This window comes from Streptomyces sp. NBC_00094 (genome assembly GCF_026343125.1).
Lineage (GTDB): Bacteria > Actinomycetota > Actinomycetes > Streptomycetales > Streptomycetaceae > Streptomyces.
Map to the genome: position 1 here is coordinate 3,676,575 of NZ_JAPEMB010000001.1, position 55,529 is coordinate 3,732,103.

The following is a 55,529-nucleotide window of genomic DNA, read 5'->3' on the forward strand; positions in this document are numbered from 1 at the left end:
GAGCGCCGACTCGCGCTCAACCCCTTCTTCGGAGAGGCCGACCCGGTCGGCGGCATGACCGAGGCCCCGCCGCGCCACCGCCTCCCCGACCGGCCGCTGCCCCCGATGAGCGCCTACCAGATCGTCCACGACGAGCTGATGCTCGACGGCAACTCCCGGCTCAACCTCGCCACCTTCGTCACCACCTGGATGGAACCCCAGGCCGGCGTCCTCATGGCCGAGTGCCGCGACAAGAACATGATCGACAAGGACGAGTACCCGCGCACCGCCGAACTGGAGCGCCGCTGCGTCGCCATGCTCGCCGACCTGTGGAACGCCCCGGACCCGGCCACCGCCGTCGGCTGCTCCACCACCGGCTCCAGCGAGGCCTGCATGCTCGCCGGCATGGCCCTCAAGCGCCGCTGGGCCAAGAGGAACGCCGACCGGTACGCGAGCGGCGCCCGCCCCAACCTGGTGATGGGCGTCAACGTCCAGGTCTGCTGGGAGAAGTTCTGCAACTTCTGGGAGGTCGAGGCCCGGCTCGTCCCCATGGAGGGCGACCGCTTCCACCTCGACGCCGAGTCCGCCGCCGCGCTCTGCGACGAGAACACCATCGGTGTCGTCGCCGTCCTCGGCTCCACCTTCGACGGCTCCTACGAACCCGTCGCCGAGATCTGCGCCACCCTGGACGCCCTCCAGCAACGCACCGGCCTCGACATCCCCGTCCACGTCGACGGTGCCTCCGGCGCCATGATCGCCCCCTTCCTCGACGAGGACCTCGTGTGGGACTTCCGGCTCCCCCGCGTCTCCTCGATCAACACCTCCGGCCACAAGTACGGCCTGGTCTACCCGGGCGTCGGCTGGGCGCTGTGGCGCTCGCCCGCCGAACTCCCCGAGGACCTCGTCTTCCGGGTCAACTACCTGGGCGGCGACATGCCCACCTTCGCCCTCAACTTCTCCCGGCCGGGCGCCCAGGTCGTCGCGCAGTACTACACCTTCCTGAGGCTCGGCCGGGAGGGCTACCGCGCGGTGCAGCAGACCTCCCGGGACGTGGCCCGGGGCCTCGCCGAACGCATCGAGGCCATGGGCGACTTCCAGCTCCTCACCCGGGGCGACCAGCTGCCCGTCTTCGCCTTCACCACCGCGCCCGACGTCACGTCCTTCGACGTCTTCGACGTCTCCCGGCGCCTGCGCGAAAAGGGCTGGCTGGTCCCCGCCTACACCTTCCCGGCCGACCGCGAGGACCTGTCCGTCCTGCGCGTCGTCTGCCGCAACGGCTTCTCCGCCGACCTCGCCGGGCTGTTCATCGAGGACCTGAGCCGGCTCCTGCCCGAACTCCGGCGCCAGCCCCACCCGTTCACCCACGACAAGGACGCCGCGACCTCCTTCCACCACTGAGCCAGGACCGGCCGGGCCTCAGAAGACCTCGTCCCCGCAGGCCAGCCGGAACTCCGACCACCGCACCCCGTCCACGGTCAGCGCGTACTGACAGGGGGCCTGCTCCCGCAGCAGGCCCAGCGGGGTGCGGCGGATGAAGTGCCCGCCGTCGCCGAGCCGGACGAAGGTCCGTCCGCCGTCCACGCTCCCGTACCCGGAGAGCTCCCCGCCGATCTCCACCCGGCCACCGGGGCCCGGCACCGGCAGACCGAGCAGGGTGCGGGGCTCCCGCTCCCGCCCCGTGGTCCACATCCGCTGCCACGTCCGGCCGCCGTCCACGGAGCGGTGCAGCGCCCGCATCGGGTTCTTCACGGGCTCGCCGCCCGTCAACTCCCCCAGCTCCGCCGCGTACACCGCGTCCCGGCCGACCGCCACCGCCGTGTGCCGTCCGGGCCCGGCGGCGGGGCTCGGCAGCCGGCTCACCGTCCAGCTCCGGCCCGCGTCCCGGGAGACGGCGACCGCCGCCCGCCCGGAGAGCGGGTCCGTCCCCGACACCCACCAGGACCCGTCGGGCTCCGGCTGCTCCGCGGGCCGCGGGTGCGCCCCGAGGAGCGGCACCCGGGCCAGCGCCCTGCGCCGTCCGTCCTGCGGCGAGACCACGACGAGCCGCTGCCGGTCGCACAGGTCGGGCCCGGCCCCGGCGGGCTCGGCGCAGTCGGTGGTGAGCACCGCCCCCGCCGGTATCTCCGGGATCGTGCCGACCGTCCGCCGGTCACCCACGCGCCAACTCCGGCCGCCGTCCCGCGTGAACCAGGTCCTGGCCCCCGGCTCGCCGCCGCCGTCCTCGACCAGCGCCCGGCCCGGGCCGAGCGCCAGCAGGTTCGCCGATATCCCCTCCGTGCCCCGCGTCTCGGGCAGCGGCGACCGCCGCAGCACCCACTCCTTCGCCCCGGCGTCCCGCACGGCCACGTGCTGCCGGCAGAATCCGCTCTCCGGCGCGGCGGGCTCGCTCACGCAGTCGGCGAGCAGCGCGAACCCGCTGCCGTCCCGCGCGAAGCCCAGGCTGTGCGCCCAACCGGGCAGCCCCGGCGAGGAGGGCAGCCGGGGCGGTGCCCCGAACACCCCCGCGGGCCGCGGGGAGACCGACACCGAGGCCCCTGAGGACCCCGACCCTGGGGACCCTGGGGACCCTGAGGACACCGAAGCTCCCGCGGTCCCCTGAGAACCCGCATTCCCGCCCGTACCCGGACCCGTGGCCCCGCCCGGCCCCGTAGCCCCGCCCGCACCCGTACAACCCGTCAGCACCACCCACACCAGCGCCACGACGGCGCCGGCCGCTCCCATGAGCCTGCGCATCGCACGATCCCCCTTGCCCCTCGGGCGGTTCGCGGTGAACCACTGCCTTCGATACACCGCTCGCCGCCCTCGGGTTCCCACCTCCGCGCGGCTATCTTCCGAGCCGCCCGAACTTCCGTACCGCCAGCGGGAAGAAGACCGCCAGCAGCACCAGCGGCCACACCACCGCCGCCATGACGTGTCCCGGCTCACCGCCCGGATTGCCGAAGAGCTCGCGGACCGCCGTCGCGGTCGCCGACATCGGGTTCCACTCCACGACCGTGCCGAGCCAGCCCGGCATCGACTCCGGCGAGGCGAAGGCGTTGGAGAGGAAGCCGACGGGCCAGACCAGGATCTGCACCGCCTGGACCAGCTCCGCCCGCCCCGCGACCAGCGCGAGGAAGATCCCGATCCACAGCATCGCGAAGCGCAGCAGGAGCAGCAGCCCCAGTGCCCCCAGGGTGCTCCCGAGCCCGCCGTGCGCCCGCCAGCCGATCGCGTACCCCACGCCCACCATCACGAGCAGTCCGGCCGCCGACTGGAGCATGTCGGCGGTCGCCCGCCCCACCAGCACCGCGCCGTCGACCATCGGCATCGACCGGAACCGGTCGATGACACCCTTGTTCAGGTCCTGCGTCACCGCCGTCATGGTGCCTTCGAGCCCGAAGACCATGGTCAGCGTGAGCATCCCCGGCACCAGGTAGTCGACGTAGTCGCCGTCGACGGCCCGTCCGCCGCCGACGAGGTAGCCGAACATCAGCAGCATCATCACCGGGAACACGAGCCCGACCAGGACCTGCACGGGCTGCCGCGCCCAGTGGGCCAGTTCGCGGCGGGTCATCGTCCAGCAGTCGCTCACCACGTACGCGGCGCTCATACCGCCACCTCCTTCTCCCGACCGGCATCCCGGTCCGTCAGCCGCAGGAACGCCTCGTCCAGCGTCGGCCGCCGCAGGGCTATGTCCTCCGCCTCGATCCCGGCCTCCCCGAGGGCCCGGACGGTCTCGGTGAGCGAGGCCATCCGGTCCGCCACCGGCGCGCTGAGCAGCCGCCGGTCGGCGTCCACATCCACATCCACTTCCACGTCCGCACGCGCGCCCGCACCCGCGCCCACGCCCGTCCGCGCCGCCGCCCGCAGCAGCCCGGCCGCCTCGCCGAGCCGTGCCGCGTCCCGTACGACCACGTCGATGCGGTCCGCCCCGACCCGTGCCTTGAGCTCGTCGGCCGTGCCGTCGGCGACGACCCGCCCCCGGTCCACGACCGAGATCCGGTCGGCGAGCTGATCGGCCTCCTCCAGGTACTGGGTGGTGAGCAGGACCGTCGTACCGCCGTCGACCAGGGAGCGCACCGAGTCCCAGACCTCGCCCCGGCCGCGCGGGTCGAGCCCGGTCGTCGGCTCGTCGAGGAAGAGCACCTCGGGCTCGGTGATCAGCGAGGCGGCCAGGTCGAGCCGCCGCCGCATCCCGCCGCTGTACTGCCCGACGGGCTTGCGGCCGGTGTCGGCGAGGCCGAAGCGCTCCAGGAGCTCGTCGGCCCGCACCCCCGCGCCCCGCGCGCCCAGGTGGTGGAGCCTGCCGAACATCTCCAGGTTCTGCCGGCCGCCCAGCTCCTCGTCGAGGGCGGCGTGCTGTCCGAGCAGCCCGATCCGCCGCCGCACCTCCCGCGCCTCGGTCCGTACGTCGTGACCCGCGACCCGCACCAGGCCCTCGTCGTGGCGCAGCAGGGTGGCCAGGATCCGTACCGTCGTGGTCTTTCCCGCGCCGTTGGGGCCCAGCAGGCCGTGGACGGTGCCGCGGCCCACGGCCAGGTCGAGCCCGGCCAGGGCGTCCTTCTCCCCGTACCGCTTCCGTGCGCCCTCCACGAGGATCGCGTCCTTGTCCATTCCGATTCCTCCGAAAACGCCTTAGTCAAATTTGACCACTTGTCGCCGACGGAGGAAGTTATGCCCTCGCGGGCTTCTAGTCAAACTTGATTACTCGGTGGGTCCCGTCGCGAACGGGTTCTCCTCGCCCTCGGCGAGCACGCCCACGAAGGGATCACCCTCGCCCGCGAACACGTACGCCCCGCCCTCGATCCGGTCGATCAGGCCGAGCGTCCACTCCTTGCCCGCGTCCGCCGAGTGGACCCAGAGGTGCATGATCTCGCCGATGTGCCCGAGCTGCCCCGGGCCGCCCTCGGGCGTGTAGTACCCGGTGACCGCCGCCCGCCACTCGTCGAGCGCCCGCACCCGCCGGCGCAGCAGCTCCGCCGCCTCCTCCCGGGGGAGGTCCACGATGAAGCCGATGCCCGCCGACAGGACGTCCATCTTCTGGTCGTACGTGGTCAGGGCCTCACGCAGGAGCGTGAAGTACTCCTCCAGGCCCTGCTCCGTCAGCTCGTACTCGACGCGCGGCGGCCCGCCGACCGCGCTCGGCGCGATCTCGTGGGCGTGCAGCAGTCCCTGCTTCGCCATCTGTTTGAGCGCGTGGTAGATCGAGCCGGGCTTGGCGTGGGACCACTCGTGCGCGCCCCAGTACTCCAGGTCGTTGCGCACCTGGTAGCCGTGGGCGCGGCCGTGCTGCTTCACCGCGCCCAGGACGAGCAGCCGGATCGCCGACATGGCCCACACCTCCTTAGTCAATTTTGACCAGGGTACGCGCGGGGGTCAGTGCCCGCCCTCCTCCGCGATCAGCGCGAAGGAGGTCTTGCCGTCCAGGGACTCGCGGATGACGTCCGCGTGCCCCGCGTGCCGGCCCGTCTCCTGGACCAGGTGGAGCAGCATCCAGCGGATCGACACCCGGCCGTCCTTCGGGAACCAGGGCGCCTCCGGCAGCGGGAAGGTGTCGTCCAGGCTCGGCACGGAGCGGGCGAAGTCCTCGGTCTCCTTCGCCACGCCCGCCCAGAACGCGACGATCTGCGGGACCGTCTCGTCCCCGACGAGCGTGAAGCCCTCACCCCAGGTCTCCTGGGTGCGCTGCTTCTCGTTCGGCCGCTGCTGGGCGAGGCGGAGCCAGTTCAGCTCCACCTCGGCGACGTGCTTGAGCAGGCCGGACAGGGTCAGCTCGCTGGCGCTGGGGCGGCTCGCCGCCTGCTCCTCGGTGAGGTTGAGGAGCGAGCGGCGGACCGCGGCGCGCTGGGCCTCGATGAAGTTGAGGAGCGCACCGCGCTCGTCGCCGTGGGCCTCGGTGGGAACGAGAGCGACCATGATGTCCGCCTTCCGTAGTGACGTGATCGGGTTGAACCTTCCCGACACCGACGACACTACGAACCCTTGAGGACAGCTTCTGTCCTCAACGCCGATCCGCCCTCAACCCCGATCTGTCCTCAACCCCGATCAGCCCTCGGCACCGATCAGAAGGGGAACCGGCTCCGGCCGTGCTGGATGGAGATCCACTTCTGGGTGGTGAACACGTCGATCATCGCGTCGCCGTTGAGCCGCCCGATGCCCGAGTGCTTCTCGCCGCCGAAGGGCACGATCGGCTCGTCGTGCACGGTGCCGTCGTTGATGTGGATCATGCCGGTGTGGATGCGCTGGGCGATCCGTACACCGCGCTCGACGTCTCCGGTGTGGACGGCGCCGCTCAGCCCGTACGGGGTGTCGTTGGCGATCCGTACGGCCTCGTCCTCGCCGTCGAAGGGGACGATGAGCGCGACCGGGCCGAAGATCTCCTGGGTCAGCACGGGCGAGTCGGCCGCGATGCCGGTCAGGACGGACGGGGAGACCACGTTGCCCTCCACCGAACCGTGGAGCAGCGCCGTCGCGCCGGCCGCCACCGTCTGGTCGACGAGCGAGGAGACGGCCTCCGCCTGCTGGGAGTTGATGAGCGGGCCGATGTGGGTGGCGGGGTCGGCCGGGTCGCCGACGCGCAGGGTCTTCACCTTCGCCACGAACTTCTCGGTGAACTCCGCCTCCAGGCGGCGGTCCACCAGGATGCGGTTGGCGGCCATGCAGACCTGGCCCTGGTGCACGAAGCGGCTGAAGACGGCCGCGTCCACCGCGTAGTCGACGTCGGCGTCGTCGAGGACGATCAGCGCGCTGTTGCCGCCGAGTTCGAGGACGGCGTGCTTGAAGTTCTGCGCGCAGACCGTGGCGACGTGGCGGCCGACCTTGTCGGAGCCGGTGAAGGAGATGACCTTCGGGACGGGGTGGGTCAGCAGCGCGTCGCCGATCTCGGCGATGTCGGTGACGACGACGTTCAGCAGACCGGCCGGGAGTCCGGCCTCCTCCAGGACCTTGGCGACGAGGGTGCCGCCGCAGATCGGGGTGTTCTGGTGGGGCTTGAGGACGACCGCGTTGCCGAGGGCGAGCGCCGGGGCGACCGACTTGATCGAGAGGAGGAAGGGGAAGTTGAAGGGGGAGATGACGCCGACGACACCGACCGGGAGGCGGTAGACGCGGTTCTCCTTGCCGTCGACCGGGGAGGGCAGGATGCGGCCTTCGGGGCGCAGCGCGAGCTGGATCGCCTCGCGCAGGAACTCCTTGGCGAGGTGCAGTTCGAAGGCGGCCTTGAGGCGGGTGCCACCGAGCTCGGCGATGATCGTCTCGGCGATCTCCGCCTCGCGGTCCTCGATGATCCGCAGCGCGCGCTCGAAGACGAGCCGGCGCGTGTACGGGTTCGTCTCGGCCCACGCGACCTGGGCGCGCTCGGCCGCGCGGTAGGCGCGGTCGACCTCGCCCTTGGTGGCGACGGTGATCGACGCGAGCTTCTCCCCGGTGTACGGGTTGAAGTCGATGATGTCCCACGAGCCGCTGCCGGGCTTCCACTCGCCGTCGATGTACTGGTGAGCCAGGTCGGTGAAGTGCGACATGGATCGAGACCCCTCTACCCGCGAACTGATGTCACGTCATCGTACTGATGTGTCAGGAGAGTTGGAGGAGTCCACGGAGAAGGTCCCGGCTTTCGGCCGGATCCGGACTGTCCTTCTGGAGGCGCTCCATCACGCGCTGGTACTGGGCGACCTCCTCGCGCTTGTCGACGTAGAGGGCGCTGGTGAGCTGCTCCAGGTAGACGATGTCGGAGAGGTCGGACTCGGGGAAGCTCAGCATCGTGAAGGCGCCGCTCTCGCCGGCGTGCCCGCCGAAGCTGAAGGGCATGACCTGGAGCGTGACGCCGGGGTGCTCGGAGATCTCGATGAGATGCCTCAACTGCCCCCGCATGACGGAGCGGTCGCCGTAGGGGCGGCGCAGCGCGGCCTCGTCGAGGACGGCGTGGAACTGCGGCGCGCGCTCGGAGACGAGGACCTTCTGCCGTTCGAGGCGCAGGGCGACGCGGCGGTCGATCTCGGCGGGCGAGGCCTCGGGCATCCCCCGGGTGACGACGGCCTGGGCGTACGCCTCGGTCTGCAACAGGCCGTGGACGAACTGGACTTCGTAGACGCGGATGAGGGAGGCGGCGCCTTCGAGACCGATGTACGTCGGGAACCAGCCCGGCAGGACGTCGCCGAAGCTGTGCCACCAGCCGGTGACGTTCGCCTCGCGGGCGAGCCCGAGGAGCGCGCCGCGCTCGGTCTCGTCGCCGACTCCGTAGAGCGTGAGCAGATCCTCGATGTCCCTGGCCTTGAAGCTCACCCGTCCCAACTCCATACGGCTGATCTTGGATTCGGAGGCGCGGATCGAGTAGCCGGCCGCCTCGCGGGTGATGCCGCGCGACTCGCGCAGCCTCCGCAACTGGGAGCCCAGCAGGATCCGCCGGACCACACTCCCGCTCGCTCCGCCGGATTCGCCTGCGGTCACGGCTCTCAGCCTCCCCATTACGGTGTCGAGCCCCCGTCGAGCCCCGGATTCTGCCACCAAATGCTTCAGCGCGTACACATTCGATTACGGAAAGGGGGCGAGTTCCGGGCAGGTGATCGACCGAGAGGGGGTTGACCGGGGGCCGGAGCGCGCCGATTCACCCATCAACCCGCAGAAGATATGCACAGATTCACCACAGGGACGGACAGGTCCGGCGCGTGCACGTGCATCTGCCCTTGCATCCAGTGGTCGCATTCGGAACCATGGACCCCGCGCAGCCGCGTACTCGTTCGTGTTGTCGTGTTGTCGCACCACAGTCGCGATTCCCGGGAGTGCCTCGCATGGGGACGAATGGATCGACCGTGCTCGAGCCGTTACGGCAGGGCCTTCCGCCGATCGATCCCGGCGCCGTCTCCACCTCCGCCTCCTGCGCCCTTCCGGCTCGGTACGAAGCCGTGCGCGGGGCCAGGAAGTTCACCAGCGCCACGCTCGACCGGTGGGACATGGCCGACCGCTTCGACGACGTGGCCCTGGTCGTCTCCGAGCTCGTCACCAACGCACTGCGTCACGCGGTGCCCGCCGACGCGCACCAGGAGGACGGCCAGAACCCGCCGGTGAGACTGCACCTCATGCGCTGGGCCTCCCGCCTCGTGTGCGCCGTGCGCGACCCCAGCCAGGAGAGCCCGGAGGCACGCGGCGGCGAGGAGGACTTCGCCGCCGAGTCGGGACGCGGGCTGTTCCTGGTGGAGTCGTTCAGCGACAGCTGGGGCTGGCACCCGCTCGCCGGGACGCTCCAGGGCAAGGTCGTGTGGGCGCTGTTCCGGGTCGGGCCCGAGCAGTAGGCGGTTCCTGTACGAGAGAAGGGCCCCGGCGGTATCCGCCGGGGCCCTTCCCGCATGTCCGTCGTGACACCGGATTCACACCAGGTGATCGAACTCCCCGTCCTTCACGCCGAGCAGGAGCGCCTCTATCTCCGCCGGCGTGTAGACGAGTGCGGGCCCGTCGGGGTGACGAGAATTGCGCACGGCAACGTTTCCCCCCGGAAGTTTCGCGAACTCCACGCAGGATCCCTGGGAGTTGCTGTGCCTGCTCTTCTGCCACACGACGCCTCGCAGCTCCGTGGCCGCCATGCCGTTGTACGCGTGATGCGCATGATGCACTGGTAGCTCCCCGAGTTGCTTGGTGCAGGTGTCAACTTCCTCGGATCATAGCTGTGTTCATATGTCGATGCATGAGCAGATGCACGTGCACGAGGGGTGGCGTAGCGGCTACGCCACTCAGCGTGCTACCGAGGAGTACGGCAGAAGTGCCATCTCACGGGCGTTCTTCACGGCCCGCGCGATCTGCCGCTGCTGCTGCGCGCTCACCCGGGTCACCCTACGACTCCTGATCTTCCCCCGATCGGAGACGAACGCCCGCAGCAGGGCCGTGTCCTTGTAGTCGACGTAAGTGACGCCGTCACGGTCCAGAGGGTTGGGCCGCGTCCGCACCGGCTTGCGCGGGGACTTCGTGGGCATGGGGTTCAGACCTCCAGGAGGGTGTCGAAGGCGGAGGCGAGCCCCTTCCAGGACTCGCGCCCCGCCGCGTACTCGGCGTCCGTGAGCAGGCAGGAGCCGAGGACCTCGGCCAGGCCGTCGCGGTCGAGGCCGGGCGAGGTGAAGACCAGGTGCTGACAGCGGTCGCCGTGCTCCGGGTGCCAGTCGAGGGCCGCGGCGGCCCTCCGTACCGGCGGGACCAGCTCCCAGGCCGCGTCGGGCAGCGAGGCCAGCCAGGGGCCGGCGCTCTCCACGCACAGCGCGCCGCCCGCCGCGTCCCAGGCGAGGAGGGTGTCGGGCCGGTCGGCCAGGTAGAAGCGGCCACGGCTGCGGGCGGCGGCGCAGGTCAGGTCCTCCAGCGCGGCGTAGAGCCGCTCCGGGTGGAAGGGCCGGTGATGACGCCAGACGTACGTGGCGACGCCGTGGTCGTCCGCCTCCTGCGGCAGCAGCGCGCAGGCCGGGTGCTGGGCGGCGGCCGCGGCCTCCACGTCGAAGCCGGCGAAGACCACCGCGGCGAGCCCGCCGCCCTCGACGGGGATCCGCCGGGCGGTGGGGTGGAGCTGGTCGAGCAGGGCCCGGTCCTCGGAGTCGGCCTCGGGGTTCTCGGTGACGGCGAGGACGGGCGCGTACTCCAGCTGGCGCGCCCAGGTGTCGGCGACGGTACGGCGGTCGGTCGCGGCCGCGGCGAGACCGACGTCGGCCAGGTCGTCTCCGTTGCCGAGGTACGGCAGGAGGAGCGCCGGGTCGACGGCGGTGACGACGGCGCCGATCCGGAAGCCGGCGGAGGCGACGACCTCGGCCATCGCCTTGGGCTCGACGGAGTCCCAGAGCTCGACGACCGCGAGCCGGGTGAGTCCGGAGTCGCGGAAGCGCTCCAGTTCGGGGACGAGGTCCGCGCGCAGGGCGCAGCAGGCGCAGTCGTTGACGAGCGGCGTCTCGCCGGTGGACAGGACGCCGGTGGCGTCCCGGACGGTACGGGCGACGGTCCCGGTCTCCGGGGCCGTCGCGAGGTCGTGGTGGAGCGCCACGCTGCCGGGGACGTCGGCCAGGAGCCGGTCCACGGCAGCGCGGCGGGCGTCGGAGTGGAGGCCTCCGACGAGGGCGACGGTGAGCATCAGGGGGCCTCGCGCCGTCCGTACCGCTTCTCGAAGCGCTCGACGCGGCCCGCGGTGTCGAGGACGCGTGCGGTGCCGGTGTAGAAGGGGTGGCTCGCCGAGGAGATCTCGACGTCGACGACGGGGTAGGTGCGCCCGTCCTCCCACTCCACGCTCTTGTCGCTGGTGAGCGTGGAGCGGGTGAGGAAGGCGAAGCCGCCCGCCTTGTCACGGAAGACGACGGGTTCGTACGGGGGGTGGATGCCGGGCTTCATGGGTGGCTCAGCGCTCCTCTCGGAAGTCGACGTGCGCGCGGACGACCGGGTCGAACTTGCGCAGGGTGAGGCGGTCGGGGTCGTTGCGGCGGTTCTTGCGGGTGACGTAGGTGAATCCGGTGCCGGCGGTGGACCGGAGCTTGACGACGGGGCGGAGTTCGTTGCGGGCCATGGTGTGTAGAGTAAATGAAAATGGTTCCCATTTCCAATGACTCCACGGAGAGGTAGGTCACCCTTGTCCGCCCACTGCCAGCTGACCGGCGCACGCCCCGGATTCGGCAACCGGATCTCGCACTCCCACCGGCGCACCTCGCGCCGCTTCGACCCCAACATCCAGCGCAAGCGGTACTGGCTCGCCGGTGAGGGCCGGTTCGTCCGGCTCACGCTCAGCGCCCGCGCGATCAAGACCGTCGACACCATCGGCGTCGAGGCGGCCGTGGCCCGCATCCGGGCGCGCGGGGGGAAGGTCTGATGGCCAAGCGCAGCAAGATCGCACGCGACGAGCGACGGAGGACGGTCGTGGCGCGGTACGCCGAGCGGCGGGCCGAGCTGAAGGAGATCGTCCGCCGCCCCGCCACCCCGGCCGCCGACCGCGAGGCGGCGGTAAGCGAACTCGCCCGCCAGCCCCGGGACGCGAGCGCGACCCGGCTACGGAACCGGGACGCGGTGGACGGCAGGCCCCGGGGCCATCTGCGGAAGTTCGGGATGTCCCGGATCCGGATGCGGCAGCAGGCGCACGCGGGGTTCCTGCCGGGGGTGCGGAAGGCGTCGTGGTGAGGGGCGGAGGGGGCTGGTCCTGACGGACCGGGCCCGTCGGGACCGGGCCGCCAGGATCCGGACCCCGTCCTACCGGGTGGCGTCCGACAGTGCCGCCGTGAGCTCGTCCAGGGCGTCGAGGAGCAGCCGGGCGCCCTTGTCGAGGAGGAAGTGGTCCGGCGGATCGGCCGACCAGGCGGCGACGGTCTCCCGGAGGTCGTCCCAGCGCGGTTCCCTGCGTTCCCGTACGTCCTTGGCGCCCCGCTCCGTCGCCCGGCGCAGGGCCTCCGCGAGGGCCGCGGCGGCGGGCATCGGCGCGGTGCCGCGCTCCGGCAGGTGCGCCTCCAGGAGCATGGCCGCCCGGCCGAACTCCGCCAGGGCGTGCCCGGCCTCCTCCGCCGTCGCGTGCGAGAGCCCCCGGTGGCGCACCGGCTCGTGGGTCGCCCGGGCCACGGCCTCCTGCCAGGCCACCCGGGCGGCCCGGGTGGCGAGGAGCGCCTCCCGGACGTCGGGGCAGGAGTGGCCGGCGGGTTCGGCGTACCGGGCGGCGACGGCCGCGGCGTACCGGCCGTCCGCCGCCAGCCAGTCCGCGAGGCGGCCGCGCAGCCGGGGCGTCTCCCAGGCGGGGTAGACGGCGTACCCGAGCATGGCGAGCAGCCCGCCGAGGAGGGTCAGCAGGACACGTTCCCGGACCGTCTGGGTCAGGCCGGCGCCGTCCATGCCGAGCAGGAAGACGACGTACGCGGCGACGCAGACCTGGCTGACGGCGTACCCCGTGCGCATCAGCAGGTACATCCCGAAGGCGCAGAGCACCGCGAGCGCGGCGGACAGGTACATGCCCGGGTGCGCCGTCCGGACGACCGCCGTCGCGAGCGCCACCCCGACGAGCGTGCCGCCGAAGCGGGCCACGGAACGGGCGTACGTCTGCGAGAAGTCCGGGCGCATCACCATCACCGAGGCCATCGGCGCCCAGTAGCCGTGGCCGAAGGGGAGCGCCGTACCGAGGAGGTAGCCGACGGCCGTGACCGCCGAGACGCGGACGGCGTGGCGCAGGATCGGGGAGTCGGGGCGGAGCTCGGCGCGCATCTTCGCGAGGACGATCGGCGCGAGCCGGACCATCGTGGGGCGGGTGCGGGCCTCCTCCGTGCTCGTCTCGGTACGGGGCTCCGCCGTCTCGACGACGTCGCCGAGGAGCGCGGCGAGCCGGACGGCCGCGCGGCGGGACGGGCCGGAGAGGATCGCGCCGGTGTCGGGGGTACGGAGGGCGGCGACGGCCGCCGGGGGGAGGGTGACCGGCTCGCCGTGCCGGATCGCGTGCGCGGCGGCGTCGAGGACGGCACCGGCCGCGGCCAGCAGTTCGCGCACGCGGTCCCGTTGCGCCCCTTCCTCGGGTACGCCGACCGCCGGGTCCGCGAGCGAGGCGAGGACCGGGCGGATCCGCTCGGCGAGCCCCCGCGCGCCGTGCAGTTCCGCCGGGCGGCTGCGGGCCTGGCGGGGGGTCACGGCGGCGGCGTTGCGAGCCGTCATGAGCGGTACGGGGTCGAAGGCGGCGACCGGGTCCTGGCGGAGGCGGCGGGCGTAGTCCGCCTCGGCGGCGAGGGCGTCCGCGAGGGCGTCGCGCTGGGCGCCCCAGCGGCGGACGGGGAGGAGGACGACGAGGGCGGCCTGGACGACGCCGCCGATGAAGATCATGACCGCGTGGCCGGCGGCGCCGGCGACGGAGGTGGGGAGGGTGACCGTCACCAGCATGATCGCCACGTTGGAGGAGGCGATGATGCCCGCGGTGGGGCCGGCGGCCCAGGCGAGTCCCGAGAGGAACGTCCAGAGGAGCAGCAGGGCGAGGAAGAGGACGGGGTGGGCGCCCGCGCCGGTGAGGTAACCGAGGAAGGTCGACACGGCGAGGCTGGCGCCGGAGGCGAGGGCGAGGGTGGGGCGCGGGCGCCAGGAGCGCTGGAAGGTGGCGATGGCGGCCTGGAAGGCGCCGAACGCTGAGGCGGCGGCGACGGCGGGGCCGAAGAGGGCGAGCGAGACGCCGACGACGAGGGCGAGTCCGAGGGCGCCGCGGGCGGCGATGGCGGGTTCGAGCCGCCGCCGCTCGACGGAGAACCCCGAGCGGGCGGTCTCCTTCAGGGCCCGGAGCCAACTCATGGCCCTGAGCGTATCCGCGAAGCGGGTTATACAGGGCATTTCACCTCTTGTGCGCCGCCCCGGCGAGCACCGGGGCGGCGCGCAGCACCGTGAGGGCGAGCACCGCGAGGGAGAGCACCGCGAGGGAGAGCACCGCGAGGGCGAGCACCGCGAGGGCGAGCACCGGGGGCGACGCGCACCGCCGCGGCGGGCACCCGGGCCGCGCCCTTCACTCCCCCGCGCCCGGCACCCCGCAAGCTCCTACGGAAGGTGTCGGCGGCCCGGGTGGAGGCCCGCTCGATCCGCTGCCGTGGCGCCGTGGTTCCAGCCCTCTTCGTCCCAGGCCGCGCGGACCCGCGTCGCCCGCGTCTCCGGGAACAGTTCGTCCGTGCGGCTCGTGACCGCGAGGTCGCGGGAGGCGAGCGCCGGGAGGAGCGTCGGGGCCTCGGCGGCGACCCGCCGGGACGTCGCCGACAGACGGCTGCCGAGGCGGTTGGCGTACGCGAGGAGGAAGGACTGACGGAACGCCTTCGTACGCTTCCGGCCGCCCGCCCGCTGCTCCGCCTCCGCCCGCGTCATCGCCGCCGTCCCCTGCACGAGCAGCGACGTGTACAGCAGCTCCACCGGATCCAGGTCCGCCTCGAAGCCGACCACCGTGGAGAAGCCGTACGACTCGTTCCACACCGCCCGGCAGTGGTTCGCCGTCGCCACCGCGTCCAGCAGGATCGCCTTCGCCTGCTCGTACGGCGGCTCCACCCCGATCCGGATCGCACCCGGCGTCTCCGGTGACGGCGCGCCCGCCGCGAGCGTCGCCTCGTCCAGGCTGTGCCGGGCCATCAGCTCCTGGGCCTTCGCCGTGAGCGCCTCCGCCTCCTCCGGATACCCCGTCGCCTCCGCCTTCGCGAGCAGCGCCCTGATCCGGCCGAGCATCCGCGGCTCCCCCGCGGTCGCCGGCGGCAGCGCCTCGCCCGGGACCGGGCCGACCGCGTCCAGCCGCGGCAGCCGGACCAGGATCCGGTACAGCTCCAGGACGGTCGTCGCGTACGAGAAACGGTCCGTCGGCCGGCCACCCGCGCCGGATTCCAGGTCGTCGAGCTGCGCCTGCCAGCGATGGGGCAGCCGCGCGTATCCCGCCGTCTCCGTCCTGATCAGGGCGGAGACAAGGCGGACGTGCTCGTCGGAGAGCTCGCGGCGGACCATGCGGACCACGTCGGCCGGCTGCCAGCCCCTCCCCCACAGCGTCCGTACGAACTCCTCGCCCCGCCGTGCCAGTTCCTCGTCCGCGCCCTGGTCGGCGGCGAGCAGCGACGCCGCCGTGTCGAGCGAGCCGTCGTCGTTCGCGTACAGGGCCTCGAAGGCCCTCCCGATGGTGCTGGTGCCGCTCACGCCGTCCTCGCGTCCCATTCCGCCGTGTGCCCTTCCGGCATCGACATGTCCACTTCCTCGGTCTTCCCGCCCTCCCCCGATGGTCTCAGCCGTCCCGACCCGGGAGGGAGACGAGGTGCCGGGGTAGGGCCAGGCCTACCCCCCGGACGCCCGGCAGTGGTCGTGATCGGCGGCGGCGGAGACGGTTCGCTTGAGCCATGACGAAGACCACGACCACCGCTGCCGCCGTACGGCTCCGGGACCTCACCCGCCACCACCGCGACGTCCGCGCCCTCGACGGCGTCGACCTCGACTTCGCCTCCGGCACCTTCACCGCCGTCATGGGCCCCTCGGGCTCCGGCAAGTCCACGCTGCTCCAGTGCGCCGCCGGACTCGACCGGCCCACCTCCGGGAGCGTGGAGGTCGGCGGCACGGCCCTGGAGGGGCTGAGCGAGCGGCGCCTGACCCTGCTGCGGCGCGACCGGATCGGCTTCGTCTTCCAGTCGTTCAACCTGCTGCCCAGCCTGACCGCCGCGCAGAACGTCGCCCTGCCGCTCCGTCTCGCCGGCCGCCGCCCCTCCCGTACGGAGGTGAGGGAGGCACTCGCGCGCGTCGGGCTCGCCGGGCGGGAGAGACACCGGCCCGGCGAACTCTCCGGCGGCCAGCAGCAGCGGGTCGCGATCGCCCGGGCGTTGATCACGCGACCCGCCGTCCTGTTCGGCGACGAGCCGACGGGCGCCCTGGACTCGACGACGAGCCGCGAGGTCCTGGCGATGCTGCGCGGGCTCGTCGACGAGGAGGGCCAGACGATCGTCATGGTCACCCACGACCCGGTGGCGGCGGCACGCGCGGACCGGGTGGTGTTCCTGGTCGACGGCCGCCTGGCGGGCGAACTGGCGGCGCCGACGGTGGAGTCGGTCGCGGCCCGGATGGCGGGCCTGGAGAGCCTGCCCGCCGCCACCCCGAGCACGGCCACGGCCACGGCCACGGGCGCAGGCACAAGTGCAGGCACAGGCACAGGCGCAGGCACTGGCACTGGCACTGGCACTGGCACTGGCACTGGCACTGGCACGAACGCCCCCGTGAGGAGCCTCGCGTGATCACCGTCGTCCTCTCCGGGCTGCGCGCCCGCTGGGCCTCCTTCCTCGGCGGCTTCCTCGCCCTCGCCCTCGGCGTCGGACTGCTCACCACCATGGGCCTCGGCCTCTCCGCCACCTTTCACGCGCCCGAGCGTTCTCCCCAGCGGTTCGCCTCCTCCCCCGTCGTCGTCCAGGGCCAGGACCGGCTGACACTCGACGTGCGGCGCGGGCCCGACACCGTTCCCGTGTCGCAGCGGCTCGACCGTCCACAGCCTGTGGATAAAGAATTGCTGCGCGAGCTCCGTGCCCGCTGGACCGTCACCACCGCCGGCGGCCCCGACGCCGTCGGCGTCGACGCCCCCGCCGCCGAGGTCCGGGCCCTGGCCGGCGACCGCGCCCAGGTCCTCACCGGCGACGAACGGCGGCGCGCCGACCCCGACCCCGAGCGGGACGCCCAGGCCCTCGTCGCCCTCAACGCCCTCCTCGGCACCACCGGTGGCGTCACCGCCTTCGTCTCCGTCTTCGTCGTCGCCTCGACCTTCGCCTTCGCCGTCGCCCTGCGGCGCCGCGAGTTCGGCCTGCTCCGCACCGCAGGAGCCACCCCCGGGCAGGTCCGCCGGATGCTCCTCGCCGAGGCGACGGCGCTCGGCGTCCTCGCCTCCGCCACCGGATGCGCGCTCGGCGCCCTCGGCGCTCCCCTGCTCGCCCGGACGCTCGTCGACGGCGGCCTCGCACCCGAGTGGTTCACGGTCGGCGGCGCCGTCTGGCCCTTCCACCTGGCCTTCTGGACGGGCCTGACCGTCGCCCTCGCCGGCGCCGTCGCCGCGTCCCGCCGGGCCGGGAAGGTCGGCCCGACGGCGGCCCTGCGCGAGGCGGACGTCGACACCGACGTCCTGCCCCTCGGCCGGGCCCTGCTCGGCACGGGGCTGCTCCTCACCGGGCTCGGGCTGCTCGCCTGGACGGGCGTCACCGAACCGTCGGAGCTGCTCAAGCGGAAGACGTACACGACCCTCCCGATGCTCCTGATCGGCGGCGTCGCCCTGCTTTCCCCGCTCCTGGTGCGGCCCGTCGCGCGACTGCTGCGACTGCGCGGGGCCGTCGGGACGCTCGTACGGGAGAACAGCGCGGCCTCCGTACGCCGTACCGCCGCCGTCGCCGCGCCCGTCCTCGTGACCGTGGCGCTCGCCGGGACGCTCTTCGGCTCGGCGGCGAGCGTCACACGGACGCGGGCCGTCGAGGCGCGGGAGCAGACGGCCGCTCAGTACGTGGCGAGCGGGGAGGACTTGAGGCCGGTGACGGCCGGCGTTCCCGCCGGAGCCGTCCTCTCCCCCACCGCGTCGACCTCCCTCTTCGTACGGGACGGGGCCGAGGCCGTCGTGAAGTACGGGGCGCGTGCGGTCGCCGACCCGGCGGCCTTCGCGGAACTCGCCCGGCTGCCCCTGGTCGCCGGGGACCTGCGGGACCTCGACGACCGGTCGATCGTCGTCAACGAGGAGTTCGAGCGGCACCGGGTCGGCGAGACCGTCGAGGTCTGGCGCGCGGACGGGAGCGGTCCTGTACGGCTCCGGGTCGTGGCCGTCCTCGCCCTCGGGACCGGCGACAACGGGCCGTACGTCACCCGGGCGAACGCACCCGGAGCGCTCCTCGACCGGATCGAGGCGCGCGGCGGCGGCGCGGCGACGGCGCGGGCCCTGGAGGCGAGCGGCGGGACCGTCAGGACCGCCGACGCGTGGGCGGCGGCCGACCACCCGGCGAGCAGCCCGCAGACCCGGCTCGGCCTGATCCTCGTCCTCGGCATCGCCCTCGTGTACTCGGTGATCGGCCTCGCCAACACGCTCCTCATGGCGACCTCCGTACGCGGCGGGGAACTGGCCTCCCTCCGGCTGGCCGGTGCGACCCGGGCCCAGATCCTGCGGGTGGTGACGGGCGAGGCGGCGCTCGCCACGGCGATCGGCACGTTGCTCGGCCTGGCGGTGACGGCGGTGGTCCTCGGCACCCTGGGCGCGGGCCTGGCCTCGCTCTCGGCCCCGGTGGCCCTGGCCCTCCCCTGGGCCACGGTCGGCGCGGCGGCGGCGGTGTGCGCGACGGTCGCGGTCGCCGCGTCGGCCCTCCCCGCGTGGCGCCTCAGCCGCTGAGCGGCGATGGTGGAACACGGGGCGGTGACAAGGGTCGGAGCCGGGTCACCGCCCCTCCACGCGCGCGTGGAGCCGTACGCCGGTCAGGACATGCGGGGCACCCGGAACCCCTATGACGCGGACTCCACCGCCCCCGTCGCCGTCCTCCCCGCCCGCCATTCCGGCGCGAGGACCGACCAGATCTCCTCGTCGTGGTGCTCGCCCCGGTAGGCGTAGCTCTGGCGCAGCACGCTGTCGCGCGTCATACCGAGGCGTCGGGCCACGGCGATGCTCGGCTCGTTGTCGGAGGCGACCACCCACTCCACCCGGCGGATCCCCCGCACCTCGATCGCCCAGTCGATGAGCGCCCGCGCGGCCCGGGTCACCAGGCCCTTGCCCACGGCCGCCGGCTCCAGCCAGCAGCCCGCCTCGGCGGTGCCGGCCGCCGGGTCCAGCTTCCGGAGGATCACGGCGCCGACGAGCGTCCCGTCCGACGACCAGATGCCGTGGATGCGGCCCGAGTCGGCCGCCGCCTTCTCCGCGTACGCCCGGAGGAAGGCCCGGCTCGACTCCAGGTCCGTCACCACTTCGGGGAGCCCGTTGCGCGCGCCGATGAACTCCCGCCCCCGGTCCATGTGCGCCAGGAACTCGTCGGCCTGCCACGGTTCGAGCGGGCGCAGTTCCGCGCCGTCGTCTCCCAGGGGGATCGCGTACATCGTCGTCGTCGCCTTCCACTTCCACGGTCGGGGCCGGCCCCTTCGGCGGAGGGATCCTCTCAGACACCCCTTACGGGAGCAGGACCAACTTGCCCCGCACGTGCCCCGATTCGCTCAGCTCCTGCGCCCTGGCCGCCTCCTTCAGGGGGAGCGTGTCGGCGATCCGGACCGCGAGGGTGCCCTCCGCCGCCTGGCGGGCCTGTGCCGTGAGCCCGGCGCGCACGGCGTCGGGGTCACCGGAGCCGCCCGAGAAGGTGATCCCGTACTCCGCCGCGTCCGTCGCCGCGATCGTCACGATCCGTTCCTTCCGCGCCGTCCCCTCCCCGCCCAGGAGCTCGATCGCGACCGGCAGCACCCCGTGCCCGGCCGCGTCGAAGACCGCGTCGACGCCGTCCGGCGCGGCGGCCCGGACCCGGTCGGCCAGCCCGTCCCCGTACGCCACCGGGATCGCGCCGAGTCCCCGCAGGTACGCGTGGTTGGACTCGGAGGCGCTGCCGACGACCGTGATCCCGGCGGCGACCGCGAGCTGGACGGCCACCGAGCCGACGACGCCCGCCGCCCCGTGCAGGAAGAGCGTCTCGCCCTCCCGTACCCCGATCAGGTCGAGGACCCGCCGGGCCGTCTCGCCGGCTATGGGGAGGCTCGCGGCGGCCTCCCAGGAGAGCCCGGCGGGCTTGGGGGCGACGATGCCGGCGAGGGCGTACTCGGCGTAGGCGCCGGTCTTCGTCCAGCCGAGGACCTCGTCGCCGACGGCCAGGCCCGTGACGCCCTCGCCGAGCGCGTCGACCGTGCCGGCGAACTCCAGGCCGGGGACGGCGGGGAAGGTCGTCGGGTAGAACGCCTCGACCCAGCCGTAACGGCGCTTCCAGTCCAGCGGGTTGACGCCCACCGCCGCCACCTTGACCCGGACCTCGCCGAGGCCGGGCTCCGGTACGGCGACGCCGGTCGCGTGGCGCAACACCTCGGGGCCACCGAACTCCTCGTACACGATCGCTTCCATCTCAGCCTCCAGCGCTGCTCGTTCACACATCTCGTTCTCGACGTGCTCCAGCCTGCGCCCCGCCCCCTCCTCTCCCCGCCCTCCCAACGGCCAGTCCCACCTGTCCGAAAGACCGGCCGGTTCCGCCCCTCGCCCCACTACGCTGAACCGCATGGACGCGCTCACCCTGACCTCCGCGTACGAGATCCTCCGCCGCCCGCTCGGCGAGATCCTTCCGACGGTCTCGGCCGCCCTCACTCCCCTGATCCCGCACGTGGGCGCCGCCGAACTCTCCACCCACTGCGCCCACTCCCCCTTCAAGACGCTCGGCGGTCCGGAGTCGCCGACCGCCTCCGAACTGGCGCCGCTGCTCCTGGCGGGCGTCCCCGGGAGCCCCTGGCAGGGCGTCGCGACGATCGCCGGCCGGGAGCGCGAGGTCGTCGCCGTGAAGAGCGAAGCCACCCGGCGCGGGGCGGTCCTCGTGCTCGTACGGGAGGACGGCGCCGCCCCGGCCGGTGCGGCCGAACTCGCCGTGGCGCAGGCCCTGTGGGACCTGGTGACCAGCCACTTCGACCGGTTCGCGACGGAGGCCATGCCGGGGGCGCTGGCCCGTTCGCGGGCGGCGGCCGACACCCGGGCCCGGGTCATCGCGGAGCTGACCACCGCGCACACGGCGGCGCTCTCCGGGGTCCTCGGGGTGCTGCGCAGCCGGGCCCTGGACGACACGACGGCCCGGACGACCGCGACCGACCTGGCCGCCTCGGCGCTGATCGAGATGCGGGCGGAGCAGCGGCGGGACCGGGCGCTCGCGGAGGAGCCGGCGGGGGACGCCTTCGAGCGGCTCGCCGGCGAGCTGCGGCCGATGCTGCGGCACAGCGCGGTCCGGCTCGACCTGGGCGCGCCGGACACGGACCGCTCGCTCGCGGCGGACGTGGCGCACAGCGCGCGGGCGATCGTCCGGGCGCTGCTCCTGGTGGTCCTGGAGCAGGACACGGTGCGCCGGGTCCACGTCGGCTGGCAGCTGACCGAGCACGAGCTGAAGGCCTCGGTACGGGACGACGGGGCGGGCGCCCTGGCCCCGTGCGACCTGGGCGCGGGCAGTATCCGGGACCGTCTTGAGGTGCTCGGCGGGCGGCTCGACATGGACGCGGTGCCGGGCTGGGGGACGACGATCACGGCGGTGATCCCGCTGGCCACCCCGGAGGCGCCGGTCGAGGCGGCGCACCCGCTGACCGGGCTCGGCGAGCGGGAGGTGGAGGTGCTGCGCCACCTGGCCCTCGGGCACCGCAACCGGCGGATCGCGGAGGAGCTGCACATCAGCGAGTCGACGGTGAAGTTCCACGTCGCGAACATCCTGAACAAGCTGGGCGTCGACTCACGCGGCGAGGCCGCCGCGCTGTTCCACGCGGCGGCGTAGCGGTCCGCTGATGTCGTGACCCGGCGCTGTCAGTGGTAGGTGCCAGACTCGCACCCATGAGCGAGAGGTGGGCGCTGGCCGCCGAGGCGGAGGGGGACGGGGCGCTGCTCGTGCCCCTCGGCCCCGACGGGCTGCCCGCCGGGGAGGTGCGGCGCGAGCCGGACCTGGTGGCGGCCGTGCGGGCCCGGCCCGACGTGGCCCGCTGGGTGTGGCGGTCGACGGCCGAGGTGTACCCGCGGCTGCTGGCCGCCGGGGTGCGGGTCGAGCGGTGCTACGACGTGGAGGACGCCGAGCAGCTCCTCCTCGGGCACGAGGGGCGGCTCGGGGAGCCGCGCTCCGCGGCGGCGGCCTGGGCGCGCCTGCGGAACGCCCCCGTACCGCCCGATCCGCCGCAGCGCAGCGCCGAACCCGGTTCGCAGGACTCGCTCTTCGAGCCGCGGCCCGTCGTCTCCGTACCCTTCGAGGGGTTCCTCGCGGTGTACGCGGAGCAGCTGCGCCGCCACGACCGGGCCGAGCACCCGGGCCGGATGCGGCTCCTCACGGCCGCCGAGTCGGCGGGGATGCTGGTCGCCGCCGAGATGCACAAGGCGGGGCTGCCGTGGCGGGCGGACGTGCACCGGGATCTGCTGCACGAGCTGCTCGGCGAGCGGTACGCGGGCGGGGGCGAGCCGCGCCGCCTGGCCGAGCTCGCGGACGAGGTGTCGGCGGCGTTCGGGCGCCGGGTCCGGCCGGACCTGCCCGCCGACGTGGTGAAGGCGTTCCAGCAGGCCGGCATCCGGCTGAAGTCCACCCGCCGCTGGGAGCTGGAGGAGCTCGACCACCCGGCGGTGAAACCGCTGATCGCGTACAAGAAGCTCTACCGGATCTGGACGGCGCACGGCTGGTCGTGGCTGGCCGACTGGGTCCGCGACGGCCGTTTCCGGCCCGAGTACCTGCCGGGTGGCACGGTCAGCGGGCGCTGGACGACCAACGGCGGCGGGGCCCTGCAGATCCCGAAGGTGATCCGGCGGGCGGTGGTCGCCGACGAGGGCTGGCGGCTCGTGGTCGCGGACGCCGACCAGATGGAGCCGCGCGTCCTCGCCGCGATCTCCCGGGACCCGGGCCTGATGGAGGTCGCGGGTCACCCCGACGACCTGTACACGCGCCTGTCGGACCGGGCCTTCTCCGGCGACCGCGACCACGCCAAGATCGCGCTGCTCGGCGCGATCTACGGGCAGACCAGCGGCGACGGCCTGAAGAACCTGGCGGCGCTGCGGCGCCGCTTCCCCCTGGCGGTGGCCTACGTCGACGACGCGGCGAAGGCCGGCGAGGAGGGCCGGCTCGTCCGGACCTGGCTCGGCAGAACCAGCCCGAAGGCAGTCGGCGCGGGCGACGACGACGAGGCCGGACTGCCCCAGGAGAGCGGCGAACCGGTAGCGGCGGAGGACGGCTTCGTCCCGGGGTACGCCTCGGGGAACGCGCGGGCGCGCGGCCGCTTCACCCGTAACTTCGTCGTCCAGGGAAGCGCCGCCGACTGGGCGCTGCTGATGCTGGCGGCCCTGCGGCGCGACCTCGCGGGGATGCGGGCGGAGCTGGTCTTCTTCCAGCACGACGAGGTGATCGTGCACTGCCCGGCGGAGGAGGCGGAGGCGGTCACGGAGGCGATCCGGACGGCCGGGGACGAGGCGGGGCGGATCGCGTTCGGGGAGACGCCGGTGCGGTTCCCGTTCACGACGGCCACGGTCGAGCGGTACGCGGACGCCAAGTAGACGTGCGGGGAGGGGTGGTGGGCCGAGCCCGCCACCCCTCCCCTGCTCCCCCGTCGACTCGGGAGTCACTTCATGGGGAGCTTCTGCCACTTCGGGCTCAGCGCGATGGCCTTCAGCTGCTCTATCGTCAGCGCGGGCTCGGCGCGGGTGGCGGGCTCGTGCTGCGCACCGGTGTTGAAGCCGGAGACGACGACCCGGAAGTCCTTGGGCGTGATGGTGTCGGCGGTCCACATGACGACACCGGAGCCGCCCTTCTCGCCGGGCACCTTGGTGAGCTTGACCTTGCGGCCGTCGGGCAGGGTGGTGACGTCCCCGCTGCCGAAGATGGCGTCGGCCGCGCCCTTCATGTTCGGCTGGACGTTGATCTGGACGAAGCTCTTGCCCTTGCCGTCGTCGACGACCACGAAGCCGTACTCTCCCTCGCCGCCCTTGTCCGTGACCTTCAGCCCCTTGGGCAGCAAGGAGCGCAGGGTGGCCTGGACCGCGTCGCCCTCCGGCCCGACGGGCCGCTGGGCCTTGCCCGGGGAGGCCTTCAACGGCTCGGGCGTGGGCAGCTGGCGGAGCAGAGGGCGCCAGCCTTCGGACGTGACGAGGGCCTTCAGCTGGGTGGCGGTGAAGGGCGGGTTCTCGCGGCTGATCGCCGCGCCCTTCTCGCCCGCGGCGTTGTACTCGCTCGCGTCGACCAGGAAGCCGTCCTTGGTGAGCAGGACCGCCCGCCAGTTCTTGGTCTCCTCGCGCTTGTCGGGGTACACGTACCCCTGGATGACCATCAGCCGGTCACCGCCCGGCAGCGTGCCGCTGGTGCACTTGTCGAAGGGGACGTGGACCCTGCTCGGGCACTCGACCTGGCCCGAGCCGGCCTCGCCGTCGCCGCCGGCGGCGCGGTAGAGGCCGACGGAGACGGCCGCCTTGCCGCCACCGTCGTCATAGACCCCGAGGGCCGCGTGACCCTTGCTGTCGAGGTTCTCGAACTGCCACTCCCCATCCGGGGTGTTGGCCTTGATCACGGCCGCGATGTCCTTGACCGGGATCTGCGCCTGGGGCATCTGCGCCTGGCGCCGCTTCTCCGCCTGGCTCGGCTCGGTGGTAGCGCTGGTCGGCTTGGGAGCCGCGGCCACACCGGCGGCCGTCGCCTTGCCGCTGGGGCCGAGCAGCGACCCGCCGTACACACCGCCGATGCCGACGGCGGCGAGCGCGAGGGCGCCGCCGGTCACCGCGAGGCGGCGGCGCACCAGGCGGCGCCGGCCTCGGGTGAGTCCGCCCGCGACGAGCTCGCGCCGGTCGTCGACAGCGAAGCCTTCGCCGGTGCTGCGCAGGACCGCGCCGAGCTCTTCCTCGAAGCCCTCGTGCGGGGCGCCGTCGTGCAGGGAACCTTCGTTCTGAGGCATGCCGAAATCACCGTCTCCGGTCCGTGGGTCGTGAGAAGTCTGATGGATGAGAGCCCTGCGGGGCTCCGGGTCAGCGGGTGGCGAACTCCGCGATGTTGCCGCCGAGCCGTTCGCGCAGCTTGGTCAGTGCCCGTACGGAGCGGGTGCGGACCGCCGCCGAGCTGACGTGCAGGGCGTCGGCGGTCTCCTCGACGCTGCGGTCCTCCCAGTACCGCAGCACCACGACCGCCCGGTCCTTGGGCGCGAGTCCGGCCAGCGCGTCGAGCAGCGCGATCCGGAGCGCCGGGTCCTCGCCGTTCTCGGGGGCGCGGTCGGGGAGCTCGCCGAGGGGGCGCTCGGTGGCCGAGCGGCGCCTCTGGTGGCTGAGGAACGTGCGGACGAGCACGGTCTGGGCGTACGCGGCGGGGTTGCCGATCCGTGCGATGCGGCCCCACAGGGCGTACATCCGGCCGAGCGTCTCCTGCGTGAGGTCCTCGGCGAGATGGGTGTCGCCGCTGGTCAGCAGGCATGCGGAGCGGAAAAGATGCCCTGTGCGTGCGGAGGCGAACTCCAGGAACTCGTCCGCGCGGGACTTTCTCATGCCCCTCCTTTCCCTCGCGGTCACGTGGTGTGGTCGCCGTACACCTCATTGACGCGACGGGGGCGCGGAAATGTTTCAGGAAATCTCGACGGGATCCCCGCCCAACGAGTCCGAAGAAGCGGAATCGGGTAATCCTGAAGTATGAACACTCTCAGCGCAGCAGAGGTCCTGGCCGCTGGGGTATGGCAGTCAGGCCTGGGACAGGTTCTCGGCGGGCTCGTCATCGTCGCCGTACTGATCGGGGCCGTCTGGCTCGGCTTCCGGGTCCGCGACCGCGAGTCCGACACACCGAAACCGGAAGAGCAGCCGCACCGGCCGGAGACCGACCAGCTGCCCGGCGAGATGACCGAGTACCGCAGGCCGGCGGTGATGCCGCAGACCGACGGCGAGCACCGCCTCATGCCGTACCAGCTCAAGGGTTCCGGCACGTCGGGCACCGAGACCTCACCGGACCCGCCGAGCGAGGAGAAGCGCAAGTGGGGCGGCATCTCCAGCGGCGGCTTCGGCAGCGGAGGAACCGGCCACGGCGACTGATGCCGAAGCGCACTTCCCCCTGGTGGTCGCGCCGGGGTGTCCCGGAGGACGCCCCGGCGACGGCCTGACCCTGCCTCGCCTCACGGAGGTCACGACCCGTGGATGACGACGACGTCCTCGCCGCTCCCCTCACGGACGAGGCCGCTCCCTTCAAGGACCGGGAGGACGGGCCGCGCCTGCGGGCCGTCGCGTACCGGCTGCTCGGCTCGTTCACCGAGGCCGAGGAGGCCGTACGGGAGACGGCCCGGCGCCTGGCCGACAGCGGCCCCGCCACCGCACCGCCCGGACGGCTGACCGACACCCTGGCCCGGATCTGCCTGGAGCGGCTCCGCACCCGCGAGACCCACCGGTCGGCGCCCTGGGACCCGTGGGACCCCTGGACCGCCGGCGCGCCCGGTGAACCGCACCGTCCCGAACAGGTCACCGACCCCGAGCAGCGGGCCCTGCTCGCCGACGCGCCGAGCCCGGCCCTCCTGACGGCCCTGGACGCCCTCACGCCCTCCGAACGGCTCGCCTTCGTCCTCCACGACCTCTTCGACATCCCGTACGAGGAGATCGCCCCGGTCCTGGAACGCACCCCGGTCGCCGCCCGGCAGCTGGCCACCCGGGCCCGACACCGGGTGCGGGGCACCGACGAGATGCCCGAACCCGACCCGGCGCGCCAGGAAGAGGTCGTCGCGGCCTTCCTGGCGGCCTCGCGGGACGGCGACCCCGAGGCGCTGCTCCCGCTCCTCGACCCGGACGTGGCGCTACGGGCCGACACCACCGCCGTACGGACCGGGGTGACGGCCGCGCACGGGGCGCGTCCGGTGGCGCGAGCCCTCGCCGGGCCGACCCGGGAGGCCCGGCAGGCCCTGCTGGACGGGGCGGCGGGCCTGGTCCTGACACGGGAGGACCGACCTCACACGGTCTTCGCCTTCACCGTCCTGGACTCCCTGATCACCTCGGTCGACGCCCTGGCGGACGAGGACCACCTCAACCGCCTGGACGTCCGCCTCCGCACGGAGAACACCCCCGCCTGAAACAGCCGGGACCCGTCACTCCCCGACCGGACGCCCCGCGCGCGAGGCGACATGCGCGGGCGGGGCGAAGCCCTCGGGGAGGACCGGATCGGTGACCGGCTCGCCGAAGGTGGTGACCACCGGCAGGACCCCCGCCCACAGCCCGAGCGCCGCGTCCTCGGAGTCACCGTCGTCCGGCGGCCCGCTGCGGGTCTTCACCGAGGCCTCGGTGAGGTCGAGCGCGAGGACGGCGGTCGCGGCGAGCTCCTTGCGGCTGGGCTGCCGTACGTACTCCCACTGACCGGGCGAGCTCTGCTCGGTGAGCGCCCGCAGCGCGCGCAGCTTCTCCTCGGGGTCGGTCACGAGCCGGGGTACGCCGTAGACCATCGCGCAGCGGTAGTTGACGCCGTGTTCGAAGACGGACCGGGCGAGGACGAGCCCGTCGACATGGGTGACCGTGACGCAGACGGTGGTGTCGGGCGCCTGGACGAGGCTGCGGCCGGCCACCGAGCCGTGCAGGTAGAGCCGGTCGCCGTCGACTCCGTACGCGGTGGGCACCACCATCGTGGTCCCGTCGACGGGAACGCCGAGGTGACAGAGGAAGCCCGCGGCGAGCACGGCGTCCAGGTCGGCACGCCGATGGCTCCCCTTCTCCCGCATCCGCCGCAGCCGCGTCCGCTCGGTGACGACCAGCTCCTCGCCCGGATCCCCGACGCCTTCTGCGGTGGTGCTCATGGTGCCCCCTCGTTCCACGTAACGACTGCTCGTGGTGTTGTACGGGCTCCCGCCCCGCCCCCGCCACCCACGCCCACCAGTCGGAACGCCCGCGACACCGCGCCGCTGTCCGGGGGCTTCCCCCTGCCCGGCGAACCGTCCGAGGGCCTCCGCAGCGGACTTGCCCTTCAGGGCACCCGATCGGCGGTAGCCTGACGCCCGGTCAGTTCGACTGCCCAGGGGAGGGAATACGGCATGGCCGTAGCCATGTACCGAGCCGTCCTGCTCAGGCGAAAGAACGCGCAGCGCAACGAGAAGCTGGGTGTCCGCCGCAAGAAGCTCGACCGGCACATCGTCCAGGAGAGCGCGGCGCAGGAGCAGCAGCGGCAGGCCACGTACGACCAGGCCCTCGTCCCCTTCCGGGACGCCTTCGCGCGGCTCAAGCGGGTGGATCTGGCCGACCTGACCCCGGTGGACCCGGCTGGGCACTCCACGGCCGAGGTCGAACTGCAGGAGATACAGCGGCTCGCGGTGTCCGCGGTCGGGTCGCTCATCGGGGCCGGAGCCGCCGGAGCGGGCATCGGCACGGCCACCTACCTGGCCGTCGGCGCCTTCGCCACCGCGTCCACCGGCACCGCCATCTCCGGGCTTTCCGGGGCCGCCGCGAGCAGCGCCACCCTGGCCTGGCTGGGCGGCGGTTCACTGGCGGCGGGCGGCGGCGGAATGGCCGCCGGGACGATGGTCCTGGCCGCGGCTGTCGCCGTCCCGGCGCTCGTCGTGGGCGGCGTCCTCCTCGAATGGCAGGGCCGCTCGGCCCGCGAGGACCAGGAGAAGGTCGCCGAGGAACTGGACGCGGCGGAGTCCGAACTGACCGAGTCCCGCCGGACCCTGTCCGAGGTGTTCCAGCGCAGCCGGGAGATCCGCCTCGTACTCAAGGACCTCTGCGCGGCCATGGAAGAGCGGCTTCCGGCCTTCACGGCACTGGTCGCCGACCATGACGACCACGGCGTGTACGACGCGCGGCAGCGAGCCCAGGTCAAGGAGATCTTCGATCTCGCCTGCACGACGGTCACGGTGATGGCGGCCCCACCGGCCGGAGAGGACGGCCGGGTCGGCGAACTGTCCGGCCGCGTCGTCGCGGACGCCCGCGCCCACCTTGCCGGACTGGCCTCCGCCGCATGAGCCGTACGGTCCTGCCCGGCGCCTCCGACCAGGCCGCCTGGACGGTCGCGGACGCCGCCACCCGCCGGCTGGCCGAGGCACCGTCGAGACGCTGCGCACCCGGGAGACGGTGGAGCGGCTGGCGCGCCGGTACGTCGACATCGGCAACGCCCAGCGTGCCGGACACCTCTTCGAGGTCCAGCACGCGCTCTCCTTCAACCAGAACGCGATCCGGGCCGGCGCATCGGTCCGGGCCGTGGTCACGGAGTGGGCCGAAGGCGGCTCGCAGACGGCCCCGGCCGCCCTGGGCCCGACGACGCACGCGTCGGCCGTCGTGCTGCCCGGCCTGAAGGACGTACGGGAACGACTCGCGGGCACGGATCCGGCTGCCGCGCTGTCCGGGCTGGCGACACTGACGGCTGCGGAGGCCGGCCGTCCCGTCTTCCTGACACCGGAGGAGTTCGACGCCTGGATGGCGTCCGAGGATGCCCCACTGGTCCTCGACCCCAACTGGTGAAGGGACGCGGGCACTCCCCGACGGCGTTCCCCTCACCCGGCGCACACTCCGGGCATGAAAAAACCCCAGGTCACGGCGAGTGAGTCCTGGGGTAATTCCGAGCCGCCTTCGGGATTCGAACCCGAGACCTACGCATTACGAGTTGTCCGATCTCGTTCCGGGGGCGTCCGTAGACGTACGCGAGAGAGATTTCATCGCAGGTCAGCGGCCTCAAGGACCTCCCCGCACAGGGGTGGACGTCCACGGAATAGGGGCTCTCTGAGACCATAACTGAGACCACCAGTCAGCCGCCTCCCCCCAACATCCCGGCAATACCCTGACCGAGCTGGGCGGCGCTCTGCCCACTCGACAGCAAGCCCCCGAGGTCCCTCGCAACGGTCATGAGCTTGCTCCAGAGTCCCTGCTTCAGGTTCTCTTCCGCCCCCATCCCGTGGGCGGATCCAAGGAGCGCGAAGAGCGCGTCCCCGAGGGGCTCCGTGCCAGCGAACCGAACATCGTGCACCGCCTGCAACAGCGTCGTGAGGTGCGCCAGCATCGCGCGCTTCACGGGCGCTGGAAGTTGCGCCTCTGCGATGCCTTCCATCAACTCATTGATCAACCCCGCGATCCTGGCCAAATCGTCATCCGAGATGACAACTTCCGGTACAGCCCGGTGCAGCTCGTACGAGCAGTACCCAAGACCGGTGATGGCACCAGACCGAGGCACGTCGGCACCGGGAGCGAAGGCTGTGAACATGGCGTGCAAGGACTGCCTAGAGGCAACCTGAGCCATGCCGTTCTCAATCTCATCCAGGTGCTGCTGCAGAGTCTCCTTGTGATCATCATCGACAGAGAGGAGTCGCACCTCCTCCCGAACCCGGACTGGAAGATCGACAACGAGACCGACGATGGACATCTGCCGCGCCCAGCTAGCTCCCGGGTCCACTAGATCAACGATTGCGTCCCAAGCCAACGTCTGCTTCTGCTGTTGCTCTCCGGAGGTAGCCGCGTGCAGAGCAAGGAGGAGGTCGCGCAGTCGTCCTGCGGGGTTGTCCAAGTAGTCCGCCATGAGATCACGCTAATGCTCATCGCCAACGCCCACGGCTGAAACACGTGGCAAAGGCAGCAGACTAGCGACGCCGCCGGGTCGAATCCTGGTGACCACCCCCCCCCATGCGAGGGCTCTGGGCAACGGCAAGGCGGCTCTGATGCTCTCTCGTTTCCCGAATCCCGAACCGTCCCTGGGCTGGCGGCCGCACGATGGACGGCATGGCAACAGTGGAGAGTGCACACGAGGCTTCGGAGTCTCCGCCCGGGTTGGCGGCTCGGGCGCGAAGTGGAGCAGACAGCACACGGGCCCGGGTTGCAACACGGTGGCGCCGTCCGGCACTCAAGCGGGTGAGGGATGCCGCCAAGGGGATCCACAAAGACACGGTCGGCGTCACAGCGGTGCGGGAGAGATTGGGTGTCGCACGGCCCATATCTGTGGGGGTGCGGGAGTTTGTTCGGGCGTTCTACCGAGCGCGGCGGGTTCCCAGCCCGTTCAAACGCATGGCGGCGCTGTACGCGGTTGCGGCGAGCTTCGTGCTCATAGCGAATGTAGTGCGGGCTGCTGTACCGATGCTGCCGGGGCATGTGCAGCGGCTGGTCGAGCGGTTCACTACCAGCATCGCGGAGGCGCCGGCACTATACGTGCCGCTCCAAATCGCCGGTGCGGCCACGGCCACACTCTTCGCACTGGGGATGGTGTACCTGGTCTGGCTGTTCGCGGTGAGGCTCGTCTCCTTCGCGCTCCTACGGGAGGGGCGCGCGTTCCGCCCCGTCGTGGCGGCGGTGCGTGCGGTCAGGGCTTGCGGGGCCGTGTACGGCACAGCTGGCCTGCAGCGGACCACGGAGCTTTGGTGGCTCGCCGTGTCCATGAAGGTCGTCAGGAGGGAACTCCGCCGTGCGCACCGGGTCCGAGGGAGCCTGCCCCGCCGCGGTGGCCGAGTGAACGTGGTGCGGGCCCACGTGCGGAGCGTCGTGAAATGCCTGGACGCGGCTGAGGCACGAGTCGACGTGGACGGGGACTCGGCTCTCCCCGCACTCGTCGTGCTCTTGGACCAGGTCGCCGACCGTTACGCCGACGGCCGGCTCGGAGCGCTCCTCGATGCGGAGATGCTCAAGGACTACCCGCCCGGGCGGGACTGGGAGGCGTTGCGCCTTGCGTTGCTCGCCGTGGTCATTGGGCTTGGGGCGGTAGGCGCGGGACTTCTCGCGCTTTCGGACCCGGTGACGGCAGTCCTCATCGCGAGCGTCGGCGTGCTGGGGGTTTCCTTGCTCTACCGCCACAACCTGAAGCAAGGGATCGATCTCCTCGGGCTGTGGCCGCAGTGACCAATCGCTTCTTGTCTTGCGGCCGACACCTGCAGTCGAGAGTGCGACAGACTCCCCCTCATGGATGACAACGAGGCGACTGAAGCTGACCGTACCTCTCTCGAAGCAGCGCTAGGTCGCATGGTCTACATGGCGGCCACGGTCGAGATGGTCGTTGAAGTCACAGGCAGCCTCATGGCTGTCGGCGAGGCCGAGACTGAGGCGCTGATGGGTAATACCATCGGGCCATTGGCGAAACTGACTCTGAGATACGCGGAGAGGGCAAGCCATCTCGACGCCACCATGCTGGCGGCCCTGGAGTCGATCCTTGCTGATGTGAAAGTTGGCATGGACAACCGAAACGCATACGTTCACGGGTCCTGGGGCACGATAGATGGCGCTCTCGTGGCGATGAACAGCAAGGGATTCACGAAGGTTCCTGGCGGCTTTCGAATCAAACCCCTGAGTATGCAGCATCTCGACCAGCTCACGGCCGAATTGGAGGAACTTCGGGAGCGCATGCTCGTGTGGTGCAATCGATCGTTCGACCTCCAGCGCCCGGACCTTGTAGCCAAAATCGAGGGTCTTGAGCCGGACGATGCGCCGCCATATCCGGCGCCAGCGGTCTAGTCGTTCTTGGGTTCCAAGACCGACGGTGGGTTCGCGCTGATACAGCGGCTCATCCAGGCTCACCCGACGGGTACCGCCCCGCTGGCCTGGGCGCCTGTGCCCCCTAGAGCCTCAGGGGCGAGTGGCGTCCAGGGCTGCGATTACGGTCTCAGGGTCACCGTTGTACAACAGGTGCGGTTCATCGGCCTGAGGGGGGATGAACCGGGTGCGGTATCGCTGCAGGTCACTCTCGGAGAAGTAGATAGAGTTCGGATCATTCGCGTGGAACTCGTTTCGCGTACTGATCCGCGCCCACAGCTCGTCATGGCTGGCTGCGAGGTAGACGAGTACAGGGGTCGCGTCGGCGTCGATGGAGATCGCTATCCACTTTGCTCGGTCCTCCGGGGTCCAGAAGCCGTGGTCAACGACGACATCGTGCCCTGCCTTGAGCTGCTCCCTAAGATCGGCCGCCACGTCTTCCAGTACCGGCCGCTCAAGGGTGGGGAAGACGCCCCGGGGGAAGTCCACCCCGTAGACACCATGCCGGCGGAACATCTCTTCGTCCGGGCACAGCCGTACGAACCCGCGAGCGGTGAGCGCGCGGGAAAGCGTGGTCTTGCCAGAGCCGGGGAGGCCGGCCATCAGGACACAGAACGGCGGGTACGGAGGCATTGGTCTCGTCAGGGTCTGGGAGATGGCAGCCACCTCCGCTTCGGCTTCGGGCGCGATTGTGCCAGCTCGGTGGGCTGCTAGCAGTACCCCGAGACGGTTTTCGAGCACGCTCGCGAGCGTGTCATCCATGAACGTCACGTGGAGACTTCCGACTCCGTGCGGCATGAACGGCCAGGGCCCCCAAGGTCGACGCCGTACTCCACGACGTTGCCTTCGCTGTCGACAAACTTCGCTGTCATCACGACCACTGGCTCCGCCGGCAGGTTGTCGAGGTCAAGCTCCAAGAGCCGCGCGTATTCCGGAGTCAGCAGGGAAGCCGATGCGGTGTCGATGCGGTGACTGATCGGGTGGCCCGTTGCCTCGGCAATGAGCTGGAGCGAGGTTCCCCCCGCCAGGCGCTCACTCTCAGCTAGCTGAGGAATCAGCTTGCCGTACCGAGCGGGAATCCACGACGTGCTGTGAGCGACGATCCCATGCCGGTCCCTGTACACACGGCTACGGCGGACCACGGCGGAGTCAGGCTGGATATCCAGCGCTTCCGCCACTTCAGCGGGTGCAGGCACTACGGCCGCCCGATGGGAGTCGGACCTTTCGCCATCCCCCCAGCTCGACCCGGTACGACGACTCCGGTCCTGCCGCTGGGATCCCGAAGACATCGGAGACGGCTGGTCCAAGACTTCAGTCCCGATGCCGTGGATGCCTCGGACAAGGCCGTCGTTGCGCAGCTTGCGCAAGGCCTTCTCGGCTGTCGCGGTGCTCACCTTCCACTCTTCCGAGAGGTTCTTGATGCTCGGCAAGAGGGTTCCCGGCTGCAGCTGACCGGACGCGATCAGCTCCGTGTAGTGGGCGGCGATTCTCGCGTAAGGCGCCCGATTGTCGGTCTGGCCTGCCATGTTGCCCGCTCCCTGTCGACACTTCCCTTAGGTTCCCTAGCTTACCGCTTGACACCGCAGGGAACCCTAGGGAACCTTAGGGACGTGCCCGCCAGTCGATTCATGACAAGCGGCACCCGGTTTCAAGTACCCAGCCATGCCTATCGGTTCGGGATAGCCAAGCTCCTTGCTGGAGGTGGGCCCCGCGCGCTCGTTGATTGAAAACTGAACAGAGTGCCTTAAAGGAAACACGGCCACCACCTCACCTGTGGTGGCCAGCGCGGCCAAGATCCGCGCATCCAACCTCTTCGCAGCCTGACGGGCTGCGGCCGGCTGCCTCCTCCGCCCGTCCGGACCCCGCACGGGTGTCGTACGGGCGGAGTGGCAGGGAGCCGGATTTCTGGTTCTAACGGCGAGAGCCCCCGGAGGTGCAACTCCGGGGGCTCGGTTCGGGCCGTTCCCGCATGGAAGGGAGCACGACCCAATGTTGTCCATCGCTGCACTTCAGGCCGTTGTTACGGCCACCCCGTTCGATGGTGATCCGTCGGACGCGGAGCTGGACGCGATCGAGACCGAGATGCCGCTGATCCTGGCGGACGTCGAGCTGCTCGACGCGGTGATCAAGACGCTGGACCGTCCGGTCGCGAAGCTGGACGAGCGGCGGATCCGCCGGGCCCGCAACCGGGTCGTGGCGGCCCGCCGGGACCTCACGAACCGCACCGGCCTGACGCTGACGGACGGTGCCGCGTGAGGGCCCAGACGCTGGCGGACCTGTCCGCCCCCCTGCTCGCGCTGCGGCTCCTCGGCGCCGAGTTCGGGCACCTGCCGGCGCCGACCGTGGAGGTCTCGCCGATCTACCCCGGGCGGCTGGAGCTGACGTTCCACGGCGACTTCGCCGCCTTCGAGGCGTGGCGCGAGGCCCTGAGCATCGCCCCCGAGGGCGTCGTTCACCGTGTTCAGGTCGGTGGTCAGACCGGTGTCCTGCGCGTTTACGCGACGTTCGCCGGGGCCGAGCTGGAGCTGATCGGCTACGCGAAGGTCCCGGCCGCCGAGCCGGTCCTGGCGGGGTCGGGGGCGCCGTCGTGAACGGTGTTCAGATCCGTTCAGCGGAGCGCGCCCTGTCGGTGGGCACGTGGCTGATCGTGTCCGGCGCGATGCTCTACTCGGTCCTCACGGTCACCCCGCTCATGCGGGCCCACACCGCTGATGAGTGGGACTGGACGGCGCCGATCCTGCCGCTCGTGGTGGACGCGGCAGTCGTCATCGTCGTCCGCCTCGACTCCGTCCTGGCCCGTCTCGGCGGGCACGGCGGCAGGTGGCCGGTCGTACTGCGGTGGATGACCGGCGGCATGACCCTGGCACTGAACGTCGCGGACTCCGCCCTGAGGAAAGACCTGGTCGGCGTCGCGGTCCACGCGGTGGCGCCGCTGCTGCTGATCGTCACAGCCGAGACCGGTCTCGCCTACCGCACGGCGATCACGAACGCGCTCACGGCCATCCAGGAGCGTGAACGCGCCGAGCGGGCCGAGCGCGAGAAGGCCGCTGTCGAGCGTGCCGACGCTGCCGAGAAGCGAGTCCGTGAGGCGCGGGAGTTCGAGGCCCGGATGGCGCGTGAACAGCGCGAGCACGAAGCCTCCCTGGCCCGTGAACAGTCCGATCGGGAAGAGCGCGCACGGCGTGAGGAGCGCGAGCGGGCCGAGGCCGTCGAGAGGGCGGAGCGGGCCGAGCTTGAACGCGCTGAGCGTGAGCGTGAACAGCAGTGCATCGAGCGTGAACGCCGTGAACGCGAGGCCACCGCGCGTATGGAGAAGGAGCGTCGGGAGCGCGAGGAGCGGGCCCGCCATGAACGGCGCGAGCAGGCCGAGCGCGCCGAGCGTGAACGCGCTGAACTCCTCGCCGCCGGCCCCGCGTCGGGGAAGCAGTCCGAGGAGCAGGCACGCAAGACCGTGGCCACCGCCTACGCGGCGGGGGTCCCGGTCCGGCAGACCGCCGAGCTGTGCGGCTGGTCGATCGGCTGGGTCTCCACCCGCTACCAGGAACTCCGCGACAACGCCCCCGCTGCCCGCGCCCTTGAAGGAGCCGCGCAGTGAGTACGGTCCCGATCTACCGCTGGCGGTTGGCCCCTGAGGGGCTGGCGACGCTCCGGCAGCTCCGGGCACGGGGCCTCCGCCCAGGCGGTCAGCCGGTCGTGGCCCAGCTCGAACGCCCCCGCCGCCGGCGTGGCCCGTTGGTCGCGTTCCTCTACCGCGTCGACCTCGCAGTGCCGGTCCGCCCCATGACCCCTGCGAAGCGGGCGGCCCTGGAGCGGGCGAACGCGGCCCGGCGGATCTGCCCGGAGTGCGGGCGGGACGCCGGCTACCGGATCCCGCCCTCCCTCGGCATGTGCGTCCCGTGCGCGGACACTCCTCAACTCGCGCCTTGACCTGGAGGTTTGCTGTGTCCCGTCGTTCCCGTTCCCGCACGGTGAAGGTGCCTGCGGGTGCCACGACCGTGCGTATCCCGAGGCAGCGCGGCTTACGGCCGCACGCTGCCCCGGTCGTCGTCCTTGTCCCCGAGGAGCGTCCCTCGCTCACCTCCCGGGCCGCGTGGGCTGTGGGGCGCTGGCTGTGGCGTCACCGCACGGTGTGGGCGCCGTCCGGTATCGCCGTCGGTGTCTTCGCCGCCGTGGCCGCCGTGCACGTGATCGCCCCGTGGATGGTCTGGGTCCTCGCCGCCACCACGCTCACGCCCGCCGCCGGGCTGTGGTGGTGCCGCCGCAAGTACCCCGAGGTCTTCGCCCAGCGCCCCGCCCGCCTCGCCGCCCTCGCCGCTCTGGCCACGGCGGCGCTGGGCTGGGCCGCCGGCACCGTGCACTTCGGCCCGCTCACCGTCCCGCTGGCCTGGGTGTGGCTGCTGCTCACCGCCACCGCGCAGGTCTTCTGGCTCGTCGTCCGCCGCTCCCACTGAACCTGAGGAGTTCCCGTCATGGCACAGATCCCCAACGGCCGGCGCGCCTCGCAGCCCCGGCCCAACACCCCCCGCTCGAACGGCAACAAGTCGGACAAGTTCGCCAACTTCGGGGCCGCCGCTGGTGGCTTCGCCGGTGCGTTCGGCGGCTCGTTCGTCCCGCCGGTCAACGTCACGGTCAACCGCACCAACAACGGCTCCCGGGGCTCCGGAGGTGGCGGCCGTCCGCACGCTCAGGCCCTGATGCCCGAGCCGGACTTCAGCTCTCCGGCGCAGGTGCGGAACTACTGCAACACGCTGCGGGCCGCCGCCGTCACCTTGTCGATCGAGGTCGCGATGGGCGCGGAGATCCTCAAGAGCGTGCTCGCGGCCGTCCCGGATCCGGAGGGCCGGATCGGTGGCTCGCGTATCCGGGCCGCGAAGGTCGCACGCAAGCTCCAGAAGTCCGCCGACGAGCTGCGCAACGCGGCCAAACTCGCCGCCGCCGCGTACGCGACGTTCCAGCAGGAGTACCAGGAGGAGATCAACCGTGTCCGCCACCGCGCCCGGCCCCGGCAGGCGACGCGCATGGACTGGGCCCAGCAGTAGGAAGGGAGAACGGCCATGGGACGCAAGAACATCGAGGTACTGGACGACGACCTGCGCGGGTCCGACGGCGGGAGCGTCGGCCGCTATCTGCTGCACCGGGCCAAGCCGCACCTGCCGCCGTGGCTCGGTGTCGCGGGCACCGGCCTCGCCGGAGCGCTGGGGCACCTGCGGTGGGCCGACAGCTCCGCCGCCGGCGTGGGGCTGACCGTCGCGTCGGTGGCGCTGACCGGCGCTACCTGGTGGATCGGGAAGAACACCTCTCAGCAGCGCAGGCTCCACTCCGCCATCACCGTGGCGGCGGGGTCGGCGTGGCTGACGGGCGCGTGCCTGGCCGGGCCGGCCGCCGGGCCGCTGGACGACCTGTTCCTGATGGGCGGCCCCGTCATCGCCCTGACGTGGAACGTCCGTATGGTCATGCGCCGCACCGACGGCGCCGCCCCGAGCGGGGATAAGGGGCTGCTGGAGAAGGTGGGGCTGGCCCGGGCGGCGATCGGGGCGGCGAAGATCGAGCCGAACCGGGTGACCGCTTCGCTCGCGCTGGAGCCTGGCGAGCAGACCAACGACGACGTCACCAAGATCCTGCCGCGCCTCGCCTCGGCGCTGGACCTGCCCACCACGGCGCTGCGGTACATGCCGGACGCCGGATCCGCGCGGCGGGGTGAGCTGGTCATCGTCCCCGAGGACATGCTCGCCGAGGTCGTCGAGTACGACGGACCGTCCCAGCTGGGCGGCTCGATCGCGGACCCGCTGGTGATCGGCCGGTACGACGACGGCTCCCCGCTGATGCTGTGGCTGCCGGGTGACCCGGAGGTGGGCCGCAACGCCACGCACGTGCTGATCGCGGGTGGCACCGGCTCCGGCAAGGGCGACGGCGCGCTGAACGTCCTCACGGAGATCGTCTCCCGCACCGACGTCAACGTCTGGCTGTCCGACCCGAAGTCCTTCCAGGACTTCCGCCCTCTCCTGCCTGCGTTCGACTGGGCGGAGGAGGGCGGAGCGGGTACGGAGGCGATGGTTGCCGCTCTCCAGGCGGCGATCCCCGCCCGGACCCGCTGGCTCGGCGCCCACCGCTACCGCCAGTGGCTCCCCGAGACCGCCCAGCAGCAGACCGACCCGGCGCACTCCTGCCGGAGTGACGGCACCGCGTGCGGCTGCCCCGGGATGCCGTACCTGGTCGGCTGGTTCGAGGAGGCCGCGAACACCCTGCGGAACCTGGGGGACGACGCGTTCACCGGCATCGCCCAGGAGGCCCGCGCGGCCGGCGTCTCGCTGATCGTCTCGCTCCAGCGCCCCAGCTACGACCAGATGAGCACCAGCACCCGCGCGTCTCTGCCGTCCGTGATCGCGTTCGGCTGCGACGCGCGTGACGAGGGCTTCGCGCTCCCCGAGACGGTCATCGACTCCGGCGCCCACCCCGGGGCATGGGGCAACCGCCGCCCCGGCTACTGCTACGTCGTCTCCCCGGGCGTCCCCGAGGACCGCTACCCCGCCCCCGGCCGCACCCGCCGGTTCACCTCCGCTTCCATGGACGTGATGGAACTCCTCGCGGACTGGGCCGCCGAACACGGGCCCGCGATGGACGCGGTGACCATCCGGGCCGCAGAAGGCACGGTCGGCAACGCCTACACCAAGCGCCGCCGCCACACCCCCGACAACCCCGCCGCCCAGACCGGGCCCACCGGCCCGGCCGTCGTGGAGGAAGACGAGGACATGACCAAGGGCCCGTTCACCGACCCCGAGGACATCGACATCGACCCCGAGGCCGACCTCCCCGACGACGAAGCGGGCGACGACGAGCCGCTGTTCGGTACGGACACCGGCCGCAAGCCCACCCCCGACGAGGCCCGCCTCCTCCTCGCCCAGGCCCTCGAAGACTTCGAGGACGAGGGCCGGATGATCGTCGGCCCGCGCGACTTCACCGACTGGTGCGACACCCACGGCTACAGCCGCCCCTGGGTCTCCGCCCGCCTCAAGGACGCCGCCCTCGACGGACGCCTCGCACCCACCGAGCAGACCGGCCGGTGGCGGATCGTCCCCGTCCTCGCCGCCGCCTGACACCCGCGTGACGCCTGACACCGTCACGGGCCCCTGACACCCAAACCCTCAGGCAGACAGGGGTGTCACGCGCCCCTGACACCACCGCGTGACACCCCTGACACCCGCGCCCACGGGCCCGTGACACCCACCCGTCGCGGGCCCGTGCCGTACCTGCGAGGACGCACCCATGGCCCACCCCGAGCAGCCGCCCGCCCCCGTCGTCCACTACCCCATCCCCCTCCACCACCCGGCCGCCGGCGCCCCGCTCGCCATCCCGGCCGCCGGACTCCCGGCCGTCCAGAGCGTCCAACTCCCCGACGGCCGCATCGTCACCGGCTACACCCTCACCCCCGCCTCACCCCACCCGGCACCGGCCACACGGCCCGTACCGGCATGGGCCAAGACCACGGCCCTGCTCGCCCCCACCGTCGGCGGCGGGATCTCCGCCGCCGGCATCGGACTCTCCTACGCCGCACCGGGACTCATCGCCATGAGCCACGCCCTCTGGTCCGCCGCCGCCCTCATCGTCGCCGCCGTCATCGCCGTCCCCGTCCTCATCCGCACCGCCCGCCGGGCAACCGGCAGCAGCAGCGGGACGGGATCGACGACCCACATCACCCAGAACATCACCGCGACCGGCCTCTTCGGCCGCGCCAACGGAACCATCAACCACCACTGACACGCGGAAGGGCGGCCCCCGTCTCGCCAAAGTCCGGGGCCGCCCTCACTCCTGATCTAGCTGACCTGGAGGTCTCCAGCATGACCCATGCCACCCCGATCCGGCGAGACGGCGAGCACCCGTCCCCACTGAATGCCGCTCTGAGCGCTGCGGAGCGCGGCTGGTACGTGTTCCCGCTCCGCCCCGGAACGAAGCGGCCCGCGCTCCACGGTGAGGAGCAGTGCCCGCAGATCCGGGACTGCGCCGGCGGGCACCGCAAGTGGGAGGACCGCGCCACTACCGACCCGGACCGGATCCGGCGAGCGTGGGCGGACCGCCCGTTCAACGTCGGCATCGCCACCGGCCCCTCCCGGCTCCTCGTGGTCGACCTCGACATGCCCAAGCCCAACAGCAGTCAGGACACGCCTTGCGGCGTGACGACCTTTACGGCGCTCTGCGAGCGCGCCGGGCAGCCCGTCCCCGCCACCTATCGGACGCGGACCGCGAGCGGTGGGCTGCACCTGTACTTCACTGCCCCGCCCGGCGTCCGTATGCCGAACTCGGCGGGAAAGCTCGGGGCATTGATCGATACGCGAGCGTGGGGCGGGTACGTCGTCGCACCCGGCAGCATCACCCCCGCCGGTCCGTATTCGGTCCTCGACGACCGTACCCCGGTGCCCCTCCCGGGATGGGTGCACAGCCTGCTCACCCCGCCCCGCTCGGCGTCGCCGTCGCGTGCGGCTCTGGCCGGTCGAGCGGGTCGTGCCCAGCGGTACGCGCTGCGCGGTCTGGAGGCCGAGACGACCAGCGTCGCCCGGGCGGTGCAGGGAGAGCGCAACTCCACGCTGCTGTCGGCGGCGCGAGCCCTGGGGCGGTTCATCGCGTGGGGCGATCTCCCCAGGGTCGTGGTCGAGGAGGCTCTTCAGCAGGCGGGGGAGTCGGCCGGCCTGGCGCCGAAGGGCTGTGCGGCAACGATCCGCAGCGGTCTGAACTGGTCCATCGCCCACAACCCGCAGCGGCGGGCGGCATGACCCACCCGATCCCTCCCCTCTTGAAGAGCCTCACCTGGACCCCGGCCCAGCCCGGCTCCGCCGAGCAGCCGATCACACGGCCGGCCGTGGGCGCCTCAAAGGTCGTCGCCGAAGGCGTCCCTTCTGCTGTTCGCCCTGACCCGCACCCGGCCACCGGTCCCCGGGTCGTCGGGATGCTCCACATCACCCTGCCCGACCGCAGCACCATCCCCACCGCCACGTCCCGCTGCGAATGCGGACGCGACATGTTCGCCGTCGGACACCACCAGGTACTCGCCCTCGTCGCCGACCACACCGCACACCGGGCCCTCTGCCCGCTCCTGACCGAAGGGGAAGCCGCATGACCCAGCAGCCCATCGACGGCGCCGCCCTGCTCGCCGAAGTCGAGGCCTTCCACCGCAGGTTCAACGTCTTCCCCCGGGAAGCGGCCTACGTCGCCGTCGCCCTGTGGGACGCCCACGCGCACGTCCTCGACGCCTTCGACTCCACCCCCCGCCTCGCGTTCCTCTCCCCGGAGCCCGGCTCCGGCAAGTCCCGCGCCCTGGAGGTGGTGGAAACCCTGGTGCCACGGCCGATGCTCGCGGTGAACGCGCGGGCCGCCGCCCTGTTCCGGTCCGTCTCCGACCCGGCCGGGCGGCCCACGATCCTCTTCGACGAGATCGACACCGTCTTCGGACCGAAGGCCGGAGACAACGAGGAACTCCGCGGCTTCCTCAACGCCGGCCACCGCCGCTCCGGCGTCACCTACCGATGTGTTGGAGACGGCGGGAACCAGACGGTGGTGGAGTTCCCCTCCTACACCGCTGTCGCCGTCGCCGGACTCGGCGGACTGCCCGACACCATCACCACCCGCTCCGTCATCATCCGCATGCGCCGCCGCGCCTGGAACGAGAAGGTCGAGCCCTTCCGCGCCCGCCAGCACGAAGCCGAGGGCAACAAGCTCCGCGACCGCCTCGCCGAATGGGCCGACCAGATCCGCGAGGACGTCGCCGGACGCTGGCCTGACATGCCCGAAGGGGTCACCGACCGCCCCGCCGACGTGTGGGAGCCCCTTCTCTCCGTCGCGGACGCGGCCGGAGGCGACTGGCCCGAGCGCGCCCGCGCCGCGTGCGTGGAGCTGGTCAACGCGGCCCGCGCCGACGACAAGGGATCGATCGGTATCCGCCTGCTCACCGACCTGCGTGACCACGTCATGGTCGGCATCGACCGCCTGCCCACCGTCGCCGTCCTCGACCGGCTCTGCTCGCTCGACGAAGCGCCATGGGCCGACATGAGCGGCCGGCCGCTCGACTCCCGGGGCCTCGCGAAGATGCTGGGCGAGTACATGACCAGCGACAACACCCCGGTCAAGGCCCGCAACATCAAGAGCGCCGGGTCCGTCCTCAAGGGCTACTACGCGGCAGACCTCCACGACGCCTGGGACCGCTACTGCCCCCCACCCCTCCTGAGGGCCGCTACTTCCGCTACCTCCGCTACCCCGCAGGTCAGCGGCCCGGAAACGGTAGCGGAAGGGCTCTTCCCGTCCGCTACCTAAGCGCTACCCCGCTACCGGCCCCACACCCCGAAAGCCGGGGCCGGTAGCGGATCCATCCGCTACCGCCACCCCATCCGCTACCTCCGATCATGCCCCTGACCAGGGCGGTAGCGGAGGTAGCGGAAGTAGCGGACCTGACAGGAAGGGGCCGAGGAGGCCCCGGCATCCGCACAGGAGGCATACGCAGTGACCACCGCCATGCAGCCGACCGTCAACCGGGCCATGTTCACCGCCGAAGACGCCGCGGCGTACCTCTCCCTCGGACGCTCGACCGTCTATGAGCTGATGGCCGCCGGGGACCTTCCCTACGTGAAGGTGGGCCGCTCCCGCCGAATCCGACTGACCGAACTGGACGCGTTTGTCGCCCAGTTGAAGCCACACGCCAACTGACCCTGAACACATCGAGGCGGTCCTGGATCCATCGGGGCCGCCTCACCCGCGAGAGGAAGCAATGACCCCCCGCAAGCTCAACATGGAGTCGTCCGTCTACTTCGGGAGCGACGGCTGGTGGCACGGCCGCGTCACCATGGGCGTCAAGTCCGATGGCAGTCCCGATCGTCGCCACCGTCGGGCCAAGACAGAGCCCGAGATCAAGCGCAAGGTCAAGGAGCTGGAGAAGCTCCGCGACGAGCAGCGCGCGCCGAAGGCCGGTCGGGTCCCGACCGTCCAGCAGTGGATGGAGACCTACCTGACCACGATCGCGAGCCTGACGCTCAAGCCGCGGTCGCTCGACGACTACTGGTCCAAGACCCGCAACGACATCGTCCCCGGCGTGGGGCAACACCGGCTGAACAAGCTGGAGCCGGAGCACCTGGAGACCATGTACGCGGCCATGCTGCGGGAGGGGCACGCCCCCTCCCACGTGCTCAAGGTCCACCGGATCCTGTCGCGCGCCCTGAAGATCGCCCACCGCCGCCGGATGATCGTGGAGAACGTCGCGACGCTGGTCGACCCGCCCACCGTGGACGAGACCGAGGCGAACCCCTTCTCGAAGGAGCAGGCGCACGCGTTCCTGGAAGCCGCCGCGAAGCGACCCACGTTCATGCGTTGGGTGGTCGGGGTCGGGTTGGGCTTCCGGCAGGGCGAGACGCTCGGTCTGCGCTGGCGGTACGTCGACCTGGAGGCGGAGCTCTTCCACCCGCGTTGGCAGCTCCAGCGGCTGACCTGGAAGCACGGCTGCACCGATCCGCACGCGTGCGGGGAGCGGCTGCACCGCTTCGAGCCGTGCCCGCCGAGCTGCGCCACCCACAAGGGGTACACGCGCGGGTGCCCGAAGCCCTGCGCGAAGACGTGCTCGAAGCACGCCAGCACCTGCCCTGAGCGTCAGGGCGGCGGCCTCGCCTTCACCCGCCCGAAGACGAAGAAGAGCCGGAACCCCGTCCCGATCCCCCAGCCGTTCCTGCCCTACCTCCTTGAACACAGGGCCCAGCAGGAGGCGGAGCGGTCCGCTGCTGAGGACCTCTGGGAGGAACACGACGCCGTGTTCACCCGCCCGGACGGTCGGCCGCTGGACCCGCGTCAGGACTGGGAGGAGTTCAAGGAGCTGCTCGAAGAGGCGGGGATCAGCGATCGGCGCCTGTACGACGGGAGTCGCCACACGGCCGGCACGATCCTGAACGAGCTGGGCGTGGACATGGTGACCATCATGGAGATCCTCCGACACACCCAGGTGAGTCAGACCAAGCGCTACGTGAAGGGTCGCTCCGAGCTGTCCCGCGAGGCCATGCGCCGGATGGGCGACACGTTCCTGCCCCAGCTCCAGCGGGCCGCTCCGCCCGCACCTGCCACTGAGACCACAACTGAGACCACGAACAGTCGGACGGCCCGCGCTCGGCTCCGTCGCCGTATCCGGTAATGAAAAAACCCCAGGTCACGGCGAGTGAGTCCTGGGGTAATTCCGAGCCGCCTTCGGGATTCGAACCCGAGACCTACGCATTACGAGTGCGTTGCTCTGGCCAGCTGAGCTAAGGCGGCTTGCCGTGCAGACCCATGTTGGGTGCAGCAGCGCCGCCAAGTCTACACAGTTTCCGGGGGTGCTCCGACCACCCCCGGATCACGCCTATGAGCAGCGCTTTCCCTCCTGTGGAGGCGTGCCTTCCAGGAGGTAGGTGTTGATCGCCGTGTCGATGCAGTCGCTGCCCCGCCCGTACGCGGTGTGGCCGTCGCCCTCATAGGTCAGGAGCGTGCCGGAGGAGAGCTGGGCCGCCAGGGACTGCGCCCACTTGTAGGGGGTGGCCGGGTCGCGGGTGGTGCCGACGACGAGGATCGGGGGTGCTCCGTCCGCGGTGATGCGGTGGGAGTGGCCGGTGGGCGGGGTGGGCCAGTAGGTGCAGTTGAGGGCCGCCCAGGCGAGGCCCTCACCGAAGACCGGGGAGGCCTTCTCGAAGGACGGGACCGCCTTCTCGGCGTCGGCGGGGCCGGAGTAGGCGGCCGGCAGGTCGAGGCAGTTCACGGCGGCGTTCGCGTACATCAGGTTGGCGTACGTGCCGTCCGCCTCCCGCTCGTAGTAGGCGTCGGCCAGGGCGAGCAGGCCCGAGCCCTCGCCACCGATCGCCCGGGTGAGGGCCTCCCGCAGCTGGGGCCAGGCGCCCTCGTCGTACATCGCCGCGATCACGCCCGTGGTGGCGAGGGACTCGCCGAGCTCGCGGCTCTCGCCCGTGGGCAGGGGCTCGGCGTCCACGGCACGGAAGAACGACCGCAGCGCCTCGCCGGCCGCCGCGACCGACTCGGTGCCCAGCGGGCAGTCCGGCCGGCGGATGCAGTCGGCGGCGAAGGCACCAAACGAGGTCTCGAAACCGGCGGTCTGGTCGCGGTTGAGGTCGAGCGCCGAGAGCGAGGGGTCCATCGCCCCGTCGAGGACCAGGCGGCCGACCCTGCCGGGGAACAGCTCGGCGTAGGTGGCGCCGAGGAAGGTGCCGTACGAGGCCCCCACGTACGTGAGCTTCTCGTCGCCGAGGACCGCCCGCAGGACGTCCATGTCCCGGGCCGTCTCGACCGTGGAGACATGCGGAAGGATCTTCCCCGACCGCTTCTCGCAGGCCGCCGCGAACTCCTTGAAGGCCGCGCTCAGCGCGCGGGTCTCCGCCGTGTCGTCGGGGGTCTGGTCCACCTGCGTGTACGCGTCCATCCGCGGGCCCGTCAGGCACTCGACCGGCTCGCTGCGGGCCACTCCGCGCGGGTCGACGGCCACCATGTCGTAGCGGGCGCGGACGGGTGCGGGGTAGCCGATGCCCGCGTACCCCTGGAGGTAGCCGACGGCCGAGCCGCCGGGCCCGCCCGGGTTGACCAGGAGCGAACCGATCCGCTTCCCCGGGCCCGTGGCCCGGACCCGCGAGACCGCGAGCTTGATGTCCCCGCCGTCCGGCTTCGCGTAGTCGAGCGGCGCCAGCAGGGTCGCGCACTGGAACCCCTCCACACCGCACGCGCGCCAGGACGGCTTCTGCGTGTAGTACCTCTTCAGCGCCCCGGTCTCGGCCCCGGGCGGGACGGAGGCGCGGGCGCCGGCCACGGAGGCCGACGCGGTCGTACGGGACGCGGCGGCGTCGCTTCCGCCCGTGCAGCCGGACAGGATCAGTCCGGCGGCCGCGAGAGCCGTGGCGGACGTACGGAGCAAACGCCTGGAGTCCATTCCCGGAGCGTATCCGGACGAGTACGGAGCGTGTCCAATCGTGTGCGGGGCTACTCGCGCAGCGCCATCGTCATCGCCTCCACCGCCAGCAGCGGTGCCACGTTCCGGTCGAGGGCCTCGCGGCAGGCCAGGACGGCCTCGATGCGGCGCAGGGTCCGCTCCGGCGTCGTGTCGCCGGCGACCCGCTCCAGCGCGTCCCGCACGTCCACGTTGGCGATCTCCGAACGCGAGCGGAGCTGGAGCGCAAGGACGTCGCGGTAGAAGCCGGTCAGGTCGGTGAGCGCCAGGTCCAGGCTGTCGCGCTGGGTACGCGTCCTGCGCCGCTTCTGCCGCTCCTCCAGCTCCTTCATCGCACCGGCCGTGCCGCGTGGCATCCGCCCGCCCTGCCCCCCGCCGAGCGCCGCCTTCATGTCCTCGGTCTCCTTGACGTCGACCTCCTCCGCGACCTGCTTCGCGTCCTCGGCCGCCGCGTCGACCAGCTCCTGGGCCGCCTTGAGGCAGCCTCCGACGTCCCCCACCCGCAGCGGCAGCTTGAGGACGACGGACCGGCGCGCGCGGGCCCGCTCGTCCGTGGCGAGCCGCCGTGCCCGGTCGATGTGCCCCTGGGTCGCACGGGCGGCCGCGTGCGCCGCCGCCGGCTCGATGCCGTCACGCCGCACGAGCACGTCGGCCACCGCCTCCACGGGCGGCGTGCGCAGGGTCAGGTGGCGGCAGCGGGAGCGGATCGTCGGCAGCACGTCCTCCAGGGAGGGCGCGCAGAGCATCCAGACCGTCCGGGGCGCCGGCTCCTCGATGGCCTTCAGCAGGACGTTCCCCGCGCCCTCGGTGAGGCGGTCGGCGTCCTCCAGGACGATGACCTGCCAGCGGCCGCCCGCCGGCGACAGCTGGGCGCGCCGGACGAGCTCGCGGGTGTCCTTCACGCCGATGGACAGCAGGTCCGTACGGACGATCTCCACGTCCGCGTGGGTGCCGACGAGGCTCGTGTGGCAGCCGTCGCAGAACCCGCAGCCCGGGATCCCGCCCGTCGCCCGGTCGGGGCTCACGCACTGCAGCGCGGCGGCGAACGCCCGCGCCGCCGTCGCCCGCCCGGACCCCGGCGGGCCGGTGAACAGCCAGGCGTGGGTCATCTTCGACGCCTCGGGGGCAGGTGCTCCGGCGGCATGGGCGGTCACGAGCGCGTCGGCGTCGCGCGCGGCGGCAGCGAGCTGCTCCTCGACCCGCGCCTGTCCGACCAGGTCGTCCCATACGGCCATGTCTGCCCCTCCTCAGGTACGTCCTCCATTGTGGGGCAGCGCTCTGACAACCTCCGCCGACCGGGCCCGGGGGGTGTCTTGTCGGTCAGGCCGGATCAGGGAGCGGGGTCTGGTCGGCAAGACCCCCCGGGGCCACGCCACGGGAACGTGGCCCGCCCCGAACCGGTGGTGCGACCCGCTCCGCCGCCCTCCTCCGGGCGCCGCCTACGCTGGCGGGATGCGCGAGGCGATCAAGGAAGCGGCCCGGGCCTGGATCCACCTCGCGAGGGGGGCCGCGCTCGCGGTCCTCTGTCAGCTGATGGCCGCCGTCGCGCTCTTCACCGCCTTCCTCACCCTCACCGTCATCGGCGCGGGGGTCCTCCCCGAGAGCGTGCTGCTGCTGCGCGTGCTCGCGGGCCACGAACGGCGCCGTACCGCCTCCCGGTCCGGTACGCCCGTCCCGGAGGCGTACCTTCCGATCGAAGGCCCTCTCCCCGCGCGCGTGCGGACGGCCGTCACCGACCCCGGTACACACCGGGACCTGATCTGGGCCGCCTCCCACGCCCTCTACGGCATCGCCCTGTGGTGCGCCTCGCTCGTGGTGTGGGTGTGCGCGCTGCCGGTCGACGGGGTGTGGGCGGGGCTCGTGGGCCGCCGGCCGCTGGTGCTTCCGCTGATCGTCCGGCTCGCCGACCTGGAGACGGACTGGTCGCGCACCCTGCTCACCCCGGCCCCGTCCGCCGCCCGGGACGCGGCGCTCGCCGCCCGTGTCGAGCAGCTGACCGCCACCCGGGCGGGCGCGGTCGCCGCGCACGGCGCCGAGCTCCGCCGGATCGAACGCGACCTGCACGACGGCGCGCAGGCCCGGCTGGTCGCGCTGTCCATGCGGATCGGGCTGGCCAGACGGGCGTACGACTCCGATCCCGCGACCGCGCGGAGGCTCCTCGACGACGCCCAGGAGCAGGCCGAGGAGGCGCTGGCCGAGCTGCGGCACGTCGTCCGCGGCATCCACCCCCCGATCCTCACCGACCGCGGCCTGACCGGGGCGGTCCACGCCCTCGCCGCGAGCAGCGGCCTGGAGGTGGAGGTGTCCGTGGACGGTCTGGAGGACGGCGCGGAGACCCGCGCCTCCCGCACCGGCGGCGTCCGCGCCCCCGCCGCCCTGGAGGCCGCCGCGTACTTCGTCGTCGCCGAGGCACTCACCAACGCGGCCAAGCACAGCGGCGCCGCCCACGCCTCCGTCGCCCTCGCCCGCGACCCCGCCGGTCTGCGCGTCCTCGTCCGGGACGAGGGCCGCGGCGGGGCGGAGGCGGGCGAGCGGGGCGGCTCCGGTCTGACGGGGATGCGCCGCAGGGTCGCCGCGCTCGACGGCACCGTACGACTGACCAGCCCCGTGGGGGGCCCGACCGTGATCGAAGTGGAGCTTCCGTGCGTGTGGTGATCGCCGAGGACAACGCCCTCCTGAGAGAGGGCCTGGTCCTGCTGCTGTCCTCCTCCGGCCACGAGGTCGCCGGGGTCGCGGCCACCGGACCCGAGATCCTGCCGCTGCTCCTGGAGCACCGTCCGGACGTGGCCGTCCTCGACGTACGGCTGCCGCCCGGCTTCCGCGACGAGGGGCTGAGGGCGGCACTCGCGGCGCGCGAGCAGCTGCCGGGACTACCGGTCCTCGTCCTCTCCCAGTACGTGGAGGAGACGTACGCGGCCGAGCTCCTCGGCGGCGGCGCCCAGGGCGTCGGCTACCTGCTGAAGGACCGGGTCGGACGGGTCGACGAGTTCCTGGACGCCCTGGAACGGGTCGCGTCCGGCGGTACGGCCCTGGACCCGGAGGTCGTCACCGAGCTGCTCGCCCGCCGCCGCGACGACCCGCTGGACTCCCTCACCCCGCGCGAACGCGAGGTCCTCGGGCTGATGGCCCAGGGGCACGACAACGGCACGATCGCCCGCTCGATGGTGGTGACCGAGCGGGCCGTGCACAAACACGTCGGCAACGTCTTCGCGAAGCTCGGCCTGCCGGCCGGCGACAGCGGCGGCCACCGCCGGGTCCTCGCCGTGCTCGCGTATCTCAAGGCCGCCTGAGCCACCCGAGGAACCCGCGCCGCCCGGCGTCGCCCGGCCTGGCCCGCGCGTCGCCCGGCCTCGTTCAGCGTCCGCCCGGCATCGCCCGGCGCCCCCTCAGCTCCTGAGCCGGCGTCCCGCGACCGGCAGGAACACGCCGGCCACCACCGTGACCACCACCGTCCCCGCGAGCAGCCCGGCCTGCGCGGGCGGCAGGTACGGCAGGCCGCCCGTCAGCGCCCAGGCGAAGGCGGTCAGCGGCAGCGCGGCCACCACGGCCCCCAGGAGCAGCCCGGTGGCCGTCAGGAACCCGGCCTCCAGGCCGAGCGTCCGGCGTACCTGACCCGCCGAGGCGCCCACCTGGCGCAGCAGCGCCAGCTCGCCACGCCGCCCGGCGCCGATCAGCGCGAGGGTGCTCAGGACGGAGAGGACGGTGAGCGCGCCGATCGCGGCGACGACCGTCGCCGAGACGAGCCCGTTCAGCTCGGCCCCGGCCGTCGTCACCTGCTCCGGTACGACCTCGGAACCGGTGGCGCCGGCCTCCGTCGCCACCAGCACGCGCGCGGGGTACGGGTCGGTCATGTGCGGGGCCAGTTCGCCCTTCGGCAGCAGGAACTCGCCGAGGGCGAGCGAGCGGGCGTACACCGCCACCACCCGCAGCCGCTGCTCCGTCCCGTCGCCCAGACGCAGGACCACCGTCGAACCGGGCCGCACCTCCAGCGAATCGGCCATGTCCGCGCCGACCGCGACCGTCCCGCGCCCGGCGAGTCCGGCCAGGTCGCCCGCGACCACTCCCGGGTCGAGCGTGCCCCGCAGACCGCCGGCGTCCACACCGAGGACCGGGAGCCGGTCGAGGCGCGGCGAACCGGCCTCCGTACGGGCCAGGACGACCGTCGACCGCAGCACGTCCGTCGCCGCGGTCACGCCCGGCAGCCTCCGCACCTGTTCCGCCGTCGTGCCGTGGATTGCGAGGTCCGCGATGGTCGCGTCCCTCGCCTGCTCCTCGGCCGCCCGGCCCATGGTCGCGCCCGCCGCGAGCTGCACCAGCGCGAAGGCGGTGACGAGGACGACCGGGGTGAGCGCCGCCCCGAGCCGCCGCGAGTGCGCGGCCGCGCCGGCCGCCGTGAGCCGCCCGGGCGCCCCGCCGAGCCGGCGGAACGGCGCGTCCAGGATCCGCATCGCGCCCCGCGCGATCCACGGCCCGAGCAGCGCGCACCCGGAGACGAGCGTCACCGTGGCGGCTCCGGCCGCGGCGCCGGCCGCCTCGCCGCCCTGTGTCGTGGCCGCGGCGGACGCGGCGGCGCCCAGGGCGATCAGGACGAGCCCGCTGACGCGGCGCGCGACGCCCCGGCCCGGGCCGCCCGCCCGGCGGGTCGAGAAGAGGACGACGAGCCGGGCCAGGCCGACCACGACGGCCGCGACGACGAGCGAGGCGGCGAACAGCCAGGGCGGGGTGGGCAGGACGAGCCCCTCCGGTACGACTCCGGGGCGGGCCCGCAGCATCGACCACGCCGCCAGGAACACCGGTACGGCCGCCAGTGCGCCGATCAGCGCCGCCGCGCCCGCCACCCGGGTCACCTCCCGCCCGGCGGCAGCCCGTACCTGACGGGGTGTCGCGCCGACGGCGAGCAGCAGCTCCCGCTCGTCGCCGCGCTGGTGCAGGGCCTGCGCGACGAGCGAGGACAGGACGAGGCCCGCGATGAGGAGGACCGTGCCGGAGACGGCCGCGAGGATGCGGAGGAGCTCGGTGCGCGCGGGCGGCGCGGCGAGGTGTTCGGCGCCGCCCCTCCCGTCGCCGGTGAGCGCCCGGAGGGGCTGCCCGGCGGCGACGTCCTTGAGTCCCGCGCCGTCCAACGCCGCCCGCACGCGCGCGTGCAGGGTGTCCACGGGGACCCCGGGTTCGGCGATGACCCCGACGGCGGCGACCGTGCCCGGGCGTCCGGCGAGCTGCCGTGCCTCCTGCGCCGTGACGTACAGCGCGGCCGGGCCCTCGGCGACGCCGACGACCTTCCGCCCGGCCAGGGTCTCCCCGACCCGGGCCGCGGCGCCGATACCGGCCCCTGCGACCACCTCGCCGGCCTGCCGGGGCTCCCGCCCGTCGAGCAGCTCGTACGGGGCGAGGGCGGCCGCCTCCCAGGGCCGCCCGGCGTACGCCTCGGCGCCGGAGCCCGTGCCCGAAGTCGCCGTGCCCGAGCTCGCCGTGCTCGCCGTGCCCGCCGTGCCCGCCGTGCCCGCCGTGCCCGCCGTGCCCGAGCTCGCCCCAGCGCCCGTTCCCGGCTCCCGTACGACGAAGGTGTCGTCCGCGACGGCGGCGCGGACGCCCTGGACCTCGCGCAGGACGTCGACGGCCCCGCTCGGGATCCGTACCCGCTCGGTCAGGCCCGCCGAGACGGTCGTCGGCTCGCTCCCCCACGGATCGGTCGTCCAGCTGATCTCCTGGTCGCCTGCGACGACGACGGGCGCCGCCGCGTACCGCTCCACGCGCGCGTGCCCGATCCCGACCGAGCCGATGGCGAGGGCCAGGGCTCCGAGCAGCGCGGAGATCACGGCGACGGCCGCGAACACGGCCGTCCACGCCTTCCGGTGCGTCCGCAGCGACCGTACGGAGAGAAGCCTCACCGCCGCGTTCACCGGGCCACCGCCGCGCGACGCCCGGCGTCCGCCGTCGGCCCGCCCAGCGCCTCCCGTACACCGGCCTCGTCCGGCCGGTCGAGGCGGCCGACCAGCCGGCCCCGGTCCAGGAACACGGCCTCGTCCGTCCAGGCCGCCGCCACCGGGTCGTGGGTGACGAGGACGACGGTCCGGCCGCGCTCGTCCACCGCGCGCCGCAGCAGGGCGAGGACCCCGGCCGCGGTGGCCGGGTCGAGCGCGGCGGTCGGCTCGTCGGCGAAGACGACCTCGGGTTCGTTGACGAGGGCCCGGGCGATCGCCACCCGCTGGCGCTGGCCACCGGAGAGCTTCTCCGGCGCGTCCTCGGCCCGGTCGGCCAGTCCGACGGCCGCGAGACCGTCCAGCGCGCGGGCGTCCAGGTCCCGGCCGGGATGGGCACCGGCGAGCAGCAGCGGCAGGGTGACGTTCTCCCGCACGTTCAGGGCGGAGACGAGGTTCAGCGACTGGAAGACGAAGCCGATACGGTCCCGCCGCAGCCGGGTGAGCCCGGCCGCCTTCAGCGTGGCGAGGTCGGTGCCCCCGATCCGTACCGTGCCGGCGGTCGGCCGTTCGAGCCCGGCCGCGCACCGCAGCAGCGTGGACTTGCCGGAACCCGACCGGCCCATCACCGCCACGAGACGACCGCGCGGCACGACGAGGTCCACCCCGTCGAGCGCGGGCACTCCGCCACGAGATCCCCGGGCCCCACGGGACCCGCGCGACCCTTCGTAGGTCCGGCTCACCCCGTTCAGGGCGAGTGCGGCGCCGCTCTCCGTCACTGCTGTCGTCATCATGCCGACAACGCTACGAAAGCGCAGGTCACAGGGGTATGGAGCTGGCTTCCTGGTTGAGGGTGGAGCCAGCTACACCCTCAACCAGGAAGCCGGCGGAAGCCATCGGAGGCCACCGGAGGGAAGACGTCAGCGGCGACGGCGGCCGTCGTCCTCGTCGTCGTGCCGGCCGAACAGCTCGTCCGCCAGGGTCGGCAGGTCGTCGAGCGGGGTCTCCTCGGCCCAGTCCGAGCGGCGGCGCGGCCGGCCCTGCTCGTCGAGCTGGGGCAGTTCACGGGTCCGGTCGTTCGCGCCGTGCGCCTCCGCCTGCGACTGCTGCGGGGACCGCGCCTGCGGCTGCTCCTCGCGGAAGATGCTCTGGGGCACCCGGTCGACGGGGTCGGACGCCCTGGGGTCCCGTACGGGAGGCAGGACGGCGGTCTCGTCGACGGCCCGCGGGTCACGGATCTGCGGCAGGACGGCCGTCTCGGCCTCCGGCTTCACGATCGGTGTGGCCACGGTGACCTCGTCGGGCGAGACGGTCGGCGCCTTCGGCCCGGCATCCGGCTTCACGACCGGCGTCGGCACGGTGACCTCGTTCGCCGACACCTCGGCGGTCCGCGCGGCCCGGGCGGCCCGCTCGGCAGCGGCCTTCTTCTCGGCGGCGGCCCTCTCCGCGGCGGCCTTCTCGGCGGCGGCAGCCCTCTCGGCCGCGGCCTTCTCCGCGGCGGCGCGCTCGGCCACCGCCTTCTCGGAAGCCGCCTTCGCGGCCGCCTCGGCGGCGACCTTCTCCGCCGCGGCCTTCACCGCGGCTTCCTCCGCCGCCTTCGCGACGGCAGCGGCCTCGGCCATCCGGCGGGCCTCCTCGGCCCGGAGCAGGGCCTCTTCGGCCCTGCGCTGCTTCTCCAGGCGGAGTTCCTCCGCCTCGGCCCGGAGCCGGGCCTCCTCCTCGGCCTCCAGACGGAGCCGCTCCTGCTCCTCCCGGCGGGCCTTCTCCTCCGCCGCGAGCCGCTTCCGCTCCTCCTCGGCGGCGAGCTCGGCGGCGATCCGGGCCTCCTCGGCCACGCGCCGGGCCTCCTCCGCCTGCCGTTCGGCCTCAAGGCGGCGCGCCTCTTCCTCCTCGCGCCGCTTGCGCTCCTCCTCCTCGGCGCGGAGCTTGGCGAGCTGCTCCTGCCGCTCGCGCTCCAGCCGCTCCTCCTCGGCCTTGCGGGCGGCCTCTTCCTCCGCCTGGCGCCGGACCTCTTCCTCGGCCTTCCGGCGGGCCTCCTCCGCGGCCTTCACCTCGGCCTCGGAGAGCGGCAGCATCCGGTCGAGCCGGTGGCGTACGACGGTGGTGACGTCCGCCGGCTCCTGACCGGCGTCGACGACGAGGTAGCGGCTCGGGTCGGCGGCCGCGAGGGCGAGGAAACCGGCCCGCACGCGCGCGTGGAACTCCGGCGGCTCGGACTCCAGACGGTCGGGCGCCTCGGTGAAGCGCTCCCTGGCCGTCTCCGGGGAGACATCGAGGACGACGGTCAGGTGCGGGACGAGCCCGTCCGTCGCCCAGCGCGAGATGCGGGCGATCTCGGTCGGGGACAGGTCACGGCCCGCGCCCTGGTAGGCCACGGACGAGTCGATGTACCGGTCGGAGAGGACGATCGCGCCCCGCTCCAGGGCCGGCCGGACCAGGGAGTCGACGTGCTCGGCGCGGTCGGCCGCGTACAGCAGGGCCTCGGCCCGGTTCGAGAGCCCCGCCGACGACACGTCGAGGAGGATCGAGCGGAGCCGCTTGCCGATCGGGGTGGCGCCGGGCTCGCGGGTGACGACGACCTCGTGGCCCTTGGCGCGGATCCACTCGGCGAGCGCCTGGACCTGAGTCGACTTCCCGGCGCCGTCGCCGCCCTCCAGGGCGATGAAGAAGCCGGTCGGGGACGGCGCCTGGGCCGGGTCGGAGCCGCGCAGCGCGTCGCGCAGGTCGCGGCGGAGCGGGACGCCGGCGCGGTCGTCGGTCTTGGCGAGGACGAGCGCGGCGACGGGCAGCAGCAGGGCGCCGACCAGGGCGAGCGTGAAGGCCGCGCCGCCGTGGTCGAGGACGGAGCTCCCGGAGCCGAACCGGTGCGGCCCGATGGCGGCGGCGAGCAGCGGGGCGGCGAGCGCTCCGACGGCCATCGCGACCAGGGCGTTGGCCTGGAGGTACTCGGTGGTCCGGGCCCGGCGCGGCTCCTCGGCCTCCTGGTCGACCAGAGTGTGACCGGTGTTCGCGGCGACACCGGCCGCGTACCCGGCGAGGACGGCGAGGAACAGCACGGTCGCCGTGTCCGGCACCAGGCCCACGGCGATCAGCGCGATGCCGGTGACGGCGGTCGCGAGGGCGAGCAGCCGGCGCCGGGACAGGACGGGCAGGACGAAGCGCGCGGTGCGGATGCCGACGG

Annotated in this window: 57 protein-coding genes and 1 tRNA gene (2 of these 58 cut by a window edge); 29 read left to right on the forward strand and 29 right to left on the reverse strand. The window is 72.8% G+C overall.

What is annotated here, in order from left to right; translation table 11 throughout:
- Positions 1-1,377 carry the 3' portion of a glutamate decarboxylase gene (locus OG580_RS15955; RefSeq protein WP_267044338.1) on the forward strand. It extends 42 nt beyond the left edge of the window, so 1,377 of the gene's 1,419 nt are visible here — the last part of the coding sequence; its start codon lies beyond the left edge, outside the window; its stop codon occupies positions 1,375-1,377.
- A gap of 18 nt (positions 1,378-1,395) precedes the next feature.
- Here OG580_RS15955 and OG580_RS15960 read toward each other — a convergent pair whose 3' ends face one another.
- The 7 genes from OG580_RS15960 to OG580_RS15990 form a co-directional block, all read right to left on the reverse strand.
- Positions 1,396-2,505: a sialidase family protein gene (locus tag OG580_RS15960; RefSeq protein ID WP_267044339.1), complete on the reverse strand. Its 1,110-nt coding sequence runs from the start codon at positions 2,503-2,505 to the stop codon at positions 1,396-1,398.
- Between the two features lie 298 nt (positions 2,506-2,803).
- Positions 2,804-3,568, reverse strand: coding sequence for an ABC transporter permease (locus tag OG580_RS15965; protein ID WP_267044340.1), 765 nt, complete (start codon positions 3,566-3,568; stop codon positions 2,804-2,806).
- Positions 3,565-4,572: an ATP-binding cassette domain-containing protein gene (locus OG580_RS15970; RefSeq protein ID WP_267044341.1), complete on the reverse strand. Its 1,008-nt coding sequence runs from the start codon at positions 4,570-4,572 to the stop codon at positions 3,565-3,567. The genes OG580_RS15965 and OG580_RS15970 overlap by 4 nt, the downstream gene beginning before the upstream one ends.
- 90 nt (positions 4,573-4,662) lie before the next feature.
- On the reverse strand, positions 4,663-5,289 hold the full coding sequence (locus OG580_RS15975; protein WP_267044342.1) for a PadR family transcriptional regulator: 627 nt from the start codon (positions 5,287-5,289) through the stop codon (positions 4,663-4,665).
- A gap of 45 nt (positions 5,290-5,334) precedes the next feature.
- Entirely contained in the window at positions 5,335-5,874 is a 540-nt protein-coding gene (locus OG580_RS15980; protein WP_267044343.1) for a DinB family protein, read from the reverse strand.
- A 146-nt stretch (positions 5,875-6,020) separates the two neighbouring features.
- Positions 6,021-7,478 (reverse strand): aldehyde dehydrogenase family protein, encoded by a 1,458-nt coding sequence (locus OG580_RS15985; protein WP_267044344.1) that lies wholly within the window; start codon positions 7,476-7,478, stop codon positions 6,021-6,023.
- A 52-nt stretch (positions 7,479-7,530) separates the two neighbouring features.
- The gene (locus OG580_RS15990; RefSeq protein WP_267044345.1) at positions 7,531-8,421 is read right to left on the reverse strand and encodes a helix-turn-helix transcriptional regulator; all 891 of its coding nucleotides are present in this window, start codon (positions 8,419-8,421) and stop codon (positions 7,531-7,533) included.
- A gap of 323 nt (positions 8,422-8,744) precedes the next feature.
- Between OG580_RS15990 and OG580_RS15995 the strand changes: the two genes are divergently transcribed.
- Positions 8,745-9,245 carry an ATP-binding protein gene (locus tag OG580_RS15995; RefSeq protein ID WP_267044346.1) on the forward strand — a complete coding sequence of 167 codons (501 nt, stop codon included), beginning with the start codon at positions 8,745-8,747 and terminating at the stop codon, positions 9,243-9,245.
- Positions 9,246-9,320: 75 nt separating this feature from the next.
- On the opposite strand, the gene OG580_RS16000 is transcribed toward OG580_RS15995, so the two are convergent.
- From OG580_RS16000 to rpmG, 5 genes are all read right to left on the reverse strand, one after another.
- On the reverse strand, positions 9,321-9,533 hold the full coding sequence (locus OG580_RS16000; RefSeq protein ID WP_030219358.1) for a DUF397 domain-containing protein: 213 nt from the start codon (positions 9,531-9,533) through the stop codon (positions 9,321-9,323).
- Between the two features lie 147 nt (positions 9,534-9,680).
- Positions 9,681-9,920 (reverse strand): 30S ribosomal protein S18, encoded by a 240-nt coding sequence (rpsR, locus tag OG580_RS16005; RefSeq protein ID WP_267044347.1) that lies wholly within the window; start codon positions 9,918-9,920, stop codon positions 9,681-9,683.
- Positions 9,921-9,925: 5 nt separating this feature from the next.
- A complete protein-coding gene (locus tag OG580_RS16010) occupies positions 9,926-11,053 on the reverse strand; it encodes a GTP-binding protein (protein ID WP_267044348.1) in 1,128 nt (375 codons plus the stop codon).
- Complete coding sequence (locus tag OG580_RS16015; protein ID WP_267044349.1) at positions 11,053-11,307, reverse strand: type B 50S ribosomal protein L31; 255 nt, start codon at positions 11,305-11,307, stop codon at positions 11,053-11,055. Before OG580_RS16015 ends, OG580_RS16010 begins: the two co-directional genes overlap by 1 nt.
- 7 nt (positions 11,308-11,314) lie before the next feature.
- Positions 11,315-11,479 (reverse strand): 50S ribosomal protein L33, encoded by a 165-nt coding sequence (gene rpmG / locus OG580_RS16020; protein ID WP_267044350.1) that lies wholly within the window; start codon positions 11,477-11,479, stop codon positions 11,315-11,317.
- 63 nt (positions 11,480-11,542) lie between these two features.
- Between rpmG and rpmB the strand changes: the two genes are divergently transcribed.
- Together rpmB and rpsN are read left to right on the forward strand one after the other, a co-directional pair.
- Positions 11,543-11,779 carry a 50S ribosomal protein L28 gene (gene rpmB, locus OG580_RS16025; protein ID WP_267044351.1) on the forward strand — a complete coding sequence of 79 codons (237 nt, stop codon included), beginning with the start codon at positions 11,543-11,545 and terminating at the stop codon, positions 11,777-11,779.
- A complete protein-coding gene (rpsN, locus tag OG580_RS16030) occupies positions 11,779-12,084 on the forward strand; it encodes a 30S ribosomal protein S14 (protein WP_267044352.1) in 306 nt (101 codons plus the stop codon). The genes rpmB and rpsN overlap by 1 nt, the downstream gene beginning before the upstream one ends.
- Before the next feature lie 69 nt (positions 12,085-12,153).
- Here the strand turns inward: rpsN and OG580_RS16035 are convergent, their stop codons facing one another.
- The 3 genes from OG580_RS16035 to OG580_RS16045 form a co-directional block, all read right to left on the reverse strand.
- Complete coding sequence (locus OG580_RS16035) at positions 12,154-14,211, reverse strand: FUSC family protein (protein WP_267044353.1); 2,058 nt, start codon at positions 14,209-14,211, stop codon at positions 12,154-12,156.
- A gap of 40 nt (positions 14,212-14,251) precedes the next feature.
- A complete protein-coding gene (locus OG580_RS16040; RefSeq protein ID WP_267044354.1) occupies positions 14,252-14,374 on the reverse strand; it encodes a hypothetical protein in 123 nt (40 codons plus the stop codon).
- A gap of 77 nt (positions 14,375-14,451) precedes the next feature.
- On the reverse strand, positions 14,452-15,594 hold the full coding sequence (locus OG580_RS16045) for a DUF2786 domain-containing protein (protein ID WP_267044355.1): 1,143 nt from the start codon (positions 15,592-15,594) through the stop codon (positions 14,452-14,454).
- 179 nt (positions 15,595-15,773) lie between these two features.
- On the opposite strand from OG580_RS16045, the gene OG580_RS16050 reads away from it, so the two are divergent.
- Positions 15,774-16,655 (forward strand): ABC transporter ATP-binding protein, encoded by an 882-nt coding sequence (locus OG580_RS16050; RefSeq protein ID WP_267044356.1) that lies wholly within the window; start codon positions 15,774-15,776, stop codon positions 16,653-16,655.
- The gene (locus tag OG580_RS16055) at positions 16,652-18,769 is read left to right on the forward strand and encodes an ABC transporter permease (RefSeq protein WP_267044357.1); all 2,118 of its coding nucleotides are present in this window, start codon (positions 16,652-16,654) and stop codon (positions 18,767-18,769) included. Before OG580_RS16050 ends, OG580_RS16055 begins: the two co-directional genes overlap by 4 nt.
- A 110-nt stretch (positions 18,770-18,879) precedes the next feature.
- Here the strand turns inward: OG580_RS16055 and OG580_RS16060 are convergent, their stop codons facing one another.
- A complete protein-coding gene (locus OG580_RS16060; protein ID WP_267044358.1) occupies positions 18,880-19,464 on the reverse strand; it encodes a GNAT family N-acetyltransferase in 585 nt (194 codons plus the stop codon).
- Between the two features lie 70 nt (positions 19,465-19,534).
- Positions 19,535-20,464, reverse strand: coding sequence for an NADP-dependent oxidoreductase (locus tag OG580_RS16065; protein WP_267044359.1), 930 nt, complete (start codon positions 20,462-20,464; stop codon positions 19,535-19,537).
- 151 nt (positions 20,465-20,615) lie between these two features.
- Between OG580_RS16065 and OG580_RS16070 the strand changes: the two genes are divergently transcribed.
- Both OG580_RS16070 and OG580_RS16075 read left to right on the forward strand, forming a co-directional pair.
- Positions 20,616-21,860, forward strand: coding sequence for a response regulator transcription factor family protein (locus tag OG580_RS16070; protein ID WP_267044360.1), 1,245 nt, complete (start codon positions 20,616-20,618; stop codon positions 21,858-21,860).
- A gap of 56 nt (positions 21,861-21,916) precedes the next feature.
- Positions 21,917-23,608 carry a bifunctional 3'-5' exonuclease/DNA polymerase gene (locus OG580_RS16075; protein ID WP_267044361.1) on the forward strand — a complete coding sequence of 564 codons (1,692 nt, stop codon included), beginning with the start codon at positions 21,917-21,919 and terminating at the stop codon, positions 23,606-23,608.
- A gap of 65 nt (positions 23,609-23,673) precedes the next feature.
- Here the strand turns inward: OG580_RS16075 and OG580_RS16080 are convergent, their stop codons facing one another.
- Together OG580_RS16080 and OG580_RS16085 are read right to left on the reverse strand one after the other, a co-directional pair.
- Entirely contained in the window at positions 23,674-24,996 is a 1,323-nt protein-coding gene (locus OG580_RS16080) for a hypothetical protein (protein ID WP_267044362.1), read from the reverse strand.
- A 70-nt stretch (positions 24,997-25,066) separates the two neighbouring features.
- The gene (locus OG580_RS16085) at positions 25,067-25,576 is read right to left on the reverse strand and encodes a SigE family RNA polymerase sigma factor (RefSeq protein WP_267044363.1); all 510 of its coding nucleotides are present in this window, start codon (positions 25,574-25,576) and stop codon (positions 25,067-25,069) included.
- Positions 25,577-25,717: 141 nt separating this feature from the next.
- Between OG580_RS16085 and OG580_RS16090 the strand changes: the two genes are divergently transcribed.
- Positions 25,718-26,110 (forward strand): DUF6479 family protein, encoded by a 393-nt coding sequence (locus OG580_RS16090; protein WP_267044364.1) that lies wholly within the window; start codon positions 25,718-25,720, stop codon positions 26,108-26,110.
- Positions 26,111-26,208: 98 nt separating this feature from the next.
- Positions 26,209-27,132 carry a sigma factor-like helix-turn-helix DNA-binding protein gene (locus OG580_RS16095; RefSeq protein WP_267044365.1) on the forward strand — a complete coding sequence of 308 codons (924 nt, stop codon included), beginning with the start codon at positions 26,209-26,211 and terminating at the stop codon, positions 27,130-27,132.
- 15 nt (positions 27,133-27,147) lie between these two features.
- On the opposite strand, the gene OG580_RS16100 is transcribed toward OG580_RS16095, so the two are convergent.
- Positions 27,148-27,846: a pyridoxamine 5'-phosphate oxidase family protein gene (locus OG580_RS16100; RefSeq protein WP_267044366.1), complete on the reverse strand. Its 699-nt coding sequence runs from the start codon at positions 27,844-27,846 to the stop codon at positions 27,148-27,150.
- Positions 27,847-28,080: 234 nt separating this feature from the next.
- Here OG580_RS16100 and OG580_RS16105 point away from each other — a divergent pair, with 234 nt between their 5' ends.
- Both OG580_RS16105 and OG580_RS16110 read left to right on the forward strand, forming a co-directional pair.
- Positions 28,081-29,007, forward strand: coding sequence for a hypothetical protein (locus tag OG580_RS16105; RefSeq protein ID WP_267044367.1), 927 nt, complete (start codon positions 28,081-28,083; stop codon positions 29,005-29,007).
- Between the two features lie 109 nt (positions 29,008-29,116).
- Complete coding sequence (locus OG580_RS16110; protein ID WP_267044368.1) at positions 29,117-29,503, forward strand: hypothetical protein; 387 nt, start codon at positions 29,117-29,119, stop codon at positions 29,501-29,503.
- 283 nt (positions 29,504-29,786) lie between these two features.
- On the opposite strand, the gene OG580_RS16115 is transcribed toward OG580_RS16110, so the two are convergent.
- Positions 29,787-30,551 carry a hypothetical protein gene (locus tag OG580_RS16115; protein WP_267044369.1) on the reverse strand — a complete coding sequence of 255 codons (765 nt, stop codon included), beginning with the start codon at positions 30,549-30,551 and terminating at the stop codon, positions 29,787-29,789.
- A gap of 329 nt (positions 30,552-30,880) precedes the next feature.
- Here OG580_RS16115 and OG580_RS16120 point away from each other — a divergent pair, with 329 nt between their 5' ends.
- Together OG580_RS16120 and OG580_RS16125 are read left to right on the forward strand one after the other, a co-directional pair.
- Positions 30,881-31,858, forward strand: coding sequence for a hypothetical protein (locus tag OG580_RS16120; protein ID WP_267044370.1), 978 nt, complete (start codon positions 30,881-30,883; stop codon positions 31,856-31,858).
- Between the two features lie 60 nt (positions 31,859-31,918).
- Positions 31,919-32,467 (forward strand): hypothetical protein, encoded by a 549-nt coding sequence (locus OG580_RS16125; RefSeq protein ID WP_267044371.1) that lies wholly within the window; start codon positions 31,919-31,921, stop codon positions 32,465-32,467.
- 111 nt (positions 32,468-32,578) lie between these two features.
- Here OG580_RS16125 and OG580_RS16130 read toward each other — a convergent pair whose 3' ends face one another.
- A complete protein-coding gene (locus OG580_RS16130; protein WP_267044372.1) occupies positions 32,579-33,256 on the reverse strand; it encodes an ATP-binding protein in 678 nt (225 codons plus the stop codon).
- Entirely contained in the window at positions 33,253-34,011 is a 759-nt protein-coding gene (locus OG580_RS16135; protein WP_267044373.1) for a GntR family transcriptional regulator, read from the reverse strand. The genes OG580_RS16130 and OG580_RS16135 overlap by 4 nt, the downstream gene beginning before the upstream one ends.
- A 463-nt stretch (positions 34,012-34,474) precedes the next feature.
- Here OG580_RS16135 and OG580_RS16140 point away from each other — a divergent pair, with 463 nt between their 5' ends.
- The 13 genes from OG580_RS16140 (at position 34,475) to OG580_RS16200 (ending at position 44,639) form a co-directional block, all read left to right on the forward strand.
- Positions 34,475-34,741, forward strand: coding sequence for a DUF6284 family protein (locus tag OG580_RS16140; RefSeq protein WP_267044374.1), 267 nt, complete (start codon positions 34,475-34,477; stop codon positions 34,739-34,741).
- Positions 34,738-35,076, forward strand: coding sequence for a hypothetical protein (locus OG580_RS16145; RefSeq protein ID WP_267044375.1), 339 nt, complete (start codon positions 34,738-34,740; stop codon positions 35,074-35,076). The genes OG580_RS16140 and OG580_RS16145 overlap by 4 nt, the downstream gene beginning before the upstream one ends.
- The gene (locus tag OG580_RS16150) at positions 35,073-36,080 is read left to right on the forward strand and encodes a DUF2637 domain-containing protein (protein ID WP_267044376.1); all 1,008 of its coding nucleotides are present in this window, start codon (positions 35,073-35,075) and stop codon (positions 36,078-36,080) included. The genes OG580_RS16145 and OG580_RS16150 overlap by 4 nt, the downstream gene beginning before the upstream one ends.
- Complete coding sequence (locus OG580_RS16155; protein WP_267044377.1) at positions 36,077-36,412, forward strand: RRQRL motif-containing zinc-binding protein; 336 nt, start codon at positions 36,077-36,079, stop codon at positions 36,410-36,412. Before OG580_RS16150 ends, OG580_RS16155 begins: the two co-directional genes overlap by 4 nt.
- Positions 36,413-36,480: 68 nt before the next feature.
- Entirely contained in the window at positions 36,481-36,936 is a 456-nt protein-coding gene (locus OG580_RS16160; protein WP_267044378.1) for a hypothetical protein, read from the forward strand.
- 18 nt (positions 36,937-36,954) lie between these two features.
- Complete coding sequence (traA, locus tag OG580_RS16165) at positions 36,955-37,524, forward strand: plasmid transfer protein TraA (protein ID WP_267044379.1); 570 nt, start codon at positions 36,955-36,957, stop codon at positions 37,522-37,524.
- A gap of 15 nt (positions 37,525-37,539) precedes the next feature.
- Positions 37,540-39,579, forward strand: a complete 2,040-nt coding sequence (traB, locus tag OG580_RS16170) for a plasmid transfer protein TraB (protein ID WP_267044380.1) — start codon at positions 37,540-37,542, stop codon at positions 39,577-39,579.
- A gap of 169 nt (positions 39,580-39,748) precedes the next feature.
- Positions 39,749-40,240 (forward strand): hypothetical protein, encoded by a 492-nt coding sequence (locus OG580_RS16175; RefSeq protein WP_267044381.1) that lies wholly within the window; start codon positions 39,749-39,751, stop codon positions 40,238-40,240.
- Between the two features lie 80 nt (positions 40,241-40,320).
- Complete coding sequence (locus tag OG580_RS16180) at positions 40,321-41,250, forward strand: bifunctional DNA primase/polymerase (protein WP_267044382.1); 930 nt, start codon at positions 40,321-40,323, stop codon at positions 41,248-41,250.
- Between the two features lie 20 nt (positions 41,251-41,270).
- The gene (locus OG580_RS16185; RefSeq protein ID WP_267044383.1) at positions 41,271-41,594 is read left to right on the forward strand and encodes a hypothetical protein; all 324 of its coding nucleotides are present in this window, start codon (positions 41,271-41,273) and stop codon (positions 41,592-41,594) included.
- Entirely contained in the window at positions 41,591-42,784 is a 1,194-nt protein-coding gene (locus OG580_RS16190) for a DUF3631 domain-containing protein (protein ID WP_267044384.1), read from the forward strand. The genes OG580_RS16185 and OG580_RS16190 overlap by 4 nt, the downstream gene beginning before the upstream one ends.
- 186 nt (positions 42,785-42,970) lie before the next feature.
- Positions 42,971-43,174 (forward strand): helix-turn-helix domain-containing protein, encoded by a 204-nt coding sequence (locus OG580_RS16195; RefSeq protein WP_267044385.1) that lies wholly within the window; start codon positions 42,971-42,973, stop codon positions 43,172-43,174.
- 61 nt (positions 43,175-43,235) lie between these two features.
- Positions 43,236-44,639 (forward strand): tyrosine-type recombinase/integrase, encoded by a 1,404-nt coding sequence (locus tag OG580_RS16200; protein ID WP_267044386.1) that lies wholly within the window; start codon positions 43,236-43,238, stop codon positions 44,637-44,639.
- A 45-nt stretch (positions 44,640-44,684) separates the two neighbouring features.
- Here OG580_RS16200 and OG580_RS16205 read toward each other — a convergent pair.
- The 3 genes from OG580_RS16205 to OG580_RS16215 all read right to left on the reverse strand — a co-directional run bounded on the left by OG580_RS16205 (position 44,685) and on the right by OG580_RS16215 (position 47,665).
- Positions 44,685-44,758: transfer RNA gene (locus tag OG580_RS16205), tRNA-Thr, on the reverse strand.
- A gap of 85 nt (positions 44,759-44,843) precedes the next feature.
- Positions 44,844-46,412: an alpha/beta hydrolase gene (locus OG580_RS16210; RefSeq protein ID WP_267044387.1), complete on the reverse strand. Its 1,569-nt coding sequence runs from the start codon at positions 46,410-46,412 to the stop codon at positions 44,844-44,846.
- Between the two features lie 50 nt (positions 46,413-46,462).
- Positions 46,463-47,665, reverse strand: coding sequence for a DNA polymerase III subunit delta' (locus OG580_RS16215; protein WP_267044388.1), 1,203 nt, complete (start codon positions 47,663-47,665; stop codon positions 46,463-46,465).
- Between the two features lie 217 nt (positions 47,666-47,882).
- On the opposite strand from OG580_RS16215, the gene OG580_RS16220 reads away from it, so the two are divergent.
- Both OG580_RS16220 and OG580_RS16225 read left to right on the forward strand, forming a co-directional pair.
- A complete protein-coding gene (locus tag OG580_RS16220) occupies positions 47,883-49,085 on the forward strand; it encodes a histidine kinase (RefSeq protein ID WP_267044389.1) in 1,203 nt (400 codons plus the stop codon).
- Positions 49,073-49,720 (forward strand): response regulator transcription factor, encoded by a 648-nt coding sequence (locus OG580_RS16225; RefSeq protein ID WP_267044390.1) that lies wholly within the window; start codon positions 49,073-49,075, stop codon positions 49,718-49,720. The genes OG580_RS16220 and OG580_RS16225 overlap by 13 nt, the downstream gene beginning before the upstream one ends.
- 96 nt (positions 49,721-49,816) lie before the next feature.
- On the opposite strand, the gene OG580_RS16230 is transcribed toward OG580_RS16225, so the two are convergent.
- The 3 genes from OG580_RS16230 to tmk form a co-directional block, all read right to left on the reverse strand.
- Complete coding sequence (locus OG580_RS16230; RefSeq protein ID WP_267044391.1) at positions 49,817-52,330, reverse strand: FtsX-like permease family protein; 2,514 nt, start codon at positions 52,328-52,330, stop codon at positions 49,817-49,819.
- Positions 52,327-53,142, reverse strand: a complete 816-nt coding sequence (locus tag OG580_RS16235; protein WP_267044392.1) for an ABC transporter ATP-binding protein — start codon at positions 53,140-53,142, stop codon at positions 52,327-52,329. The genes OG580_RS16230 and OG580_RS16235 overlap by 4 nt, the downstream gene beginning before the upstream one ends.
- Before the next feature lie 126 nt (positions 53,143-53,268).
- Positions 53,269-55,529 carry the 3' portion of a dTMP kinase gene (tmk, locus tag OG580_RS16240; RefSeq protein ID WP_267044393.1) on the reverse strand. 1,045 nt of this gene lie beyond the right edge of the window, so only the last 2,261 of its 3,306 coding nucleotides appear in the window; its start codon lies off the right edge, out of view — the gene reads right to left on this strand; its stop codon occupies positions 53,269-53,271.

Coding starts and splice junctions, on each gene's coding strand:
- OG580_RS15965 (WP_267044340.1), bottom strand. CDS start 3,568: ATGAGCGCCGCGTACGTGGTGAGCGACTGCTGGACGATGACCCGCCGC.
- OG580_RS15970 (WP_267044341.1), bottom strand. CDS start 4,572: ATGGACAAGGACGCGATCCTCGTGGAGGGCGCACGGAAGCGGTACGGG.
- OG580_RS15975 (WP_267044342.1), bottom strand. CDS start 5,289: ATGTCGGCGATCCGGCTGCTCGTCCTGGGCGCGGTGAAGCAGCACGGC.
- OG580_RS15980 (WP_267044343.1), bottom strand. CDS start 5,874: ATGGTCGCTCTCGTTCCCACCGAGGCCCACGGCGACGAGCGCGGTGCG.
- OG580_RS15985 (WP_267044344.1), bottom strand. CDS start 7,478: ATGTCGCACTTCACCGACCTGGCTCACCAGTACATCGACGGCGAGTGG.
- OG580_RS15990 (WP_267044345.1), bottom strand. CDS start 8,421: ATGGGGAGGCTGAGAGCCGTGACCGCAGGCGAATCCGGCGGAGCGAGC.
- OG580_RS15995 (WP_267044346.1), top strand. CDS start 8,745: ATGGGGACGAATGGATCGACCGTGCTCGAGCCGTTACGGCAGGGCCTT.
- OG580_RS16000 (WP_030219358.1), bottom strand. CDS start 9,533: ATGGCGGCCACGGAGCTGCGAGGCGTCGTGTGGCAGAAGAGCAGGCAC.
- rpsR (WP_267044347.1), bottom strand. CDS start 9,920: ATGCCCACGAAGTCCCCGCGCAAGCCGGTGCGGACGCGGCCCAACCCT.
- OG580_RS16010 (WP_267044348.1), bottom strand. CDS start 11,053: ATGCTCACCGTCGCCCTCGTCGGAGGCCTCCACTCCGACGCCCGCCGC.
- OG580_RS16015 (WP_267044349.1), bottom strand. CDS start 11,307: ATGAAGCCCGGCATCCACCCCCCGTACGAACCCGTCGTCTTCCGTGAC.
- rpmG (WP_267044350.1), bottom strand. CDS start 11,479: ATGGCCCGCAACGAACTCCGCCCCGTCGTCAAGCTCCGGTCCACCGCC.
- rpsN (WP_267044352.1), top strand. CDS start 11,779: ATGGCCAAGCGCAGCAAGATCGCACGCGACGAGCGACGGAGGACGGTC.
- OG580_RS16035 (WP_267044353.1), bottom strand. CDS start 14,211: ATGAGTTGGCTCCGGGCCCTGAAGGAGACCGCCCGCTCGGGGTTCTCC.
- OG580_RS16045 (WP_267044355.1), bottom strand. CDS start 15,594: ATGGGACGCGAGGACGGCGTGAGCGGCACCAGCACCATCGGGAGGGCC.
- OG580_RS16050 (WP_267044356.1), top strand. CDS start 15,774: ATGACGAAGACCACGACCACCGCTGCCGCCGTACGGCTCCGGGACCTC.
- OG580_RS16060 (WP_267044358.1), bottom strand. CDS start 19,464: ATGTACGCGATCCCCCTGGGAGACGACGGCGCGGAACTGCGCCCGCTC.
- OG580_RS16065 (WP_267044359.1), bottom strand. CDS start 20,464: ATGGAAGCGATCGTGTACGAGGAGTTCGGTGGCCCCGAGGTGTTGCGC.
- OG580_RS16070 (WP_267044360.1), top strand. CDS start 20,616: ATGGACGCGCTCACCCTGACCTCCGCGTACGAGATCCTCCGCCGCCCG.
- OG580_RS16075 (WP_267044361.1), top strand. CDS start 21,917: ATGAGCGAGAGGTGGGCGCTGGCCGCCGAGGCGGAGGGGGACGGGGCG.
- OG580_RS16080 (WP_267044362.1), bottom strand. CDS start 24,996: ATGCCTCAGAACGAAGGTTCCCTGCACGACGGCGCCCCGCACGAGGGC.
- OG580_RS16085 (WP_267044363.1), bottom strand. CDS start 25,576: ATGAGAAAGTCCCGCGCGGACGAGTTCCTGGAGTTCGCCTCCGCACGC.
- OG580_RS16090 (WP_267044364.1), top strand. CDS start 25,718: ATGAACACTCTCAGCGCAGCAGAGGTCCTGGCCGCTGGGGTATGGCAG.
- OG580_RS16100 (WP_267044366.1), bottom strand. CDS start 27,846: ATGAGCACCACCGCAGAAGGCGTCGGGGATCCGGGCGAGGAGCTGGTC.
- OG580_RS16105 (WP_267044367.1), top strand. CDS start 28,081: ATGGCCGTAGCCATGTACCGAGCCGTCCTGCTCAGGCGAAAGAACGCG.
- OG580_RS16115 (WP_267044369.1), bottom strand. CDS start 30,551: ATGGCGGACTACTTGGACAACCCCGCAGGACGACTGCGCGACCTCCTC.
- OG580_RS16125 (WP_267044371.1), top strand. CDS start 31,919: ATGGATGACAACGAGGCGACTGAAGCTGACCGTACCTCTCTCGAAGCA.
- OG580_RS16135 (WP_267044373.1), bottom strand. CDS start 34,011: ATGGCAGGCCAGACCGACAATCGGGCGCCTTACGCGAGAATCGCCGCC.
- OG580_RS16140 (WP_267044374.1), top strand. CDS start 34,475: ATGTTGTCCATCGCTGCACTTCAGGCCGTTGTTACGGCCACCCCGTTC.
- traA (WP_267044379.1), top strand. CDS start 36,955: ATGGCACAGATCCCCAACGGCCGGCGCGCCTCGCAGCCCCGGCCCAAC.
- traB (WP_267044380.1), top strand. CDS start 37,540: ATGGGACGCAAGAACATCGAGGTACTGGACGACGACCTGCGCGGGTCC.
- OG580_RS16175 (WP_267044381.1), top strand. CDS start 39,749: ATGGCCCACCCCGAGCAGCCGCCCGCCCCCGTCGTCCACTACCCCATC.
- OG580_RS16180 (WP_267044382.1), top strand. CDS start 40,321: ATGACCCATGCCACCCCGATCCGGCGAGACGGCGAGCACCCGTCCCCA.
- OG580_RS16190 (WP_267044384.1), top strand. CDS start 41,591: ATGACCCAGCAGCCCATCGACGGCGCCGCCCTGCTCGCCGAAGTCGAG.
- OG580_RS16200 (WP_267044386.1), top strand. CDS start 43,236: ATGACCCCCCGCAAGCTCAACATGGAGTCGTCCGTCTACTTCGGGAGC.
- OG580_RS16210 (WP_267044387.1), bottom strand. CDS start 46,412: ATGGACTCCAGGCGTTTGCTCCGTACGTCCGCCACGGCTCTCGCGGCC.
- OG580_RS16215 (WP_267044388.1), bottom strand. CDS start 47,665: ATGGCCGTATGGGACGACCTGGTCGGACAGGCGCGGGTCGAGGAGCAG.
- OG580_RS16220 (WP_267044389.1), top strand. CDS start 47,883: ATGCGCGAGGCGATCAAGGAAGCGGCCCGGGCCTGGATCCACCTCGCG.
- OG580_RS16235 (WP_267044392.1), bottom strand. CDS start 53,142: ATGATGACGACAGCAGTGACGGAGAGCGGCGCCGCACTCGCCCTGAAC.